Origin of the sequence: Flavobacterium lacisediminis (assembly GCF_025909975.1) — a bacterium.
GTDB lineage: Bacteria > Bacteroidota > Bacteroidia > Flavobacteriales > Flavobacteriaceae > Flavobacterium > Flavobacterium lacisediminis.
In genome coordinates this window covers 1-57,671 of the sequence record NZ_JAPCIO010000005.1, presented here as the reverse complement: position 1 = coordinate 57,671, position 57,671 = coordinate 1, and the positions used below count along the sequence as shown (strand labels likewise).

Sequence of the window (57,671 nt, the reverse complement as noted above, 5' to 3'; positions counted from 1 at the left end):
GCTGTTTTGAATTTAGTATCCGTTAATAAAATTGAAGTAAATAAATGCTGTTTGAAAGCAATGTAAGAAACATCATTTGCTTCATCTTCAGAATCTTTTGCTGCATTTAAATAATCATCTTTTCCGTCTTCATATTCAAATACTAGCTCAGTATAACGGTTTTCGTAAGAAACACTGTTCTCGTTTCTGTATGATTTTAATTGCCATTCTAAATCTAATGGTTTTGAAGTATTCACTACTTTTTCTAACCCTTGAGAACGGATAGCAAAATCTAACATGTATTCATTAGGTTTTAATACATAACGATATTCTAAAAATTGATCTGGACCTGCTTTTAATTGCAACGTTAAAACTTGATTTTTACCTTCAGTAGTTAACTTAGGCTCAAAATACATGTCTTTTGTATGCAACGTTCTGTTATCAGTTGTATTTAAAGCAATGTCTAAAGAAGCGTTTTTATCTTTAATGATTTGAACCGCTTTTTTCGAATTTTTCTCAAATTGATCAAATCCTAAAACAGTTGCTTCTGTAATATAACCTCCTTTATTAGAAATTTTAAGTGATAAAACTTCATTTTTGATTTCAGTAACAGCATCTGTAGCTGATGGAAGTGTTGCAGAATATCCAAACGAACCTAATTGTGCTTGCGCTGCAGCATTTTTAGTAGAATCTGCTACTGGCGCTGCAGCAACCGTTGAAGTTACCGTTTTAACTTCTTTAGCTTGTTTGTCTAATTGCTCTTTTTTCTCTTTTTCCTTTTGTTCTTCTGGTGTTGGAGCATTTGAATATAACATCCAAATCAAAATTCCAGAAATCAATACAAATCCGATAATCGAATTAAGGTCTAATTTTTTTTCTTCCATCTACTTATTAGTGTTCAGTGTTCTTAATTGAACAGTTTATTTAGTTTTATGTTGTACAGCTGCAGCTACAAAACTCACAAAAAGTGGGTGTGGATTTGCGACTGTACTTTTATATTCAGGATGGTATTGAACGCCGATAAAGAAAGGATGCGTAGGAATTTCAACAATTTCTACCAATTTCGTATCTGGATTTACTCCCGAAGCTACTAATCCTGCTTTCTCTAATTCGTTTAAATACGCACCATTGAATTCGTAACGGTGACGGTGGCGCTCCATAATCTCAGTTTTACCATAGATTTTTTGTGCCAACGTATTTTCTTTTATGCTACATTTCCATGCACCTAAACGCATAGTTCCTCCTTTGTTTTCAATATTTTTTTGCTCTTCCATTAAATTAATAACTGGATGAGTTGTATTTTCATTCATTTCGGTTGAATTGGCATCAGCGTAACCTAAAACGTTACGAGAATATTCAATTACAGCCATTTGCATTCCCAAACAAATTCCGAAAAACGGAATATTATTTTCTCTTGCATAACGAACCGTGTCGATTTTACCTTCAATTCCACGACCGCCAAAACCTGGTGCAACAAGTATACCATCTAAATCTTTCAACTGACTTTCTGCCGAATTGGCATCTAAATATTCAGAATGAATAGAAATAACATTTACTTTTGTCTCGTTTGCCGCTCCAGCATGAATAAACGCTTCTAAAATCGATTTGTAAGAATCTTGCAATTCCACATATTTTCCAACCAAACCAATGTTTACTTCGTGCTTAGGATTTTTCAATCTAAATAAGAACTCGTTCCAGTTGTTTAAATCTGGTGTGTTTTTTTCTGGCAAATCTAATTTTTTCAACGCTACTCTATCCAATCCTTCTTCCAACATTAAATTTGGAACTTCATAAATAGTGGATGCATCAATCGATTGAATTACCGCTTCTTTTTTCACATTACAAAACAACGCTAATTTTTGACGTAAATCTTGCGAAATTTCATGTTCAGTTCTGCACACTAAAATATCAGCTTTGATTCCGCTTTCCATTAAAGTTTTCACCGAATGTTGTGTTGGTTTCGTTTTTAATTCTCCGGCAGCAGCCAAATAAGGCACTAACGTTAAATGAATTACGATTCCGTTATTTTCACCTAATTCCCAAATCAATTGACGTACTGACTCGATATAAGGTAATGATTCAATATCTCCAACAGTTCCACCAATCTCAGTAATTACAATATCAAAATCACCCGATTTTCCAAGTAACTGCATGCGTTCCTTGATTTCGTTTGTGATATGAGGCACCACTTGAACCGTTTTTCCTAAAAATTCTCCTCTACGCTCTTTTTCAATAACTGAAAGATAGACTCTTCCTGTAGTTACGTTGTTCGCTTGAGAAGTAGGAACGTTTAAAAAACGCTCGTAGTGACCTAAATCCAAATCCGTTTCTGCTCCATCGTCTGTTACATAACATTCTCCGTGTTCGTAAGGATTTAATGTTCCTGGATCCACATTGATGTACGGATCAAACTTTTGAATGGTCGTTCTGTATCCTCTGGCTTGCAATAATTTGGCTAACGAAGCTGCGATAATCCCTTTTCCTAAAGAAGAAGTCACACCTCCGGTAACAAAAATGTACTTAGTTTGGTTCATTGTATTGTTGTTGTGTTGTTGTTGTGTTGTTGTTGCGATAAATATCTTTTATCTGTAATAAAATCGTGCAAAGATAACACTAATTAGTCAATGTGCCAATTAGTCGATGTATCAATTTTGTAATTAAATTGTAAACAATTTATTTTTGTTTTGGAAAGTTTCTGCGGATGTTTCGAACGAGTTCTTCTAAGCCGTTTAGCTTGAGTTCGTGGACCAATTTTAATTGTTCGCCTAATTGTCCTTTAGGAAAACCTTTATTGGCATACCAAACCACATAATACTCTGGAAGGTCGATTAAGTAATAGCCTTCGTATTTACCAAAAGGCATTTTTGTATGAGCGAGTTTTACGAGAAGTTCTTGGTTGGTCATTATTTTTGAGAGGATAGAAAAAAAAGAAAAAGAAGAAAGACTAATTGATTATTTTATAAAACTTGAATCTTTCAGAATCTTTGTTAATTTTTTTCAACTCTTTATCTTCAATATGTTTGGGAATTTCGAAATTAGATATCGGAATTTCCTTTTGTTCAATTTTTGATAGTTCAATATCAACAATCATATAGCCTGACAAAGTTGTTGTCATTGTATATTTTAAAATTAAATTAGAACCTATCAAATTTTCTACTTCTTTATCATAAATCTGATTATCTTCACTAATCAAAATATTTCTTTTTACAGGAAGTTTTAAAAAATCATGAGAAATTAAATAGATTTCTTTTGAGTATTTTTTCTTAACAGTTATCCTATTGGCTTTAATTTCAGCATTGTTGAATTTTATGATTGTATCATTTTGCTTCAACTCAATGATTTCATTATGACTATAATCTGCACCTAATTGTCTATTGTAAATATTTCTAAAATTCAAGTCATCAACAGTAAGTTCTTTTTCCGTAATTATGTATTTCTTTTTTTCATTGAAATTTAAAATTACAGTTTCATTTTTACCATTGTTAATTTTTTTGACATAACCCAAATCATTAATCTTAATATTGAGAGAATCAAAATACTCCCCTTTTTTAATCATTTTATCTTTTAAATCTTTAAATTTCAATGTATCCGATTTATAGATTACATAACCATCCATCTTTGCAGAATAGATCAGTTCACCTTCAAAATTTTGAGACTGAATTGAATTAAAAGCAAATAATAAGATTATTGAAAATAACTTCATAAAAAAGATTCCTTCGGAATGACAAGATTGTGGATAAAATTCTGTTTAATTACTTCCAATTAAAAACAATCTCTTTTTTAATATCTGGATGCAAGCTGTAAAAAACCGGGCATGTCATTGCGGTTCTTTCTAGAATTGTTTTTGTTTTTTCATCGGGATGAATTGAGAAATGGAAAGTTACGTGAATTTCTGTAATTCTTCTTGGTTCTGTTCCCATGATTTTGGTTACTTCTGCGGTGGAACCTGAGAAATCTACGTCTAAATCACGTGCTTTGATTCCCATAACGGTGAACATGCAACTTGCTAATCCATTGGCAACAGTATCGGTTGGAGAAAAGGCTTCTCCTTTTCCGTTGTTATCAAGTGGTGCATCCGAAATAATTTCCGAACCTGATTGTAAATGTATAGAAGATGTGCGTAAATCACCTAAGTAAGTCACTTTTGAAGTTGCCATTATTGTGCTTGTTTAATCGTTAAATCGCTGTCGTAATACAATAAATACGTTGCGTTATTTGAAATTAATCCGTTACTAGAATTGTAATCAAATGCGTTTTCGATGTATTCTGTTTTGGTTGTCGCTGCTGATTTTACAAAACCTTCTGGTTGGCAAATTCTCAATAAAGCATCAAACGTTACATCGAAACCTTTTTTGGCTGCAGCATTTGGATAAATATTATTGATTTTCTTGAATTGCTTTTCAAATTGCTTTTCTTCTGGTGTTGAAGCTACTTTAGTTGCTGATGGAAATAATAATTTCAAATCAGCTAAGTTTTTCATTGGAATTTCCTCAAAATTTAAGGCATCATACAATTCAAAAACTGCCAATTGAATATCATATTCTTTTTGCAATCCTTTTAAAATATTGGTAATACTTAAAATCGTACTTGCTTTTTCAATTTCCATAAGTACAAAATTCTTTTGTCCTTTAACCAATTGTGTTTTTAAAAGCGCCACATCTAAAGCTCCTTTATCATTAAATAAAGCATGCTTAACTTCTGGATGATTCGCTGTTATAAAATCTTTCGAAGTTGTTTTTTTAGCACTAATAATCGCTACCACATTTCCGTTTTTCGATTTAAAATAATCAAACATAGAAGCACGCAAAAGATCTTCAGAAGGAACCGTGTAATATAAATTTGGTAACGGTAATCCGCGCTCTTTTGAAAGTGGTGAAATTACTGGAGTATTGTATTTTGTAAGTAATTGAGCCGTTGTCTCCACTACTGAATTTTGGAAAGGTCCTACTACAGCATCTACATTTTCAAAATTATTTTTTGAAATAATAGAAGCTACGTTAGAAGAATATTTAGTACTTTCTACATCGTAAACCTTAACATTTACAGGCAAACCTAGTACTTTAGCCGAATCAATTGCCATAAGTGCTCCTGCGTAAAAATCTAAAGTAAGGTTTAAGAATTTATTCGTTTTTAACTGCTCTGTTTTGGTTTTAACCGAATCTGTTTCAATTTTATTGATATTGAATGGTAACAACAAAACCATGTTTCTTTGTTTCGATTTATCAACCGTAGCTAATAAATTCACTTTGTTTTTAGCTACTAAAACAGAATCTTTTGCTTTTGTGATAACAGTTCCGTTTGAAGGCACTTTTAAAAGCATTCCAATTTTTAAACCATCTTGCAAATCTGGATTTAGTGTGATTAAATCACCTTGCGCAATATCAAACTTTTTAGAAAGACTGTAAAGCGTTTCTTTAGGTTGCACTTCATATTCAACCAAAGTTACATTCGAAGGTTTTTTAACCTGAACTCCTGGTTTCAAAATTAAGGTTTGACCTACATTTAATCCACCAACAATTTGTGGATTTAGTTGTTCTAATTCAGTTACTGTTAAACCGTATCTTGTAGCAATACCATACTTAGTTTCTTTAGCCTCTACTAAGTGAGTAGTTGCATTTGTTATTGCTTTTGGTTTTAAAACACTTGCCTGACTGGCATTAATATCTGATGCAGATGGTTTGGAAACAAATATTTCTTGACCAATTTTCAAACCATTTTGCAAAGCGACTTTGTTCCAAGTTTCGATGTCTGAAACGGAAACATTATATTTTTTTGCTATTCCAAAAAGCGTTTCTTTTTCACCTACTACATGCTTAATTGCTTTATTTACTGAGCCATTAGGTATAAGTAGTGTCGTGTTTTCTTTAACACCATTTTTCGCATCTGGATTTAATCGGTAAATATCAAAAGGCGTAACCTCGTACTTTTTTGCGATTTGAAAAACGGTTTCTCCTTTAGCTACTACATGCTTAATCTGAGATTGAACAGGTAACGCGAAAAGAAAAATCAAACTGAAAAGAAAAACAACTCTTTTTATCATAATCTTAATTTAAAAACAATACTAAACAAAAATTTCAATAGCAATTTATATCGTAAAAATAGAATAAAAATAATTGCTATTGAAATTTATATGTCGAATTTGAAAAATTTATTTTATTCCCATTCTATCGTTGCAGGTGGTTTCGAACTGATGTCATACACCACTCGGTTTACACCTCTAACGTTATTTATAATTTCATTAGAAATTTTCATTAAAAACTCATACGGTAAATGTACCCAATCCGCAGTCATTCCGTCTGTCGATTCTACTGCACGTAAAGCAACAACTTTTTCGTATGTACGCTCATCGCCCATTACTCCAACGCTATTTACTGGTAACAAGATTGCTCCTGCTTGCCATACTTTATCGTACAATCCGTGTTCTTTTAATCCGTTGATGAAAACCGAATCCACTTCTTGCAAAATAGCTACTTTTTCTGGCGTAATATCACCTAAAATACGAATCGCTAATCCTGGTCCAGGGAAAGGATGACGACCTAATAATTCTTCATCGATTCCTAAACTTCTTCCTACTCTACGAACCTCATCTTTAAATAACATTCGTAAAGGCTCAACCACTTGTAATTTCATAAAATCAGGTAATCCACCTACATTATGATGCGATTTAATCGTTGCTGAAGGTCCGCCCGTTGCTGAAACTGATTCAATAACATCAGGATAAATCGTACCTTGACCTAACCATTTTACATCGGTTAATTGGTGTGCTTCATCATCAAAAACTTCAATAAATGCTTTTCCAATGGCTTTACGTTTTGCTTCTGGATCATCTAACCCAGCTAACGCATCCAAAAAGCGTGCCGAAGCATCAACTCCTTTTACATTTAAGCCCATTCCTTTGTACTGATTTAGTACATTTTGGAATTCATTTTTACGTAATAATCCATTGTTTACGAAAATACAATATAAATTTTCTCCAATTGCTTTGTTCAATAAAACCGCCGCCACTGTTGAATCTACACCACCAGAAAGTCCTAAAACTACTTTATCGTCTCCAATTTTTGCTTTCATTTCGGCAACTACTTCCTCAACGAAAGCGTTTGGTGTGAAATTTTGAGGTACTTGAGCAATTTTCACTAAGAAGTTTTCCAACATTTGTTTTCCATCTGTTGAATGGTATACTTCTGGGTGAAATTGGATTGCATAAGTAGTTTCTCCTTCAATTTTATAAGCTGCGTTTTCTACGTCTTTTGTGCTGGCAATCTTAACTCCGTTTGTTGGCAATTGTTTGATAGAATCCGAATGAGACATCCAAACTTGGCTATTTTCAGAAACACCTTCTAAAAAAACTTCATTTTCTTTGATATACGAAAGATTCGCTCTACCGTATTCTCTTGTGTTTGAAGCCGCAACTTCTCCTCCTGAAAAATGAGCTAAATATTGTGCTCCGTAACAAACGGCTAATAAAGGCATTTTACCTCTAATTTGAGATAAATCTGGGTGAAGTGCTTCTTCTGAACGAACTGAACATGGACTTCCGCCTAGGATTACCGCTTTATATGATGATAAATCTGCTGGAATTTTATCGAATGGAAAAATCTCGCAGAAAATGTTTAATTCTCTAACTCTTCGGGCAATTAATTGCGTGTATTGCGAACCGAAATCTAAAATTAATACGTTGTGTTGCATGTGTTATTTAAGTACAAAGGAAAAAGTTAAAAGAAAAAAGTAATCCTAAAAACCCAACCTTAAGTTATTTATTATTTGATTTTACTACTATTGCTCCTAAAATATTTTTTAATTCCTGACTTTCTTTAATTAATGATTCAAGTGATTCGTCATTATTATCATTTAATTCTTTTAAAATTCTCAACCAGTAATTAGTTTCTCTTGCTTCTCTTAAAGCGATTTTTACTTTATTTGTAAAATCTGCTTTTGATGAACCTGCTTGAGATTCTTCATAATTAGCTCCAATTGAAGTACATGATTTTCCTAATTGAAATCTGATTAGATTATTTTCCGGATTTGACTCTAATTTTCTTAAAAATTTTAAGCAAGAAATTCCAAAATTAAAGGTTCTTTTCAATAAATCATTTTCCTTCATGATCCCCTTTTTACTTTTTACTTTCTACTTTTTACTTCTAATACTCAAATTTTCCGTATTCGGATATAATTGTTAATTTCTTACTATCTGATTTCTCCACTCTTCCTACGATTTGTGCGTCGATGTTGAAGGATTTCGAAATTTCTATAATGTCTTGTGCTACTTCAGCAGGAACGTAAATTTCCATACGGTGACCACAATTGAAAACTTGGTACATTTCTTTCCAATCCGTTTTAGAATTTTCTTGAATCAGTTTAAATAATGGTGGCACTGGAAATAAATTATCTTTAATCACGTGAACGTTCTCTACAAAGTGAAGCACTTTTGTTTGCGCTCCTCCACTACAATGTACCATACCGTGAATTTGATTTGAATTGTATTTTGATAAAATCTTTTTGATCACTGGAGCGTATGTTCTCGTTGGAGAAAGCACTAATTTCCCTGCGTCAATTGGACTATTTTCAACAGTATCTGTCAATTTAGTTTGACCTGAATACACTAAGTCGTTTGGAACTGAAGCATCAAAACTTTCTGGATATTTTTCTGCCAAATATTTTGCAAAAACATCATGACGAGCCGAAGTTAAACCATTGCTTCCCATTCCGCCGTTATATTCCTTTTCGTAAGTAGCTTGTCCAAAAGAAGCCAATCCTACAATTACATCACCAGCTTGAATATTGGCGTTATCAATAACATCAGCGCGTTTCATACGAGCCGTAACCGTTGAATCAACAATAATTGTTCGAACTAAATCGCCTACATCAGCAGTTTCTCCACCGGTAGAATGAATCGTAACTCCGTGATTTTTTAAATCTGAAATTAATTCTTCTGTTCCATTGATGATGGCTGAAATAACTTCGCCTGGAATTAGATTTTTATTTCTTCCAATGGTTGATGATAGTAGAATATTATCCGTCGCTCCAACACATAATAAATCATCGATATTCATGATTAACGCATCTTGAGCAATTCCTTTCCAAACTGAAATATCGCCTGTTTCTTTCCAATACATATAGGCTAAGGAAGATTTTGTTCCTGCTCCATCAGCATGCATAATGATGCAATATTGGTCGTCGTTTGTTAAATAATCTGGGATGATTTTACAAAATGCTTGTGGAAATAAGCCTTTGTCGATGTTTTTGATAGCTTGGTGCACATCTTCTTTAGAAGCCGAAACTCCTCTTAAATTGTAGCGTTTACTCGTATCAGAACTCATGAATGTAGTGTGTTGTTGTTGTGGCGCAAAGATAGTTCTAAAATTTAGAATTTAGAAGTATGAATTTAGAATTTGTTAAATTTTTATAACATGAACAGCTTCAACCAATTCCGAATCGTTGTTTGGAAACAAAATATTTTCAATTTTAAATGTTGTGAAACACTCTCCAACAATAGAAGAAACATCATAATTCACATCAATTTGATCCATTTGTAATGTAGTTTCATTATTCAATTTAATGAATAAGGAATTCCCTGTAGGATTTACAATGGGTGGAAATATTTGAATCAAATTCGAACTTTCTATGAACTCATATGGAATATCCGCTTCCTCTAAATCTTCAACAACAATTTGTTGCATTGTATACGTTTCATTTTCAAAAACATTTTCACCGGAAGTTTCATCTACAATCTCAACAAAAAATGAGGCTGGAGTTGCTTTATCACCTTCATTACAATCATCACTACAACTTACCGAAAAAACCATCAGTAGCATAAGAAATAAACCAATTATCTTTTTCATCATTTTTTACTTAAAATTTCAATTTCGACTCTTCGATTCGCTGCTGCTTGTTCAGGTGTTGCTTCCGGAATAGGATAAATGGGTTGCGAAACTCCAAATCCTTTAGTTTTTACACGATAATCCTGAATACCATTATAAACGAGAAAACGTTTAATTTGTTTTGCTCTATCAGTAGACAAATTTCGATAATCTTTATCAATACAACAAATATGTCCTTGAATTTCGATTATTAACTCAGGATTATTTTGCATAACAAATAACAAATCATACAAAGTTCCTTGCGATTCCGGCATTGTTGCGAAAGTATTTTGATAAAAATTGATGTTTTTCAACGTGATTTTTGTCCCCACTTTTGCCAACTTTACTTTTTCTGCAAGGGTAGCATCTTCTGGAATAATTACTTCCGGCTCAACTTTTTTAATTCCTAAAACTTCATCTTCTTTATCTAAATCTTTTTCTAATAAATAATGAATAATGGCTTTTCGGTTTTCTGCTTTATTGGTTGAAGTTGCTCCTTTTTCGCCAAGTGAAATACTTTTAAAATCGGGTCTGATGTTTATCTTTCCTTTAATTTGGGTAAAAATATGACTTACTCTTTTTTGAGACAAAGTATCATTAAAACCAGTACTTCCAACTTCGTCTGTTGAACCAGTTATTGATAAAATTTTAGATGTTTTATTTTCTAAAATCCATTTTTGAAGTTTGGCTGATTCTACTTTATTTAATTCGAATTTATTATTGTCAAAATAAAAAGTAACCTGCTCTTGAGAAAAGGCAAATTGTAACAAAAAGAAAAACAGGAAACAATATGAAAATTTCATAAAATTGATTTTTAAAAGAATAGGACGAAAATTATGCCAAAATTAATTCTCTAAGATAAGAATTTCTACACGACGATTTTCATTTCGTTCCTTTTCATTTTTCTCTGGAATTTTATGAATAGGTTGTGTACTTCCAAAACTTTTATATTGTAATCTTGAATCATCAATATCATTAGCTACCAAATAGTTATGAACAGCTATAGCTCGAACTAAAGCAATATCTTCTGGGTCTTCACCTAATTGACAACAAATGTGTCCTTGAATTTCAATTTTAACTTTGGGATGTGTTACCATGAACTCTAATAATTCTTCCATTACAGGCAACGATTCTGGAACGAAAATCCCAGAACGATCATAGAAATACAAATTGTTCATGACCAACTTATCTCCCACTTTGGCAGTTGCGTATGGATTTTTGTAAAGTCCAACAGGATCAATTAAATCATCTGTATCTGGAACTTGAATTATTTCTTTAGTTTCAATTACTTCAGGGTCTTTATTTATGACTTGTCCGGTGTAAACAACTGGATCATCATAAACCACTTCTTTCAGCACTACTTTTTTAGGGACAACAGTATAAAAAACATCAACTCTTCTATTATAACGTCTTTCTTTTCTGGTTTGAACTCGTTCGCCAAAACCTTTAATTTTTAAATTTTCACTAAAAAAAATGGAAGAATTTACTTTTGTTTTTAATTGCTCATGAACCGTATTAATTCTTTCATAAGCTAGAGTATCGTTATAGTCAAAAGTACCGTACCAATCACAATACCCATTAATTACCAGAATTTCGCGGTTTTCGTCTTTGTTCAACCAAGTCAAAAACAATTCGTTTTGCTTTGGATTAAACGTATTTTGATCAAAATCAAAATAAAAACTCGCCTTTTCTTGTGCTGAAAGTAGTAGTCCAAACAGCAGTAATACGTATTTCATTTAGGGTATTTTAATGTAACGAATATAAAAAAATAAAAGTATTAAAAAAACTTATTCAGAAAAAGAACTTTTTATTTTACTTAATAAATTCATTTACAACAAATTAAAACATGGATATTTTTAAACTTAATTGGCAATGATTTGAATTTCTACTCTTCTATTCTCATTTCGTTCGTCTTCATTATTTTCTGGAATGATGTGAATAGGTCGAGAACTTCCAAAACTTTTATAACTCAATCTATTTTTATTAATACCATTCTCTATTAGAAAATTATAAACCGCTAATGCTCTTACTTTAGCCGTTTCCTCTATATCTGTTCCTATTTGACAACAAATATGACCTTGAATTTCAATTTTTAGATTAGGATTATTTTTCATGATCTGCAATAATTCTTGCAAAATAGGTCTAGATTCAGGAACAAAAATTCCAGAACGATTATAAAAATGTAAGTTTTTCAACACTAACTTATCGCCCACTTTTGCAGTTGAAACTTGTTGAGATAAATCCTTTTTATCGTCTTTTGGAAGTGTTTTTTCTATTTGTAATTCTTCATAGAAAATCTCTACTTTTCGATTCAATTTCAAATCGGAATTTTGCTCGAAATTTTCGCCTTTACTATCAATTTCAATTTGTTTTTGATTAGTCACTTTTTCGATAATTCCAATCACAAATTTAGCTCTATTGGATGCCAAAGTATCGTTGTAACCATTTGATGCACGATAATCACAATATCCAATTACTTTATTGAATTTCAATTCTTTATTCTTTAAAAAACCATCTAATCGATTTAATTCTGAAGAATTTAATTGATAGGAATCCGTATCAAAATACACAGTAAATTTTGCTTGTGAAAATGAAAACGAAGTAGTTAATAAGCAGTAAAGTAAAAATCGAAGCATAAATAGTATTTTTGATTTAAACGTATAAAGTAACAAATAAGTATGTAAAAATAAAAAATCCCGATTTTCATCGGGATTTATATGAACTCAGAAATTGATTATTTTTCAAATTCTTTTAGCGTATTAATAATAATAGAAACACAATCTCTCAATTGTTCTTCATTCATTACTAAAGGCGGAGCAAAACGAATGATGTTTCCATGTGTAGGTTTTGCTAATAAACCGTTTTCTGCTAAACGAACACAAATATTCCATGCCGTATCACTTTCTTCGGTATCATTAATTACAACAGCATTTAACAATCCTTTTCCTCTTACTAAAGTAGCAATATTAGATGTTTCGATGAATTTACCTAATTCATCACGGAAGATTTCCCCTAATTTTCTAGCATTTTGAGACAAACTTTCTTCTGAAACTACTTCTAAAGCCGCCATAGCAACCGCAGCTGCAACTGGATTTCCTCCAAAAGTAGAACCATGTTGTCCTGGTTTAATAACATTCATAATGCTATCATTAGCCAAAACAGCTGAAACTGGATAAGCACCACCTGATAATGCTTTTCCTAAAATTAAAATATCAGGTTGTGTATAAGTTGCTTGTTTTTCACATTTTGCTTCACAAGTACAATTTCCACAAACGGCTAATAACGAACCCGTTCTTGCGATTCCAGTTTGTACCTCGTCAGCAATGAATAAAACGTTATTGGCTTCACAAATTGCTTTTGCTCTTTTAAGAAAATCTTCTGATGGTGTGTAAACTCCAGCTTCCCCTTGAATAGGTTCTACTAAGAATCCTGCAATATTTTTTGAAGAATTTACGGCATTTTCTAATGCATCAATATCATCATAAGGAATGCTAATAAATCCAGCTGTATAAGGTCCGAAGTTTTTACGTGCGTTTTCATCGTTTGAAAATGAAATAATCGTAGTTGTTCTTCCGTGGAAGTTACCATCACAAACGATAATTTGCGCTTCGTTTTCGTTGATTCCCTTTTTCTCGTATGCCCATTTTCTACACAGTTTTAAAGCGGTTTCTACTGCTTCAGCTCCTGTGTTCATTGGTAATACTTTATCAAATCCGAAATAGTTCGTTACAAATTGCTCGTAAACCCCTAATTTATCATTGTAAAATGCTCTTGATGTTAAGGTTAAGGTTTGCGCTTGTTGCACCATTGCTCCAACAATTTTTGGATGACAATGTCCTTGATTTACCGCAGAATAAGCCGAAAGAAAATCGTAATATTTCTTACCTTCTACATCCCAAACATAAACTCCTTCTCCTCTACTTAAAACTACTGGTAGTGGATGATAATTGTGTGCACCGTACTTGTCTTCTAATGCAATAGCTTCAGCCGAACTCATTTTTTCTAAAACTGACATAAAATTTTGTTATTGATTGTTACATCGCAATTCCTTCTTAATGGTGAGAAATCAACCGAATATTTAACAAAGGTAAAATATTAAGTTTAAAGTTCAATACTCTTCAACTTTTATCCATACATTTCTAACAATGTCGTAAACGTATTCCAATTTCTAATCGTAGCGACAACGTTTAATTTTTTCTCTATATATTTTTGATCCAATCTGGTTTTTCCGGCTCCTACAGCGTATTTGATGTAGATTCTGCTTTTATCAATTGCCGCTTCATCGGGTTTGAATTGACTTATTTTTAAATCGTTGATGGCGCTTCCTTGCAATTCTTTTGAAAGAAAAGCCACGTACAATTTCTTAGTATCACAATCTTTTTCTTTTAGAAACAAATTATTTGTTAAACATGCTTCCAAATCTTCTTTAGCAATAACCACCACAGGAACTTCCAAACCTAATTCTTTGAAAATTTCTTGCTTGATTTTAAACCCAACACTCGCGCCGTGTTCTTCTTCCGAATCTACAAAAACGTTTCCTGACTGAATATAAGTACGAACATTTTGAAATCCCGCGTTTTCTAAAACGGTTTTCAAAACCTCCATTTTAATCATGTTGTGACCGGAAACATTAATTCCGCGAAGTAAAGCTAAGTGGGTTTTCATGGTAATAATTTGGTACAAAAATAGAATTTCCTACTTAATTCGGTTCAAAATATCGTTCATCATTTCGATTTGCACCTTTTGAATTTCGATTAACTCCTGTTGTTGGTGCATTACCAAATGATCAATTTTATCATCTAACATTCGAATTTCTAGTTCTGATTTCAAATTTATCATGTAATCTTTTTTGGCGCGTTCACGGTCTTTTTCTTCCTGACGGTTTTGGCTCATCATAATGACTGGCGCTTGCAATGCTGCCACACATGATAAAATCAAATTCAATAAAATGAAGGGATACGGATCAAATTCTTTGTTCGTAAAAATAATCACGTTGGAACCAATCCAAATGGAAATGAAAATAAAAAAAGCAATAATAAAGGTCCAACTTCCTCCAAAAGCCGCCACTTTATCCGCTACAATTTGACCATAATTTCTAGTATCAACTTCCTCTTCCACTTTGGCTACAAAAGAAGTATCATCGCCTAAAGATCGAACTACATCTTTTTCTAATTTTGATAACTGACTAATTTCGGTTTGTAAAAATTTAGAGATGTATTTTTCACGATACACATTCAATTCTTGTACAGCAATAGAATCATTCACATCAAAATCAGGAAAATCTTCTAAAATTAGGTTTAAAATGGAAGTTCGAATTGTTTTCCCAGAAACTCTATCATGCTCAGGAAATTCGATATTTGAAATAGCACTTTTAAACGTAGTATTGTTACTCATAATTCAAAAACATTTCTGCTAATTTACAATTTAAACCGTTGCATTCTATTAAATTGATTTTAAAAATAGTAGAAATAAAAAAAAACCTATCAAATCCACTGAACAATTCTTATTTTTGCCTCATGGGAAAAAAGAGAACAGAAAAAATCGTATTCGAAAACGTAAAAATCCTTGATGCAGGTGCAAAAGGTGTATCGGTAGCTAAAGCTCCTGATGGTAAAGTAATATTTCTTCCAAATGTAGTACCAGGCGATGTGGTAGACGTGCAAACGATGAAGAAAAGAAAAGCCTACTACGAAGGTAAAGCTATAAAAATACACGAATTTTCAGAACATAGAATTGAACCGGTTTGCGAACATTTTGGTGCTTGTGGCGGTTGCAAATGGCAAAACATGAAATACAGCCAACAATTGTTCTATAAAAATCAGGAAGTTTATAATAATTTAAAGCGAATTGGTAAGATTGAATTGCCAGAATTCGAGCCCATTTTAGGTTCCGAAAAGCAATTGTTTTACCGAAATAAAATGGAATTTGGTTTCTCGAATGCGCGTTGGATGACCGATGCCGAAATTCTATCGGGAACTGAATTTGACAATAAAAATGCCTTAGGATTTCATATTCCAAGAATGTGGGATAAGATTTTAGATATTGATAAATGTCATTTACAAGAAGATCCATCTAACGAAATTCGTAACGAAATTAAACGATTTGCTAACGAAAACAACCTAACGTTCTTTAATGCAAGAGCTGTGGAAGGTTTATTACGAACGTTGATGATTCGTACCGCTTCAACTGGAGAAATCATGGTATTGATTCAGTTTTTTGAAAACGATAAAAACGGAATCGAATTGATGATGAATTTCTTAGCAGAACGTTTCCCTCAAATTACGTCGTTACAATATGTTATCAATCAGAAATTGAATGATACGTTGTATGACCAAGATATTATTTTGTTTAAAGGTCGTGATTATATTTTGGAAGAAATGGAAGGTTTACATTTTAGTATTAATGCGAAATCGTTCTATCAAACCAATTCTGACCAAGCGTATGAATTGTACAAAATTACTAGAGAATTTGCAGGTTTAACTGGAAATGAAACTGTTTACGATTTATATACCGGAACTGGAACCATTGCGCAATTCGTTTCTAAAAAAGCGAAAAAAGTAATTGGTGTTGAAGCCGTACCTGAAGCTATTATTGATGCAAAAGCAAATGCGGAACGCAATAACATTACGAATTGTGAGTTTTATGTTGGGGATATGAAAAACGTGTTCAACGACGAGTTCATCAACCAACACGGACAACCTGACGTTATCATCACCGATCCACCAAGAGATGGCATGCATAAAGACGTGGTAGAAATGTTATTGAAAACAGATGTACCAAAAATTGTGTATGTAAGTTGTAATTCGGCAACACAAGCTCGTGATTTAGCTTTGATGGACGAAAAGTACAAAGTGGTTCGTGTGCGTCCAGTGGATATGTTTCCGCAAACGCATCATGTGGAAAACGTGGTTCTTTTAGAAAAAAGATAAATATGAAAAAATTAGTTTTTATAACCCTATCCTTACTTGTAGCGGTTTCGTTTTGGAATTGCGAAAAAGATGATATTTGTGCTAGTGGAACACCTGTAACACCTCGATTAATAATTGAGTTTTACGATGCGGCTAATCCTACTGTTTTAAAAAATGTTACGAATTTAGGAGTAATTGAACCTACTTTTGTAAACGGTTATGGCTTTAACGGTATAAGTAAAATTCAAGTTCCATTACGAACAACAGCTGATATTACTACTTTGAATTTTATCCAAAACGGAAGTGATACCGATACTGCAAATGATAATATTGATGCGATTACTTTTAATTATGAAAGAATCGACGAATATATTTCACGCGCTTGTGGCTTTAAAACACTATTTTATTTAAACGATACCAATCCAATTGTGTTAACAGCTGATGGCAATAACTGGATTCAAAACATTGAAGTGATACAACCTAATATAGAAACCGAAAATGAAGTACATGTTAAGATTTATTTTTAGTCTGAGCTTGGTTTGTATTTCGTTATTAGGAAATGCACAAACTAAAGACACCGCAAAAGTAGTATATCCAGAACGTTATGGTTTGCGAGTAGGTGTTGATTTACACAAAATAGCGCGTTCGTTTTACGAAAAAGAATATAGAGGTTTTGAAGTGGTTGGAGATTACCGTTTAACAAAAAAGTTCTACATCGCAGGTGAAATTGGAAACGAAGACAAAACCGTTGACGACGACCGCTTAAACTTTACTACAAAAGGAACCTATTTTAAAGTTGGGTTTGATTACAATTCCTTTGAAAACTGGCTCGACATGGAAAACATGATTTACGCCGGAATGCGCTACGGAATTAGTAGTTTTAGCCAAACCTTAAACAGCTACACTATTTATGACCCAACTAACTATTACGGAGAAAACACCATAATTTCAGGAGAAGAATTTGATGGGTTAAACGCGAGTTGGATAGAAGTTGTGGGAGGTATCAAAGCTGAGTTGTTTAGCAACGTTTATTTAGGGTTCTCTGTACGATTGAACTATTTAGTCTCAAACAAACAACCTGATGGATTTGACAACCTTTTTATACCTGGTTATAATAGAACGTATGACGGAAAGTTTGGAACCGGTTTTAATTACTCTTTAAGTTATTTCATACCGATTTACAAGAAAAACAAAATCACAACAGAGAAAAAATAACAAACGAAGCGTTACGAAAGTGGCGCTTTTTTTGTGAGTGTAATTTATAATGTTGTAACTATTTTATTATATTTGAAAAAGCTACTTTGTAGCGCATATACACCCAAAAATGGGTAGATTGGCGCTACTTTGTAGCGCATATATACAAGTTGTGTGCAATTTAACAGAGCTTAATCTTAAAAAAGAACGTGATCGAATTAGAAAAGTATTATTCTGAAGAAAATTGGAAAGGTTTTTCAATAACATTTCAAAGTGTTAACGCGCCAAATGATTTGATAATGTCATTAAATGATGATGAAGAATTAGCGAAAGTTATATTTGGAATACTTGAAAAAGATTGCAATAATTGGCTTAACAAAAATATTCCAGCGTTAGATAATTTAAAACCGTTAGAATGTATAGAAGAGGAACATCTTTTAAAACGATTAAAAGTTTGCTTAACAAGAATTCCACTATAATAAAGTAAACAATGGATGAAGGAATAATTAATATGCAAAAAATAATAGTAGAAATATCTCAAGATAGACTTGAAAAGAAAATATCTCCACTAATTATTGAAAAAATAAAAACAAAGTATCATAGCTATATTGGGCTTGAAATGATAATCGATACAGTTAAATCTATCGAAATTGAAAACTTAGAAAGATATCTTGATGATTTATAAATAAACTGCACACAACAGCGGTTTGGCACAATAGCTAAATTTATAATTAAAAACACGTTCGATTTTCCGCTGGAAAATCTATCTTAGCAAGAAAATAATCGTTCACGCAGCCGCTACTGCGCCAAGCCGCGGAACGTTAAAAAGCTGTTTATGGCTAGTCACCATTTTTAAATTATAAAGAAAAAAATCCCGAGCTCACACTCGGGATTTTCTTATTCTATTTCTTTCACACCTTTTATAAAAAACCACTTCATGTAGATTTTTTCACCGTTGTGCGTTTTTATCGCTTGGAATTTTGGAGCTAAAATTAATGCTACCATAAAAGCAGTCATTGGTATCCAAAGTCCATTCAAATGCGTGAATTCGTCTACTAAATATAATGTTGGTAAATAAATCACTACAAATCCTAAGAAGTTATATAAGAATGATTTTACTTTTTTGCTCATTGTTTATAATGTTTAATTGTTAAACTGTTTAATTGTTGAATCGAAAACGTATCTGTCATTCTGAACTCGTTTCAGAATCTATCTGGAGAAGCTGAAACGAGTTCAGCTTGACAAAAAATGTTACTCTTCAGTATTCATATACTTTCCTTTCTTGCTGCCTTCGTACATTTCGTATTTCACCAAACGTGCTTCAAGCTTTCCATTGAAAAGTTTAATTTTTCTACTAGGTTTCAAGCCTACGAATTTCAAAGCTTCTAAATTTGCTGTGATGAACCAAGCGTTGGTATTTGGATAATTTTGTTTTAAAGTGTCACCAATTTCTCTGTAAAAACGCTCCATATCAATATCCAAACGCTCTCCATAAGGCGGATTGAATACCATGTGTAATGGTCCTTCAGTTTCTTTTTTAGAATCGAAAAAGTTTTCGTTTGAAATCGTAATATATTCGTCTAAATTGGCATTTCTAACATTGTCTTTTGCTTTAGCAACCGCACTTGGCGCTTTATCATAACCTGTAATAGTATAATGAAATTCGCGTGTTTTCTTTAATAACGATTCCATAATGTTATCAAATAATTCCGCATCCCAATCTTTCCATTTCTCAAAACCAAATTCCTTACGATTAATATTCGCTGGAACATTGCAAGCAATCATCGCAGCTTCTGCCAAAATAGTTCCCGAACCACACATTGGATCTAAGAAATGACTTTTCCCTTCCCAACCCGATAAAATCAACATTCCTGCTGCTAAAACTTCGTTTATTGGAGCAATATTCGTAGCCGTTCTATAACCTCTATGGTGCAAAGAAGCGCCTGAAGAATCTAACGAAACCGTTACATTATCTCTATCAATGTGTACATGAATTTGTAAATCTGGGAAATCTTTATCGATACTTGGACGCTTTCCGTTCAAATCTCTAAATTGATCTACAATCGCATCTTTGGTTTTTAAAGCCACGAACTGACTGTGATTGAAGTTTTCAGAATGCAATGTAGTTTCTACTAAAAACGTATTGTGTTCAGTCAAATAATCCGACCAATCAATCGCTCTAATACCTTCATACAACGCTTTGTCGTTATGCGCTTTAAAGGTTTTGATAGGTTTTAAGATTTTTAAAGCCGTACGAAGAGCCAAATTGGCTTTGTACATAAATCCTTTATCGCCTTTAAAACTCACCACACGTGTACCGATTTCCACTTGTTGTGCACCAAGAATTTGTAATTCTCTAGCTAATATTTCTTCAAAACCAAAGAAGGTTTTGGCAGTCATTTTAAAATTTTCCATTTACTTTTCTTTAAAATAGTAATTTCCTTTTCCTTACTATTATTTTTAAATTTGATTCCTAAAATTAGAAATCAATATTCGTATTAATTGAATTATCGTGCAAAAATACACTAAATTTGCAAGATTAATTTGCCTGAAAAAGAATAAATGTCAGAAATTCAAAAGACTTCAACAGAAAATTGGTTTGCCTCTTGGTTTGATACCGAATATTATCACATTTTATACAAGGAACGCAACGATGAAGAAGCGCAATTGTTAATGGACAATTTGACTCACTATTTAAACCTTCCAGAAGACGCTAAAATCTTAGACTTAGCTTGTGGAAAAGGTCGTCATGCGATTTATTTAAACTCTTTAGGCTTTGATGTTACAGGTGCTGATTTATCTGAAAATAGTATTAAAGAAGCATCTGAATTTGCTAATGAGAAACTGCATTTCAAAGTGCACGATATGCGCGAAACGTGTAACGAAAAGTACGATGCGATTTTCAATTTATTCACCAGTTTTGGCTATTTTGAAGACGATGCCGACAATTATAAAACCATCAAAGCCATTCACAACAGTTTAACCGAAACAGGTTTTGCAGTAATCGATTTTATGAATGTGGATTATGTTTTGGAAAATTTGGTTGCCGATGAAGTAAAATCGGTAGACGGAATTGATTTTCACATCAAACGTTACTTAAAAGACGGACACATTTACAAAGAAATTGATTTTGAAGATAAAGGCGAAAAGTTTCATTTCACCGAAAAAGTACAAGCACTTCGCTTAGAAGATTTCGAAAAAATCATGGAAGAAGCCGGCATTTATCTTTTGGATATTTTTGGCGATTATAAATTGCGAAAATTCTTTAAAACACAATCAGAACGTTTAATTATGATTTTTAAATAATGCAATATATCATCACCTTTTCAGCCGTTATTTTAGGGTTTTTAATCGCTTTGTTTTTAAAACCCCAAAAGAAAAAAAACATCAAATTATTGTTGGCATTCAGTGGTGCGTTTTTATTATCGCTTACCGTTTTGCATTTACTTCCCGAATTATTTAGCGAAGGACATAATCACGTTCACGAAGGCGAAGAAACACATGCCACGTTACCGGTTGGTGTTTTCATCATGATTGGAATTTTATTCCAAATCTTACTAGAATTTTTCTCAAAAGGTGCTGAACACGGTCACGTTCACGTACATACCGATGAACATAACGAATTGCATCACATTCCGTGGTTGTTGTTTATTAGTTTGTGTATTCACGCCTTGTTAGAAGGTTTCCCAATTCACGAAAACAACAATTTAGCTTATGGAATTGCGGTTCACCACTTCCCTATTGCCATTATTTTGACCTTGTTTTTCGTAAATGCGAAGATGAATAAAATGATGATTTTTGCTTTTATGTTTTCATTCGCATTAATGACTCCACTTGGAACGCTATTAGCCGAACAAATGCATTTTGCCCAACATTATTCAAAAGAAATTTCGGCTGTGGTAGTTGGGATTTTATTTCATATTTCGTCTACTATTATTTTTGAAAGTAACGAAGGCCACAAATTCAATTTGGCAAAAATTACCATGATTGTCTTTGGTTTTGTATTGGCTTACATTATTGAAATGGGGCATTCGCATTAAAAATTTAAAAGGCTTAAAACATAAGTAGTTTTTAATTAAATTTGAAGAACATTTAAAACATTTGATATGGGATTATTTTCTGCGCTACTTGGCAATGCAGGTGCTGTAAATCAAGAAACTTTAGTGAAAGATTATGGCAAATTATTAATCACGGGTGAAGAAATCGAATTGGGTTTTAAACTTATCCGAGATACTTTTAATTTCACCAATAAACGATTAATTCTAGTTGAAAAACAAGGAATTACAGGTAGCAAAATTGAATATAAATCCATTACTTACAAAAGCATTTCACGTTTCAGTGTAGAAACAGCAGGCACTTTTGACCTAGAAGCCGAATTGAAAATTTGGGTTTCAAGCGAAGCTCATCCGAGTATTGTGAAACAATTTAATAAATCAGTTAATGTGTATGATGTGCAGAATGTATTGGCGCATCACGTTTTAAAATAATCGCATGAACTTTACCAAAACCACTGAACAAGCTTCCAAATACGAACATTTAGAAAAAATGTCGGTTACTGATTTGTTGACGAATATCAACAACGAAGATAAAACCGTTCCTTTAGCTGTTGAAAATGCATTACCACAAATTGAAAAATTAGTGACTGAAATCGTTTCTAAAATGAAACAAGGTGGTCGTTTGTTTTACATTGGTGCTGGAACTTCTGGTCGTTTAGGAATTGTAGATGCATCGGAATGTCCGCCTACTTTTGGAGTTCCGTTTGATTTGGTAATTGGAATTATTGCTGGTGGCGACACTGCCATTAGAAAAGCAGTAGAATTTGCCGAAGATGATAAAGAACAAGCTTGGAAAGATTTACAACAATGGAATATCAATGAAAATGATGTAGTTGTTGGAATTGCCGCTTCGGGAACTACGCCTTATGTGATTGGTGGATTAGAAATGTGTAATCAAAACAATATTAGCACAGGAAGTATTAGTTGTAATGCGGAAAGTCCATTATCCAAAACCGCTAAATTCCCGATTGATGTAGTAGTTGGACCTGAATTTGTAACGGGAAGTTCTCGTATGAAGGCTGGAACCGCTCAGAAGTTGGTTTTAAACATGCTTTCGACTGCAACTATGATTCAGTTAGGTAAAGTAAAAGGCAACAAAATGGTTGATATGCAATTAAGCAACACCAAATTAATTGATAGAGGAACGAGAATGATTATGGATGAAATTCCAGTAAGTTATGAAGAAGCCAATCAATTATTACAAACACATGGAAGTGTTAGAAATGCAGTAGATTTTTACAATAACAACAAATAAAATATACCATGAAACAATTATTTTTAATCGTAGCAATATTCGGTTTTTCGATATCTTTTGCTCAAAAATTAGAGTATACAGACGGTAAAATTTTTCAAGATGGAGAACAATTGTCTTCATTTGAAACAAAGAACCTAATGAAAACCGATTTAAAAGCATTGCATTTATTTAAAAAAGCTAAAACTAAAGAATCTCTTGGTGGTTTTTTACTTGGTTTAGGTATTGGTGGAACAGTTGCAGATTTAGCTATGGGATTAACATCTGATGTAAAATATCCTACTGCATTAACTTATGCTGGAGTTGGATTAATGGCAATTTCAATTCCTATTCTATCTGGAAGAAAGAAAATGGTACAAGAAAGTGTTGATATTTATAATGCTGGGCTACAAGAACAAAAGAAAACATTAGGCGATAATTTTGAATTGAATATTGTAAATAATTCTAATGGAGTTGGACTTCGAATTAATTTTTAAGAAATGAAAAAAATATTTTTCTTACTGACGTTTTTCACAACCACATGCCTATTTTCTCAAGAATTAATCTATAAATCGGGTGGTAGAATCTTTAGTTCAGAAGGACAAAAAATGAAACCTTCAGAAGTTAGAGAACTTTTAAAAACCCAACCTGGGATGCTAGAATTTTACAACGATGGAAGAAGCAAAAAAACATTAGGAAACATATTATTCTATGGTAGTTTTGCTTTATTTGCTGCAGATTATTTAACAATTTCAGGAGCAGAAGACACTTATCCAAAAGCAATGACATATGTTGGGATAGGTACATTTTTGCTTTCTTTTCCAATAAAAATGGGCTACACTAAAAAAATAAAAATGGTAGTTCAAGATTATAATAAAGAAATAAATAACAAAGATAACGGACTCACTATAGAATCTATTCAATTTGTTACAAATCAAAATGGTGTTGGATTACAAATCACTTTCTAATGGCAACTGATAAAAACATATTAGCAAAAGGCATAAAATATCTCTCAGGTGCTTTGCCTTTATTATTTCTTGGACCTGTAATTATCAACAGTGCTTTTAAAAACCAAGAAAGCCCATTGTATCCTTATGTTTTAGGATTAGGAATTATAATTGCATTAGCGGCTATGTTTTTAATTTTTAAGGGAATTACTACTCTAGTAAAAAGTATGTTTGATGGAGACAAAAACACAAATACATAATATGAAATCTATTTTTATTTTATTTTCGGCTCTACTTATGGTTTCTTGCTACAATCAAGAACGCAATTGTACCGATTTTAAAACTGGTAAATTTACTTCAGAAACTGAAATTGAAGGCAAAAAATACACCAGTACTTTTGAACGAAACGATTCGATTCAGATAGAAACATACGAAGGAAAAATAGACACTTTTAAAGTACGATGGACGAACGATTGCGAATACATAATGCAAAACGTACATCCAAAAAACAGAGAAGAGAAAAAAGCAGTTCAAATGAAAATTTTGACAACAAACGGAAACTCATACACTTTTGAATATTCATTTGTTGGAGATTCAAAAAAACAACGCGGCACTGTAACAAAACTAAACTAGTTAACGTATAATTAGTTTTAAAACTAAAACAAAAAAATGGAAGTATTTTTAAATCCCGATGCATGGATAGCACTGTTAACCTTAACCTTCTTAGAAATCATTTTAGGTATCGATAACATCATTTTTATTTCGATTGTTACCGGAAAATTACCTCAAGAAAAACGTAAAAGGGCAACCCGAATTGGATTATTCTTAGCCATGTTTATGCGTATAGCCTTGTTATTTGGGATTACCATTTTAATTGCTATGAAAGCGCCATGGTTTAGCTTTGATTTTGGATGGTTCTCAGCCGAAATTACTGGACAAGCTCTGATTTTATTATTAGGAGGTTTGTTCTTAATTTATAAAAGTACTAAAGAAATCCACGAAAAAGTAGACCATAAAGGCGAAGAAGAAAAAGAATTAAAAACTTCTGCAACCAAATCGTTTGCAAGCGTAATTGGTCAAATTTTATTAATCGATATCATTTTCTCTGTAGATAGTATCTTAACTGCGGTAGGTATGACGAATGGAATCGAAGGTGCGTTAGTAATTATGATTACTGCAGTTGTTATTTCTGTGGGAGTTATGATGTTATTTGCGGTTCCTGTTGGGAATTTTGTAAATGCAAATCCTTCTATTCAAATACTAGGTTTAGCTTTCTTAATCTTAATTGGATTCATGCTAATTACAGAAAGTATGCACTTATCACACGCTGAATTAGCAGGACAACACGTTGGAGCTGTTCCAAAAGGTTATTTGTATTTTGCAATTGCTTTCTCGCTAGGCGTTGAATTCATCAATATGAAAATGCGTAAGAAAAATTAATTATAAAATTATTATATAAAAAATGTCCCGATATTTTCGGGACATTTTTATTTATAGAATATGAGTGTTAAGATAATCCAGTAATCACACCGTTATTATCAATGTCAATTCGTTCTGCATTTGGAACAGCTGGTAAACCAGGCATTCTCATTACTTCTCCTAACAATGGCACAATGAATCCAGCGCCACTTGCAATTTCAAATTCACGAACGGTAATATCAAAATTAGCAGGGCGACCAATTAACTTTTCATTGTCTGAAAAACTCGCTGGCGTTTTGGCCATACAAACCGAAAAATGACTAAAACCTAAATCGTTAATCATTTTTAACTGTGATTTTGATTTTGGAGAAAACTCTACTGAATTCGCACCATAAATTTCTTTCGCTACTACATTAATTTTATGTTCGATACTGTCCGATGGTTGATATAAAGGTTTATAATTGGCATTACCTTTATTAATTTCATCTACCACTTTTTCAGCCACTTCCGCCGAACCTTTTCCACCATGAACAAAAGCTGTACTTACAATTGCTGTAACTCCTTTATTGGCACATAATTCTTTCAATTTATCATATTCTGCTTGTGTATCATCTGGAAAAGCATTCACACAAACCACTGGATTAATGCCAAATTTTTGAATGTTTTCAATATGCTTTTCTAAATTACAGAAACCTTTTTCAATCGCACTTACATTTTCAGTTTTGAAATCTTCTGCAGCTAATCCGGCATGATGTTTAATGGCACGAATAGTTGCTACTAAAACTACAGCATCTGGTTTTAAACCACTTTGTTCACATTTGATGTGTAGAAACTTCTCTGCTCCTAAATCAGCACCAAAACCAGCTTCTGTTACTACGTAATCTCCTAAAGACAATCCCATTTTTGTTGCAATAGCTGTATTTGTACCTTGCGCAATACTTGCAAATGGTCCGCCATGTAAAATTGCTGGATTTCCATCGATGGTTTGGACTAAATTGGGCTTAATCGCATCTTTCAATAAGGTTGCCATTGCTCCTACTACATTCAAATCTCTAGCAAAAATAGCTTTTCCGTCTAACGTTTTTCCAACGAATATATTTCCTAATCGGAATTTCAAATCTTCTAAATCTTTTGCCAAACATAAAATTGCCATCACTTCTGATGCAGGCGTAATATTAAAACCATCTTCACGCATGGTTCCATTAGCTTTCGCTCCAACACCAATAATAATCTGACGAAGTGAACGATCGTTCATGTCCATCACGCGTTTCCATGCAATAGATTTTGGGTCGAGATTTAATGAATATTTCGTGTTTTGTAAATTATTATCAATCACTGCCGATAACAAGTTATTCGCTTTTTCAATTGCCGAAAAATCGCCTGTAAAATGTAAATTGATGTCTTCCATCGGCAATACTTGAACATAACCACCGCCAGCTGCTCCACCTTTTAAACCGAAAACAGGTCCTAATGAAGGTTCGCGTAAAACAGCAATTGCTCTTTTACCAATGTAATTCAATCCATCAGTCAAACCAATTGACATCGTAGTTTTTCCTTCCCCATATTTGGTTGGTGACATGGCTGAAACTAAAATTAGTTTCCCTTTTGGATTTTCTTGTTGTAAGTGTAACGGTAATTTGGCTTTGTACTTGCCATAATATTCTAAATCGTCTTCTTCAATATTGATTTTTTTGGCGATTTCTTTTATGTGAGACATCGTTGCATTTTGAGCAATTTCAATGTCTGATGGAAAATTTGACATTAGTTGTTGTGTTATAATTGGTATTCGAAATTAGTATTATTTGGTTGAAAAAAACACGACAAAAATCATGTTTCTAAAAAAACCTGCAAGACAAAAATAGTCTCGCAGGTTGTGGTTATTCTAAGGAAAGTGTTATCTGTCCGTCGTCATCTAATTCTATGTTGAAATCGGTTATATCAGCGCCTTCACTTTCATCAGTAGCATCTGGTTGCGCTTCAGGTTCTTCCAAAATTTCTTCATAAGGTAATGGATCTAACAAGTTTATCTGTTTCAACTTGTCAGTAGTTAATTGGTTACCCAAAGCTTTTATTCCTTTTACTGCAATAAATTGTTCTAAATCAACGATTTGATTTTCTTTTTGAACTCCTTTTACTTTGGCAAAAATAACCTCAGCAACCGGACGCCAATCGGTAGAAACAATTTCTAATTGCGATTTTTCGTGTTCGGTAATGAAAATTTCTTCTTTATTTTCGTTTTCAACCAAGAAACGTTTTACAAAATAACGTTCTTTTTCACCATCGTAATAAATACACGAAACTGGTTTATTTGGATTCCATTTTTCCAACACAATCATGTCTTCGTCAAAATGTGTGGTTAATTCTGGAATAATAGTTTTTAGTTTTCCGGATTGATTCACAATCAACAAACGATCATTTGGTCGGAATTCGCCTAACAACTCACCTCTTCCATCGACATTTAAGCGTTGTACCGTATCATCAAACCAAACTTTTCTTGGTCGTAAAGTCGAAATTCCTTTCTCTTTTAACTCGATTTTTTTGATTGGATATTTGGTTACCGTATTTCCACGTGAAGCTCTTCCTTTGATAGCAATATCTGAGAAATCAACATCCCATTTCAGTTTTTTCACGCTTCCTACTTGGCGTAATAAAATCGTAACTACTTCGGCTTCTCCATTTGGATTGGCAGAGAAATACGACACCATTGAACCTGGTTTTTCTTGAGTTAAATCATAAAATTTATCACGAGTTACACCTGAAACATTAAAACGTTTGATAAAAGTGGAACCGTTTTTACCATCACGATACATCATGTTGTAAATGGTTCGCTTGTCGTTTTTATCAAAAACAGCGATGTGAATAATGTCTTTTCCAACGAATTTTTTATCATCTACTTTCGCTACCATCATTTTTCCATCGCGAAGGAAAACAATTACATCGTCGATATCCGAACAATCAGCAACGTATTCATCTTTCTTTAAACCTGTTCCAAAGAAACCTTCTTCACGATTTACATAAAGTTTTGTGTTACGTAAAACCACTTTCGTAGCTTCAATATTATCAAAACTTCTTAATTCGGTTTGGCGTTCGCGTCCTTTTCCGTATTTGTCTTTTAGTTTTTGGAAGAAATCAATTGTATAATCAATAATATGGTCTAAATGATATTTCACTTGTTCCATTTCGGCTTCCAATTTCGAAATCGCTTCATCCGCTTTATCCGAGTCGAAACGTGTAATACGAATCATTGGAATTTGTGTTAATTTTTGCAAATCATCATCGTTAATTTCACGAACAAATGATTTTAAAAACGGCTCAAATCGGTCATACATATATTTGTACAACGATTCTCTGTCGGAATACAATTTGAAGTCGATGTACATTTCTTCACGAATGAAAATCTTTTCTAACGTAGAGAAATGCCATTTATTTTCTAACTCGTCTAACTGAATTTCTAATTCGCGTTTCAGTAAATCAACCGTTCGGTTAGTCGAAATTTTCAACATATCAGAAACACCGATAAACAACGGTTTGTGGTTTTCAATCACACAACCTAACGGCGCCACCGAAGTTTCACAAGCCGTGAATGCATACAAGGCATCAATTGTTTTATCAGGTGAAACACCAGCTGGCAAGTGAATTAAAATTTCAACCTCAGCTGCGGTATTGTCTTCAATTTTCTTGATTTTTATTTTCCCTTTTTCGTTGGCTTTCAAAATACTATCAATCAATGTTGACGTATTGGTTGAAAACGGAATTTGGGTAATTACCAAAGTTTGTTTGTCTAATTGACCAATTTTTGCACGCACACGCACGCGTCCACCACGTAATCCATCATTATAATTAGAAACATCAGCAATACCTGCGGTTGGAAAATCGGGATATAAGGTAAAAGGTTTCCCTTTTAATATTTTGATAGACGAATCTATTAATTCGTTAAAATTGTGAGGTAACACTTTGGTCGATAAACCTACGGCAATACCTTCTGCGCCTTGGGCTAACAGTAATGGAAACTTCACCGGAAGATTAATCGGTTCGGCACGACGACCATCGTATGACATTCCCCATTCGGTGATTTTTGGCGAATACAATACATCGTGACCAAATTTTGAAATTCGGGCTTCGATGTAACGGGAAGCTGCGGCACTATCTCCTGTTAAGATATTTCCCCAGTTTCCTTGCATGTCGATGATTAGGTCTTTTTGCCCAATTTGCACCATGGCGTCACCAATACTCGCATCTCCGTGTGGATGATACTGCATCGTATGCCCAACGATATTCGCAACTTTATTGTAACGCCCATCATCTAACTCTTTCATGGAGTGCATAATACGACGTTGCACCGGTTTAAAACCGTCTTCAATCGCTGGAACTGCACGTTCTAGAATTACATACGAAGCGTAGTCCAAAAACCAATCTTTGTACATTCCTGTAACTTTGGTAATGGTGTCTTCTGGGTTTTCGTTGTTTTCGTAAAAATGATGTCCTGTTGAAACACGAATATCGTCAAAACCTTCCTCGTTAGTAGATTGGTCTTGATTATCGAAATTTTCGTCTTCGTTTGGAATGATGTTATCTTCTTCTTCGTCTTTCATTTTTATGCTGAATTATTTTCAGTATGTTTTAAAAACTTATTTTTTCAATTTTGGTAATGTTCTATAAATTCTCTCTATTTCAGAAAACTCATCTTCTGTCATTTTACCTGAGTGATCGTCATTTATAAAATATCTAATTCCAACATTGTACAAAAACATTCTCATGTCGTCATAACAATAGTATTTTGCATTTCCTAAACTTTCAGAATGATTGAAATCATCACAATCTAAACACATTTCGATTGAACCTAAAGTTTTGTTCACTTTATCTTTAAAAAAGATTGCATGTCTCGGATTATAACATTCTGAAGGACTTTGTTCAGATTTACAAGAATCCTTAGTTATTAAATTAAATAACTCCAATTTTTGTCTATCATTTAACTTTATATTCTCTTTGATAAAATCATTTGATATCTGAACATCTGAATTAAAATTAATATCTTTTCTATATCCTTTAAACATTTCAACCGTTGTTTTATTCAAAAAAGAATAAACTTCAACTGAAGTGATATTTTCATACTTAAATTTCATTGAACCAGAAAAATCATGTTCTTTTTCTTTTATTTCAATATCGGAAATTTTATTATCCGATTTCACTTCATTTTCTTTACATGAAATGAATATCAGAATTAATAAAAAAGTATATAATTTCATTTGTTCACTTTTAATTAGATTCATCTTGAACACTAATTCTTCTCCACAACATCCAACTCCACTTTCAAATTGTTGATGATAAACTCTTGTCGGTCTGGGGTGTTTTTACCCATGTAGAACTCTAACAAGGTTTCAATTGAAGTGGCTTTATCTAACATAACAGGATCTAATCGAATGTCTTGCCCAATGAAGTGTTTGAACTCATCTGGCGAAATTTCTCCTAATCCTTTGAATCGGGTGATTTCTGGTTTTGGTTTTAGCTTTTCAATGGCGTTTACTCGTTCTTCTTCGCTATAGCAATAAATCGTTTCTTTTTTATTTCTCACACGGAACAAAGGTGTCTGTAAGATATACAAATGGCCATCTTTTATCAACTCAGGGAAAAACTGCAAGAAAAACGTAATCAACAACAAGCGAATGTGCATTCCATCGACATCGGCATCGGTTGCAATTACGATATTGTTATAACGTAAATCGCCCATATCTTCCTCGATGTTTAATGCGGCCTGTAATAAATTGAATTCTTCGTTTTCGTATACAATTTTCTTCGTCATCCCATACGAGTTCAAAGGCTTACCACGTAAACTGAAAACCGCTTGCGTATTTACATCACGACTCTTCGTAATCGAACCCGAAGCCGAATCCCCCTCGGTAATAAAAAGCGTACTTTCTAAACTTCTTGGATTTTTAGCATCGGTTAAATGCACACGACAATCGCGTAATTTTTTATTGTGAAGACTGGCTTTTTTAGCTCGGTCTTTGGCTAATTTTCTAATTCCTGAAAGCTCTTTACGTTCGCGTTCGGCTTGTAAAATCTTACGTAATAACGCGTCGGCAACTTCTGGATTTTTATGTAAAAAATTATCTAACTTCGTTTTGATGAAATCATTCACAAACGAACGCACCGAAGGCCCATTCGGACCAATATCGGTTGAACCTAATTTGGTTTTGGTTTGCGATTCAAAAACAGGTTCTTCAACCTTAACCGAAACCGCTGAAACAATCGATTTACGAATATCAGAAGCTTCAAAAGGTTTGTTGTAAAACTCTTTGATGGTTTTTACAATCGCTTCACGAAAAGCGCCTAAATGTGTTCCTCCTTGTGTGGTATTTTGTCCGTTGACAAACGAATGATACTCTTCTGAATATTGCGATTTACTGTGAGTAATCGCTACTTCGATATCGTCGCCCAACAAATGAATCGTTGGATACACCATATCGTCTTCATGAATCGCTTCTTCTAATAAATCTTTTAAACCGTTATCTGAAAAATACTTTTCGCCATTGTAATAAATGGTTAATCCCGTATTTAGATAACAGTAATTTTTGAGCATCTTGATGATGTACTCATTTCGGTATTTGTAATTCTTGAAAATCGCTTCATCGGCAATAAACGAAACCTTAGTTCCTTTACGCTTGGTTGTTTCTTGAACGTCTTCTTCTAAAGTTAGATTTCCGGCAGAGAATTCCGCTGCTTTTTGTTGGTTATCACGTACCGATTCTACACGAAAATAATTGGAAAGGGCATTTACAGCTTTTGTACCGACACCATTTAAACCTACGGATTTTTTGAAGGCTTTGGAATCGTATTTTCCACCCGTATTCATCTTGGAAACTACATCAACGACTTTTCCTAACGGAATGCCTCGACCATAATCGCGCACCGTAACGAGTTTGTCTTTGATGGTAACTTCGATGGTTTTTCCTGCACCCATGACAAATTCATCAATACAGTTATCCAATACTTCTTTTAATAAAATATAAATACCATCATCGGGCGAAGAACCATCACCTAGTTTTCCGATATACATACCGGGACGCATACGAATGTGTTCTTTCCAATCGAGGGAACGTATATTGTCTTCGGTATATTGATTTTGCTCTAACATAGACAGATTTTGGATTTTGTGCAATATAGCACATATCTCCAAAGATTGGAAGCCAGAAACCGAGAAGTTATTGACAAAATATGGTTAAGAAGATAGAAAAAACAGGAAAGAAAAAAGACTTTCTAACTACTCATAATGTCTAAAAATCCCACTATCAGAAATCGTCCAAAGCGCGGCTTTTTGATTGGCTGCTTTTAAGGCTTGATTTGCCCAAGAATTACAAGTATAAAATAGCGAATAACTTCCGTTGGCTTCATAAAAAACATCGTGTTTTCCGTAAACGGCATCGGTTTCTATTTTTAAAAATTTTCCTGATTTGGTTTGGAAAGATTCATTAATAAACAGAATCAACTTTTTGTAATTATCGGAAGAAATTTGAAGTTTCTTACAAGAGTTACTTTCTTTCAAATCTTTGTAAAACGTTACATGCATTGCCGTTGCACTCAATCCTGAAGCGGCTTTTAAAGCCGTACTTGCTTTCAAATCTGCCCAAGTAGGAGTTTCTAAATAAAAACCTTTATCCCCCCAACCTAAAGCTGCATATTGATACGTGGAATCTTTTGCTTTGGTGTGTTCGGGTTTGAGTTGGTTAGTCCAATCGTAGTGTTCGCTTTTTAAAGGCAAAACAACATCGGTGTGAACACCATTAGTTAAGATGTAAATTGGAATTTCTTTACGACTTTTCACCAAACCATCATTCACAGAAACAAACGACAACAAAGTTACAATGAGCAAATAAGTCATCAATGACAACACAAAAATTGCAGTGTATTTCAGAAGTTTTTTGATAATTCTCATAGCTTTTTATTTAAACAAGTAATTACTTTCGTACTCAAAACCTTCTTTTCGTAATAACTTTCTAAAATCGGCACGAGTTGGCGTTAAAACAACATGAAGTGTGTCTTTTTCTTTCATTTCGGTTGCAAAGGGAATTTTTAATTCAGTCTTTAACTTTGTAAAATCTTTTTTAGTTCCAAGTTGGATGTGTCTTGCTCCAATAGTGGATAATTTCAAAATACTGGTTTGGTATTTTCCATCCACTTCCTTATTTAAAACTAACGAAGATTTATATTGTTTGGCGATTTCGTTTTCGGCAAAAGAAAAAATAGTATCCAAACGTTCTATTTCAAAAGCAATTGTATCTCCTTTAATGAATGTTTTATAGGCTTTGTTTTCTGATTTGTCGTAAACTTGATTGTTTCGCAATTCAAAATCTGGAATAGAATCTAATTCTGATTTTAAAGCGGTTAAAGTTTCTATTTCTAGAATGTAAGCACATTTGGGTTCCACTACTAAACGATGTGAATAATCCATCGTATACGTTCGAACAAACTTCTTTGGAAACACTGTTATCTCATCCACATTTGTGGGTTGGGCTTCAGAAAAATAAATAAAACTGTTGTTCAATCCTGAATCTTTACAAGAAAACAATGTAAATGCAAATACGGCTATAATAAGATATTTTTTCATGGTAGTTTGTTTTGTAGGAAAATATCAAATGTTATGCCACAAAAAAACCGCTGAATTACTTCAACGGTTTTATCTTTTTATTTCACTATAAACTATAATCCAAATGACCATTGAATTAATAAAGTCAGTGTATTTGTTTTAATTTCTTGATTACTATAACCATCAGCCAAAAGTCTTGATACAGAATTATGAAAACCTAAATTATCTCTTAATTCAACAATTAAATAATTTTTATCTTTAATTTTAAATTCTTTACCTATGGAAAATGTTAAACCATAATCTTGATTATCCATACCAGAAACCATTGGAAAGTTATCATTAGGGCTCCCATAATATGTCCAAGAAGGCGAGACTTCTGTTTTTTCTTTTTGAGAAAGCATTTTAGCAACATAAACACCGCTCTTAACAAAAAAAGGGTTTTTATTACCTATTTTGTACTTCAGAGTAATTGGCAATGTTATAAAATTAAACGAATTTTTTGTTATTCCGTGATATTTTTCATCTTCTCCAGGAATTCCATCTTGACTCATTGGAGTATAAACAAAATCATAAGAATAATTTACTTGCTTCTTTTCGAAAATTAAATCTGTTGATAAAGAAAGCTTTTCTGAAATTTTATATTCAAAATTCAAACCTATTGCATATCCAAAATTTGAATCTACATCATCCAAAACCTCACTTCCTCTCAACGAATAATGATTTACTCCAGAATGAATACCCAATCTAACCTTTTCTTGAGAGAATACCGAATTAAAAACAAGAATTATTAACAGTAATAAGACTCTCTTCATATTTACACATTAAAACGGAAATGCATCACATCACCATCTTTAACAATGTATTCTTTTCCTTCTACTCTTAATTTTCCGGCTTCTTTTACTTTAGCTTCTGAACCGAAATTTGAGAAATCTTCGAATGCAATAACTTCTGCACGGATGAATCCTTTTTCGAAATCGGTGTGGATTACTCCAGCTGCTTTTGGTGCTGTATCTCCGATGTTGATTGTCCATGCGCGAACTTCTTTAACACCAGCTGTGAAATACGTTTGTAATTTTAATAATTTGTAAGCTGCACGAATCAACACTGCCGAACCTGGCTCAGTTAATCCCATATCTTCAAGAAAAACTTGACGCTCTTCGTAGCTTTCTAATTCAGTAATATCAGCTTCTGCTCCTACTGAAAGAATGATTACTTCAGCATTTTCATCTTTTACTAATTCACGAACTTGGTCCACATATTTATTTCCGTTTACTGCCGAAGCTTCGTCTACATTACAAACATATAAAACTGGTTTTGTAGTGATTAATTGGAATTCTTCCATCATATCTACCTCATCTTGATTCTGAGGAATTACGGTACGAGCTGATTTAGCTTCCATTAAAGTCTGACGAATTCTATCTAACAACGCTTTTTCAGCTTGTGCTTCTTTATTTCCAGTTTTTGCCGCACGATTGGTTTTTTCCAAACGTTTTTCAACTGTTTCTAAGTCTTTTAATTGCAATTCGATATCGATGGTTTCTTTATCGCGAATTGGATTTACATTACCATCAACGTGCACGATATTATCGTTATCAAAACAACGTAAAACGTGAATAATTGCATTACATTCTCTAATATTTCCTAAGAATTGATTTCCTAAACCCTCACCTTTACTTGCTCCTTTTACTAAACCTGCAATATCTACGATATCAACTGTTGCCATTTGAACACGCTCTGGTTTAACCAATTCCTCTAAACGAGCAATACGTGGATCTGGAACGTTTACTACACCAATATTTGGCTCAATAGTACAAAACGGAAAGTTTGCACTTTGCGCTTTAGCGTTTGACAAACAATTAAATAAAGTTGATTTTCCAACGTTTGGTAATCCTACAATTCCTGCTTTCATTTTAAATGTATTTTTAAAAGTGCGCAAATATACTTTAATCCTGATTAGTATCAAAGTATTAAATAAAAGGAGTTGAAGAAGTAGTTATTCTTTCGGATTTTCTTCTTCGTTTTGGATTTCTTCGTTGCCTTTTCCTAATCGTTCAATGATCGCTTTTTCCTCTGCAGTAGAAACAAACCCCGATTCAATATCCCAATAATCAGTAAAAAAAGAGGTCTTTTTATTGATAAGCGATTTGCCTTTGAAAATATTTTTTTCGCCATATTCAAAGGTTTTTTTATTGAAATCGGTAATTACCATGTGATTTTTGACTTCTATTCTTCGTTCTTTATTTTTATACTTTTTTTCAAAACCAATTACTTCTTTAGAATTGGCTAAATAATAGTAATTTCCTTCTTGTCTGAATGTATTTTTAAATTCTAATTTATATACTTTTCTCGAAGCAAACATGCTTTCTTTATATGTTTGAAGTCGATCTGGAGTCACATACGAACTAACTTCTATTATCAACTTTTTATTGCTATCATACACCACCATAAAATCAGACAAAATTCCTTTGGATTCGGACAATGGGACAATTTTAATCACCAAATAATCTTCATTTGAAGGATAGGTTTTTACTGAAAAATCATAAATTTTCCTAGCTCGCGAATCAAGAACTTCTTCAAGATATTTGAATTGGTAATAATTTTCGATGATGTTATTTAAATCATAACCCAAAACGTCAGCATCGATATCTCCATCTAAAACACCAATAGCCCGATTTTGTTCGACTAAAATGTCGGTTTTTATATTCTTATCATTTCCTAAAATTTGAAAATTAATAAGTCCATCGTTAAAAAAAATAATTTCATTATCACGTTTATAAAATTCGTGCAAATAGACCTTTAAACTAATCGGAATGGTAATTTTAGCTTTAGAATTTTCAATAATCCGTTTTAAAATTTCTTGTGGATGATCTTTAGTGATGATATATTCTTCTAATTGCTGCGTATTAGGCTCCATATACACCACATTTTCTTTTTTATTTAAAGTCGAAAATTTTACAATTAAAGTTTTATAGGAAGAATGTACCAATTCTAAATCAGAAGATCGAGTTAGACTAATTATTGCCTTTCCTTCTTTGTTAGTTAAAAAACCTTGTCGTGTTCTGATGGCTGTAATTGTAACCTCATCAATAGGTAAATCGGTATCAAAATCTTTCACAATTATCGTAAATTCGAGATTTTGCGAAAAGACTACAGAAGTAAAAAACCATAATAAAAAAGTAAGTTTTTTTATCATAAATTACCGATTATCAACCAAATATAACGAAAATCTAATTATAAAACACTCATTTAAAAAAGTTTTAAAACCTTGGCATAACAAAAAAGAGAACTTTCAAAATGAAAATTCTCTTTTTAACTATCCTCTTTTAGACAGTTACTCGTTATGTAAAAACGATTGTCTATTTAATAATGTTTCTTCACTTTCTACATGATTATCATCAGGAACACAACAATCAACAGGACAAACAGCAGCACATTGAGGTTCTTCATGAAAGCCTTTACATTCTGTACATTTACCTGGAACAATATAATAAATATCGTCTGAAATTGGTGTTTGAGCGGCATCAGCATCCACTTCAGTTCCATCAGGTAAAATTAATTTTCCGCTTAATTTTGTACCATCTTTCCATCTCCAATCATCAGCTCCTTCATAAATTGCTGTATTTGGACATTCCGGTTCGCAAGCCCCGCAGTTGATACATTCGTCTGTTATTATAATTGCCATCTTTATAATTGTATTTAGAAATTAGAATTCAGAAAAACGTGATATTCTAATATTATGATTAATTTTGCGCTACAAAAATACAATGTAAACCAAACATAAACAAGTTACAAATGTTACAAAGTGAAATTAAATCGAGTTTTGTTGAATTAGGGAATTTCTTACGTCAATTTTCTGAAGAAGGAAACGTTAAATCGGCTTCGGTTTTACAAAACGATTTGTTCTTTGATCACTTTGTTAATTTAATTGAACTTTCACAATCGCACAATGGTTGGTTTACACCTGAACACGTTTTGTTTAGTATACAATCTTGGGCTAAAGCCTTAACCGAAGACAACCTAAATCATTGGCTTTCTAGCTACGATTTCTCGAAAATTGAACCTAAAAAAGTAGGATTGGTTTTAGCAGGAAATATTCCTTTAGTTGGTTTTCATGATTTTCTTTCAGTATTGATTTCAGGTCATGATGTGTTAGTAAAAACCTCATCCAATGATCAACATTTATTAAAATTTTTAGCAAAATATTTAATTTCAATTCAACCTGAACTTAACTCAAAAATAACGTTTGTTGAAGGAAAATTAGAAGGTTTTGATGCTGTAATTGCCACAGGAAGCAACAACACAGCGCGATATTTTGAGTATTATTTCAAAGACAAACCAAGTATTATTCGTAAAAACAGAAATTCAGTTGCGGTTTTAGATGGTACTGAAACTTTTGAAGATCTAGTTGGTTTAGGCGAAGATATATTTAGATATTTTGGGTTAGGATGTCGCAATGTTTCCAAACTTTTTGTTCCAAAAGGATACAATTTTGAAAATTTCTTTAAAGCGATGTACGAATATCGTGATGTGATTAAATATGAAAAATATGCGAACAATTACGATTACAACAAAGCGGTTTTCTTGATGAGTAATTTCCAATTATTGGATAACGAGTTTTTAACAATTAAAGAAGATACGAGTTACGCCTCACCTATTTCATCAGTTTTTTATGAATTCTATGAAAATTTAGAAGAAATCACAAATCGATTGAATGCTGATGCGGAACAAATTCAATGCGTGGTCTCGAAAAACTTAATTCCAAATTCGGTTACTTTTGGGCAAACGCAACAACCAAGACTTTGGGATTATGCAGATAATGTGGATACTTTGGCGTTTTTAAATAATTTGTAGTATGAAAATTTCGAAAATCATCAAAATTCAAAAAGAGAAAGAAATACACAAACACGAACCCAATTTTAATTTGGAAGCGAAAGTGAATTCAAATCGAAAAACTTTAAAAAAGAAGAAATAAAATTGCGAAAACGTTTTTGTTAATAACATCTCATAATTATTGTAGCATTTAGACCTATTTTTTATTTAAGAATTCCGAAATTTGACCTTTAAATAAATAACTACAACTACAATGAAAAAACACAACTACAGTGCAGGTCCATGTATACTTCCACAACAAGTATTCGAAAAATCAGCACAAGCTATTTTAGATTTTAACAACTCAGGATTATCTATTTTAGAAATTTCACACCGCAGTAAAGATTTCGTAGCTGTTATGGAAGAAGCTAGAGCTTTAGTTTTAGAGCTTTTAAACTTAGAAGGCAAAGGATACGAAGTATTATTTTTAGGCGGTGGTGCCAGTTTAGAATTTTTAATGGTGCCTTACAACTTAATGAAAGTTGACGGAAAAGCCGCTTATTTAGATACTGGAACTTGGGCAAGTGGCGCTATTAAAGAAGCCAAACATTTTGGAGAAACCGTAGTTGTAGCTTCATCAAAACCAGAAAATTACAATCATATTCCAAAAGGATATACTATTCCATCTGATGCAGATTATTTTCACTGCACTAGTAACAATACTATTTTTGGAACCCAAATGAAATCGTTTCCTGAAGTAAATATCCCTTTAGTTTGTGATATGAGTTCAGATATTTTTTCTCGCGTATTAGATTTTTCAAAATTTGATTTAATCTATGCTGGAGCTCAAAAAAATATGGGACCAGCTGGTGCAACATTAGTAGTTGTTAAAAAAGAAATCTTAGGAAAAACTGGAAGAACCATTCCAAGTATGTTAGATTACCAACAACACATCGACAAAGAAAGTATGTACAATACGCCTCCAGTATTTCCTATTTATGCGTCACTTTTAACGTTGCAATGGTTGAAAAAATTAGGCGGAATTGCGGCTATTGAAAAAATCAACGAAGCAAAAGCAAACCTACTTTACACTGAAATCGATAGAAACCCATTATTCAAAGGTGCAGCAGTCAAAGAAGACAGAAGTAACATGAATGTAACTTTCTTATTGAATGATGAAGCACATCAGGAAAAATTTGATACTATGTGGAAAGCAGCTGGTATTTCAGGTTTACCTGGTCACCGTTCAGTTGGTGGTTATCGTGCGTCTATGTATAATGCATTGCCAATTGAGAGCGTTCAAGTTTTGGTTGATGTAATGCAAGAATTGGAGAAAGTGGTTTAACTATGAATTTTAATTTCAAAGAAGATTATATTTTAGAAAATGATGTAGTGCGATTGCAACCACTACAAGCAACTGATTATGAAGAATTAGTTAAGTTTTCTATTAATGAACCTGAACTTTGGAGTTTTAATGCAAATGGACCAGATAATCCAGAAAATTTAAAAAAATACATTGATAAAGCATTAATACAAAAGGAAAAACAATTGGAATATCCTTTTGTAGTTTTTGATAAGGTGAAAAATCAAATAGCGGGAAGTACTCGTTTTTACAATATAAATTTAGAGGCAAAGCATTTAGAAATTGGTTTTACTTGGTACGGAAAAGAATTTCAGGGAACTTCTTTAAACAAAAACTGTAAATTTTTACTTTTAGAATTTGCTTTCGAAAAAATGCAATTAGAACGAGTTGGATTTAGAGCCAATAATTTAAATGTAAGAAGTATTAATGCAATGAAAAGCATTGGTTGTTTCCAAGAAGGTATTATGAGAAATTTTAGTACCGATGCAAAAGGAGAACGAATTGATGCAATCGTATTAAGTATTATTAAAAATGAATGGTTTTCAAAAATAAAAGAAAATTTAAAAAACAAATTATAATTAATTTGAGGATGATATTGTTTCCTTCCTCACAATGACAAAAAAAATGAAAGTTTTAGCAAACGACGGAATTTCAAAAAGTGGTATCAAAGCTTTAGAAAAAGGAGGTTTTGAAGTAATTACTACGAAAGTGGCTCAAGAACAAGTTGCCAACTATATCAACACAAACGATGTAAAAGTAATATTAGTCCGTAGTGCAACAAAAGTTCGTAAAGATATTATTGATGCTTGTCCAGGATTAAAAATCATTGGTCGTGGTGGCGTCGGAATGGATAACATTGATGTAGCATACGCACGTGAAAAAGGTTTACATGTTATCAATACGCCAGCTTCTTCATCTGAAAGTGTGGCTGAATTGGTTTTTGCTCATTTATTTACAGGTGTTCGTTTTTTACATGATGCCAACAGAAATATGCCTTTAGAAGGCGATACCAACTTTGACGGATTGAAAAAAGCTTATGCTAACGGAATTGAACTTCGCGGTAAAACATTAGGAATTATTGGTTTTGGTCGAATTGGACAAGCCGCTGCAAAAATGGCATTAGGATTAGGAATGAAAGTTATTGCTGCTGATAAATATGTTAACGAAGCGGTTATCAGAGTAGATTTCTACAACGGACAATTCATCAATGTTGAAATCGTTACGGAATCATTAGAAGATGTTATCAAACATTCTGATTTTATTACTTTACACGTTCCAGCACAAGATGGTTATGTAATTGATAAAGAAGAATTTCAGTTAATGAAAGAAAATGTAGGAATCGTAAATTGTGCTCGTGGTGGTGTAATTAATGAAGTAGCTTTAATTGAAGCTTTAGATGAAGGAAAAGTTTTATTTGCTGGTTTAGATGTTTTTGAAAACGAACCAAATCCAGAAATTCAAATTTTAATGCACCCAAAAATTTCATTAACTCCTCACATTGGAGCCGCTACTGAAGAAGCACAAGATAGAATTGGCACAGAACTTGCAGAGCAGATTATCAGTTTATTGAAAAATAACTAAAATTTTATTATCTTTAACTGAACTAAAAACTAAAAAAACATGTTTGATCAACTCTCAGAATTAGTAAAACAATTTGGTGGCGAAGCTGTCGTAAACAATCCAGCAGTGCCTAATGAACAAAATGACGCTGTAATGCAAGAAGCCGGAGGTTCTATCCTTTCAGGTTTACAAGATATGGTAGCTAGTGGAAACATTAGCGATTTAACAGGAATGTTAAGTGGTAAAACGCCAATTGATGGTAACAACCCAGTAGTTCAACAATTAACAGAAAAAGTAACTGGAAATTTAGGTGAAAAATTTGGTTTATCATCTGATGCAGCAGGAAGCGTAGCTGGTGGATTAATTCCGCAAATTTTAGGTGGATTAGTTAACAAAGCAAAAGATCCTAACCAGCCAGGTTTTAACATGAGCGACTTAGTAAGTGCTATTTCTGGAGGTCAAGGCGGTGGCTTAATGGATGCTGTTTCTAAATATGGTGGTCAATTTGGTTTAGATCAAAATAATGATGGGAAAGTTGATATGAGTGATGCAATGTCTGCCGTTACAAAAAAAGGTGGATTAGGTGGTTTACTTGGAAAACTTTTTGGTAAATAAAATTTCTTTATAAATATTTTAAAGCATCGACCTATGTCGGTGCTTTTTTTTATCTTTATATCCTCTAAATAACAAAAGATATGAAATCAATTGTTACTTCATTTTTTGTAGCCTTTTTTATGCTCATGGCTTGTAATTCATCAAAAACTCAAAAAACTTTTGAAGACAAACCAAAACTAGAAAGCGATACAATTCGTATATCAAACGAAGAAATTGAATACGATGTTATTATTATTGATGGTGGATTTACTTCTTGGTTTAATAGTTATGCCAGACCAAGAAATTATTATTCGCAATCTTATTTAGAGGCAAGAAATAGAATTTGGGTATTAGAATGGAACAGAAGAGCCATGTTACCTTCTCAATACAATCCAAATTTATATGAAATGACAATTAATTACCAAACTGGAATTGATTATGGGTTTGAAGTAAATTATATGATTTATAATTACTTGGTCTATTTTCAACTTACAAATAAACAACAATTAGGTGGTTTTGTACCGAGAATATAATTTATGAAGAAACTTAAAGAACGCTGGAATGTAACATCAAACTGGCAATTAACGATTATTTTTATAGTATTTGCTATTACAGGTTTTAGTTCATTGCAATTAGCAAAACCTTTTTTAAATTTAATAGGAATTCCTGAAACTTTTCAACCTCACTGGTTATATAGAATTCTACGATTAGTATTAATCTTTCCTATTTATCAAGTTTTATTAGTTCTTATTGGACTTATTTTTGGTCAATTTAATTTTTTCTGGGAGTTTGAAAAGAAAATGCTCGACCGAATGAAATTAGGTTTTATTGGAAAATACATAGATTCGAAATTAAAAAAGGAGCAATAAACTCCTTTTTTTATTCTTGTCCACGTCCGCCTTTTATTACATACGTATAAAACCAAGTAATAGTAAACGTAGGGATTACATCTACAAACGGAAGTAATTCTTCTATTAAACCAAAAACACCTGCTAATTTACCTGCGGTTCCTTTAAACATAAAAATGAGTAGTATTGCAGAAATAGGAGCCCAAAAAACATCCGTTATTTCCCCAAAGACTGGAACTAAATATGTCAACATACCTATAGCATCAAATAACAAACTCAAAATCAGCATAGAGCTTTTGTTATTTTTTAACGGAGGTGTATTGGAAGAAATTGGCTCTTGTATCATGTTTTATATCTTGTAAATTCCCTTACGAATATACAAAACAAATGCCACTTTTTAAATCTATTCTTTATGAATCATTTTATAAAAATCGTCACGGAATTCTTTCTGATTGAAAATACCACCATACTGCAAAGTTGAAGTATAACTACTTTCGTCTTTAATACCACGACTTGATACACACAAATGAGTAGCTTCCATAACTACAATAACACTATCCGTTTCTAGCACCGTTTTTAGCTCGTTGAAAATTTGCATAATCATACGTTCTTGCACTTGTGGACGTTTCGCAAAGTAATCTACAATACGATTCAGTTTGGATAAACCAATTACTTTTCCAGAAGAAACGTAACCAATATGCGCTTTTCCAACAATAGGTAAAAAATGATGCTCGCAAGTTGAATTGAAACTGATATTTGCCTCTACCAACATTTTATCATATTGATACGAATTATCAAAAACCGAAATCTTTGGCTTATTCGCAGGATTCAATCCTGAAAATATTTCTTGAACAAACATTTTTGCCACGCGATGCGGTGTTCCTTGCAAACTGTCATCAGTTAAGTCCAAACCTAACTCTTTCATAATAATTTCAAAATGGTGTTCAATAACTTCCATTTTTTGAGCGTCAGATCGTACAAAAGCATCTGGTCGTAACGGTGTTTCTACAGATGTCATTTGATGATTGTCACCGATAATGTCGAATATTTCTTTTTCAATAGTAGTGTTCATAGCAATTTTTCCCTTCTATTTTAATTTCGATTTATAATACTTGCGCAATTTTTCTAATTTCGGTGCAATCACCATTTGACAATAGCCTTGACTTGAATTTTGATTGTAATAATTCTGGTGATACTCTTCTGCATTATAAAACACACTAGCAGAAGACACTTTCGTTACAATCTTTTTATCATATAATTTTTCTTTTGCTAACAACTGAATGTAGTTTTCTGCTTTCGTTTTTTGAGATTCCGAATGATAGAAAATTTCACTTCTATATTGTGTTCCCACATCAGCACCCTGACGATTTAGAGTGGTTGGGTCGTGTGTTGCGAAGAAAACTTCTAATAAATCTTCATATGCCACTTCATTCGGATTAAATGTAATCTGAATCGCTTCTGCATGACCTGTTTCTCCCGTACAAATATCCTTGTAAGTTGGGTTGATAGTTTTCCCTCCAATATATCCTGAAACTACTTTCTCTACTCCTTTTATTTCTAGGAAAACCGCTTCTGTACACCAAAAACAGCCTCCAGCAAATGTTGCAACTTCCATACCTTCTTTGACTTTTACATTAAATGGTTCTTTAAACTCTTCTTTTACTATTGGTTTTTCTTTAGCGGTACATGAACCAAAAACCAAAATCAAAACTAACGACAACCCTTTTAAACTATTTCTCATAAATTACATTCGTTTATTTTGTTTAACAAATTTATAAAAAAATTAAACATAAATACTATTTTAACTAAACTTTATTATTTGAGATACGTGAATAGTTTTAGAATAGTTTTTTTATTCGGTGAAAATCTTTGTTTCTTTGTAGAAATGTTCCATTATGATTACGGCAAAAAATCTAAATAAATATTACGATTCGCTTCATGTTTTAAAAGGAGTGGATTTACACATAAAGAAAGGTGAAATCGTTTCTATTGTTGGTGCTTCGGGTGCTGGAAAAACGACTTTACTTCAAATTTTAGGTACTTTAGATTTACCTGCAAAACAAAACGATACCGTTTTAGAAATCAATGGAGCATCTGTTTTGAATTTAAAAGACAAAGAACTTTCTAAATTTAGAAACCAACATTTAGGATTCATTTTTCAGTTTCACCAATTGTTACCTGAATTTACTGCATTAGAAAATGTTTGTATTCCTGGATTTATAGCCAATCGCGATAAAAAAGAAGTGGAAACCGAAGCCAAACGTTTATTATCTTATTTAGGTTTAGCCGAAAGAACACATCACAAGCCAAGCGAACTTTCAGGTGGTGAACAACAACGTGTTGCGGTTGCGAGAGCTTTAATTAACAAACCAGCCGTTATTTTTGCCGATGAACCTTCAGGAAATTTAGACACACATACAGCCGAAAATCTACACGAATTGTTCTTTAAATTGCGTGATGAATTTGGTCAAACCTTTGTAATTGTGACTCACAATGAAGAATTAGCCAACATGGCAGATAGAAAATTGACGATGGTAGATGGGAATATTGTAAGTTCTTAAAATGACACAATCCGAGTTAAAAGAATTTCTAGACGAAAAAGTCGAGTTGTACAACAATCCAAATTTCATTGAAAGTGATCCAATTCAGATTCCGCATTTGTATTCGTTGAAAGAAGATATTGAAATTGCAGGCTTTTTGGCGGCAACTATTGCTTGGGGAAATCGCAAAATGATTATCAACAATGCGAAGAAAATGATGGATTTAATGGGAAATTCACCTTACGATTTTGTCATGAATCATTCGGAAACACAATTAGAATCGTTAGAAAATTTCGTTCATCGTACTTTTAATGGAAAAGACTTTGTAGGATTCGTTAAAGGTTTACAACATATTTACCAAAATCATAACGGATTAGAAGCGGTTTTTTCGAAAGAAAACCCAACGATGCAACACACCATTTCCGAGTTTAAACAATTGTTTTTTGAAGCGCCTCATTTAGCTCGAACTGAAAAACACATTTCCGACCCGTTAAATGGTTCGGCAGCGAAACGCATTAATATGTATTTGCGTTGGATGATTCGTAAAGATAACAAAGGTGTCGATTTAGGAATTTGGAACAGCATCTCTCCTGCTCTACTATCTTGTCCATTGGATGTACATTCGGGAAATGTGGCAAGGAAATTAGAATTGCTAACACGCAAACAAAACGATGCTAAAGCTTTAGCTGAATTGGACAAAAATTTAAGAAAGTTAGATTCGAGAGACCCAGTCAAATACGATTTTGCTTTATTTGGACTAGGCGTTTTTGAAGGGTTTTAAAACAAAAAACCCTGCCGAAACAGGATTCTTGTGGAGAAGATGGGGCTCGAACCCACGACCTCTTGACTGCCAGTCAAGCACTCTAGCCAACTGAGCTACATCCCCAAAATTTTCACGAATATAGCTTTTTTAAACACATAAGTTTCTTTTTGATTCGATAAAAAATTGAAGTAGTTTTACATTTCTAAACTAAAACCATGCACGCAGATTATATTATCGACCAAAATTTCTCTGATATTACTTATGCAGAAAGCGATGTAAAATACAAAGAATACGAAAATTGCACATTTACTAATTGCGATTTCAGAGCTTGTTCGTTTATTGCGGTTACGTTTATCGATTGCAATTTTATCGATTGTAATTTTAGAGGTACGAAGATTAACCATGTGTCTTTGCGTGATGTTTGGTTTACGAAATGCGATTTTACTTCGGTGAATTTTGCTATGACGGATCAAATTTTATACGAGTTTCATTTTAAAGACAGCTTACTTGATTATGCACAATTTTACAGTTTGAAACTAAAGAAAATGCAATTCATCAATTGCAGCATGATTGCAGTTGATTTTATGGAAAGTGATTTATCGGAAGCCATGTTTGACAATTGCAATTTAAGACATGCTGTTTTCATAGGCACAACAGCTCACAAAACCGATTTTTCAACGAGTTATGATTTCATCATTGACCCAGAAAAAAACAAACTAAAACGGGCTGTTTTTTCTACTGGAAATTTGTCTGGATTGTTGAAGAAATACGATTTGGTGATTAAATAATAAAAACTCCTGATTAATCTCAGGAGTTTTTTTATTCCTAAAACCCCAACAAACACAAGTATTACAAAATATTTATTTAAAATAACTAAATTTTTATTGTTTTTCAATAAATATTTATTAACATTTGCATCATCAACTTTTAATATTTACTTCTATGGAAATTAAAATTAGTGCACAACAGATGCTAAATGTATTGTATGTATTGGCTTGGATCATTTTTATTGGACTTGGTATTGATGCAGGTGGATTTCTCGTAAACACCTTTTTTACTTTGTTTATTAATCCAATAGGTTCATCTTACTTTTGGAACCATATCGATTTGTCTTCGTTGTATCAATTTAACCAAAGTCATTTTGTCACATTAACTTCATTAATGAGTATTGTGGCTGTTTTAAAAGCCATACTATTTTATTTGATTATCAAGATTATTCACGATAAAAAACTAAACTTGGCCCAACCCTTTAATAAAGATGTCAATCGTTTTATTTTTAGCGTGGCTTATTTAACATTAGGAATTGCCTTTTTTGCGATTTGGGGAACCAATTTTTCAGAAAAAATGGTACAACAAGGGGTTTCAATTCCTTCTATTCAGCATTTAAAAATTGCGGGTGGCGATGTTTGGTTGTTTATGGGAATTACGCTTTTGGTGATTGCCCAAATATTCAAACGCGGTATTGAACTTCAAGAAGAAAACGACTTAACCGTATAACGTATGGCAATAGTAGTAAACTTAGATGTGATGATGGCAAAGCGCAAAATGTCGCTCAACGAACTTTCGGAAAAAGTAGACATTACCTTAGCCAATTTGTCCATCTTAAAAACAGGAAAAGCTAAAGCAGTACGTTTTAGTACGCTGGAATCCATTTGTAAAGTCTTAGATTGTCAGCCAGGTGATATTTTGGAATATGTAGCCGACTAAAGTTTGATTATTGATTGTTCTATTTACACTGAATTTCATTTGCTTTACATATCTTTACAACCCATTTGAAACTGTGTTTAGAAGGTTGCTATAAAACCAATTAATACCGATTCAGAATAAAAACAACAATTTATGGCAGTTCAAATTTGTTCTTGTGAAGGTTTAGATCCAAAATGCAAAAAGTGCTTTGGAAGCGGTTATATGAATAACCAATTTCCAGAAGAAACTGTAAAAACAACTCCTAAAAAAGGAATTGTAAAACAAGAATCTTTTCTTCCAGAGAATTTAAATTCATTATCAAGAAAAGAAATTGAAAATATAGTTCCTAGAATTATAGATACCTTGGATTTAAAATCGAAGAAGCAAATGCAAATTCTTCACTCAATTCCATTTAACACAACCACTTTCAGAAGAGATTTTAAAGAGAAATTTGCACACTTACAAAAAATAGAAGATGAAAAACAAGCATTAAGAAATGAACTTGACGTAATTTCTAACGCATTAACTACTACAAAATACTTAGTAACATTCAAATATGGTCATTTTTTATCTGAAAAAGTTATGGATGTAACTTCTAACCGAGAGCTTAAAACTTTAATTAGAGCATACAAAAAACTAAAACAATAAAAATCAAAAAATCCCGAGTTCATACTCGGGATTTTTATTGTTTATAAGATTGGGCTTAAACAAATGTTGTGTTTTATAATTTGTAAGAATTTTTTAATATTTTTACCTTAATTATCCAACCTATCGCTAATTGGTGATTATCAGATTAAATAAAACAAACATTTAAATTTAACTATGAAAAAATTATTATTTGTTACGGGATTTTTTTTATTACTATTATCTACTAGCTGTTCTAATGATAGTGATAGCAGTAATAATCCTCCTGGAATAGTAAATACTGATCCTAATTGTACCCAAATCGTCAATATTCCTGATGCTAATTTTAAGGCTAAACTTATTGCAGGTGGTTATGGTGTTTGTGTCACTTTAGATGGGCATACAGTTATAGATGTAAATGGAGATGGTGAAATCCAAGTTTGCGAAGCTGAAAATGTTGGTAGTTTAACAATTGATCAATCAAATATAAATTCAATCGAAGGAATTCTTCAGTTCAGGAATATTCAGACACTTTCAGTTAAATATAACAATATCTCTCAACCACTTGATTTAACAAGTCTAAGACGACTTGTGAATGTAATGCTGACAGATAACGAAATACCTTCACTTAATGTGACAGGTTTGAGTCGTTTAGAATACCTCGCATGTGATGGAAATAATTTACAAACTCTTAATGTTGGATCACTTGGATCGCTTAAAACACTTTTATGTCAATTTAATCAAATCACAAACCTGAATATTCAAGGTGCTAATAAACTTGAAAATTTAAGAATTTACCAAAACAATATTTCGACATTGAATGTCAGACATCTTGCAAATCTTAAGCAACTCTATGCACAAGATAACACATTAACAAATTTAAATCTTAGTACACTTACAAATCTTCAGGATGTTAATTGTTCTACAAATAACTTGCAATCGTTAGATGCCACAGGATGTAATCGCCTTAGGGATCTTGAATGCGGGCAAAACAATCTGCAAGAACTTAAGCTTTCTGGTTGTACAAATCTCACGAATTTGCGATGCAATATCAATAATCTGGCATCTCTTACTTTCACTGGACTTAACAATTTAAGCTATGCGGACTGCAGCGGGAACCGCTTCGTTTCACTTGACATTAGAGATTGCGTGAATATGAGTTATTTCAATGTCAGTTTTAACCCCAACCTTCAATCACTCATTGTTAAAAATGGAAGTGCTGCTTCTCAAGGAATAAATATTTACCAGTGTTCATCCCTTATGACAATATGCTGTGATCCTGTTGAACAATCTGAAATCATGTCTGATATACAAACATTTGGATATAATTGTACAGTGGAGACAAATTGCTTTTAAGTCGATTAAGAAACTAAAGTAAAAAAATGTTGATTGCTTACAAAAAGGTTTTGTTGAAGAATTCAAGCGAACCAAAATTAGGTACTAACGCTAATCGTGGTTTTACAAAATTTAAGCGTGAGTGCTTAATTGATGGATCTTTTGTATATTTGGTTTCAGACCAAATGGAAAGGTTTTGAAACATTATTCAAAGCTACAAAACGTTAAAACAAAACCCTAAAAAAACTGTTTATGGCTACTCGCCATTTTTAAAGTATAAACAAAAAAAATCCCGAGTTCACACTCGGGATTTTTTTTCTTATAAAGAAATATTATTTCAAACCAGCTAAACTTTGCTCAATCATGGCGATTTTTGCTAAAGCGTCGGCTTCTTTTTTGCGTTCGTTTGCAATTACTTGCTCAGGCGCGCCGGCTACGAATTTTTCGTTAGACAATTTCCCTTGCACCGAGCGTAAGAATCCTTTTGTGTAGTTTAACTCTTCAGTTAATTTAGCTATTTCTGCTTCTACATCAATGTTTCCTGTAATTGGAATAAAATATTCATTCGATTTTACACGATACGATAACGCACCATCAACTTTATCTGAAACGTATTCTAAAGTCGTAACATTTCCTAACTTCTGAATCACCGAATCAAAATACGTTGACGCTTTCTCGTTGTTCACTACTTTTAATTCCATCGCATCTTTAAACGGAATGTTTTTATCTTTACGAATCGTTCTAATTCCAGAAATAACTTCGGTAGCAAAATCAAAATCAGCAATTAATTTTGCATCATACGATTTAGCTTTTGGCCACTCACCTACTATTAACGCTTGTTCTGGTGTTCTTTCGGCAATATGGTGCCAAATTTCCTCTGTTAAAAACGGCATGAACGGATGTAACAATTTCAAGTTAGCTTCTAACATTTCAATTGCTTTGTCAAACGTAGCGCGGTCGATTGGTTGTTGGTAACCTGGTTTTATCATTTCTAAAAACCACGAACAAAAATCGTCCCAAACCAATTTGTAAATCGCCATTAACGCATCTGATAATCTGTATTTATCAAAATTATCTTCGATTTCGACTAAGGTTTGTTGCAACTTCGCTTCATACCATTCAATGGCTACTTTTGAAGCTTCTGGTTGTGCAATATCCGCTACTTCCCAACCTTTGATTAGTTTGAAAGCATTCCAAATTTTATTAGAGAAACCTTTACCTTGGTTGCATAATTCTTCGTCGAATAAAATATCATTTCCTGCCGAAGCGCTCAATAACAATCCCACACGAACACCATCAGCACCAAATTTCTCAATTAGTCCAAGAGGTTCAGGTGAATTTCCTAATGATTTTGACATTTTACGACCTTGCTTGTCGCGAACTAATCCCGTTAAATATACATTTGAAAATGGTTTTTCTCCAGCATATTCATAACCTGCAATAATCATACGCGCTACCCAGAAAAATAAAATATCTGGACCCGTAACTAAATCATTTGTTGGATAATAATATTTAAAATCTTCATTTTCTGGATTTAAAACACCTCCAAAAACAGCCATTGGCCATAACCATGAAGAGAACCAAGTGTCTAATGCATCCGCGTCTTGTTTTAAGTCAGAAGCTTGAAGCTGTGCATTGCCTGTTCTTACTTTTGCAAGCTCAACTGCTTTTTCGATGTTTTCTGCTACTACGAAATCTTCTTTTCCATCGCCAAAATAGTAAGCTGGAATTTGTTGTCCCCACCACAATTGACGCGAAATATTCCAATCGCGAATGTTGTTTAACCAATGCGCATATGTATTGTTAAAACGACTTGGATATAATTTGATTTCGTCTGATTCTAAAACCGCTTTGATAGCAGGTTTTACTAATTCTTCCATACTTAAGAACCATTGATCTGATAATCTTGGTTCGATTACAGCTTTGGTTCTTTCAGAAGTTCCTACTTTATTTAAATGTGTTTCGGTTTTTGCTAACGCTCCGATAGTTTCTAACTCTTTCGAAATCTCTTCACGAACTACAAATCGGTCTTTTCCTTGATAATGCAATCCGAAAGAATTCAAAGAAGCATCTTCGTTGAAAATATCGATGATTTCTAAATTATGTTTATCTCCTAAAGTTTTATCGTTAGTATCGTGAGCAGGCGTTACTTTTAAACAACCAGTACCAAATTCAACATCAACATATTCATCTTCGATGATAGGAATAACTCTACCGCAAATAGGTACGATTGCTTTTTTCCCTTTTAAATGTGAAAAACGTTCGTCATTTGGATTGATACAAATTGCAGTATCTCCAAAAATAGTTTCAGGACGTGTTGTAGCAACAGTTAAGAAATCTTCTGAACCTTCAATTTTATATTTGATGAAATATAATTTTCCTTGACGTTCTTCAAAGATTACTTCTTCATCAGATAATGTAGTTTTAGCTTCTGGATCCCAGTTTACCATTCGGTAACCGCGATAAATCAAACCTTTGTTGTATAAATCTACAAATGAGTGAATTACTGAAGCTGACATGTCGTCATCCATCGTAAACTTGGTACGACTCCAATCACAAGAACATCCTAATTGTTTTAATTGCTCTAAGATGGTTCCGCCGTATTTATCGGTCCATTCCCAAGCGTGTTTTAGAAATTCTTCACGCGTTAAATCGTTTTTATTGATACCTTCTTCTTTTAACTTCGCTACTACTTTAGCTTCGGTTGCAATAGAGGCATGGTCAGTTCCTGGTACCCAACAAGCGTTGAACCCTTTTAAACGCGCACGACGAATTAATACATCTTGAATGGTGTTATTCAACATGTGTCCCATGTGTAATACTCCCGTTACGTTTGGTGGCGGAATTACAATGGTGTACGGCGTTCTGTGGTCGGGTTTGGATGTAAAATAATCATTTTTCATCCAGTAGTCGTACCACTTTTGTTCTACTTCTTTAGCGTTGAATTGTGCAGGAATCATTATATTTTTTTCTTGTTTAATTGTTGAATCGTTGAACAGCTTGACTGTTCGTTTTAACATTCCAAAATTTACTTTGGTATGTTTTTTGTATTAGTAACTGCAAAAGTAACTATATCACGAAAATAAAAAAAATGTTAGGAGTAGTTTGTTGGTTGCTTTTATTTAATTAATTTTACAACAACCTATTAATTTATAAGATGATGAAAAAATTACTTGTTTATTTAACTGTATTAGTTGGAATGACTTCGTTTGCCCAATCGGGTGCAAAAATTGAATTCAAAGAAGAAACTATCAACTATGGCGAGGTAGAAAAAGGAAAAGATGATGGAATAAGAATTTTCGAATTTACGAATACTGGTGACCAACCTTTAAATATTATTAATGCCAAATCAAGTTGTGGATGCACTGTTCCTGAATGGCCAAAAGAACCAATTGTTCCTGGCGGAAAAGGTCAAATTAAAGTTCAATATAACATGAATCCTGGACCTATTAGCAAAACAATTACAATTGAAACTAATGCCATAAATAAACCAAATGGTATGGTTCCGTTAAGAATTAAAGGAACAGTAATTGTTAAGGAAGAAGTTAGTCCTCTTGTTAAAAAGAAATCATTTCCAAATTCATAAATAAAAAGTCCCAATTAAATTGGGACTTTTTTTATAAGATTTTTTCGAGTTGGAATTTAACTGTAAATCGAATTCCTGCCCTATCCACTATCATTGTTATCCATTTACCTTCTTCAGATTGGAATAAATCAGTAATACTTTGAATTGAAAGTTGCGAAGCTAATTTATTATTAATTTTCAGTATTTTATCTCCAACTAACAGACCTGCTTTTTCTCCAGGAGAATTTTTTCGAATGGCGTAAATTTGAAAAATAGGTTTTAATTCATAATTATAATTGTAGCGTTTACTAGAATCTTCAAAAACAAATTCATCCATATTAACTTGGCCAATTCCGCCTTCTTTTCGAACGGCTTCTTTAACCCATTGCAATCCGGAATGTTGTATTTCTATACCCGACATATTATATTCAAATGGCGTGTTAAATTGTGTATTCTTTTTAAAATAAAATCGCTTATTCTCATAATCTAAAAACCAATTAAATCTTTTTATAATATCTCCACCAAGAGAGCCGTTACGATCTTTTAACAAAGAAATCTGATTGAATGAAACACTATCTGGATATGAAACTAAAGCATCCTTTAAAACTAAATTATCTAATTTAATTTGTTCAATTCGTGAACGTTTGCCCAAAATTTCACCTGAAAGTCCAACCCCCAAAAGATCAACAAAAAAATGATTACTACTTTTCAAACTGTCATTTTCAAACAACCATAAACCATCGCCTAAACCAGTATCAAATAATAGTTTTACAACTTTTTCATTATCTTGTATAGAAATAGGCATTTGAACATAAGGTTTATTTTCATGAAATTCTACATCGAGAACATGATGTTTTTTTGTGCGAACATCATTTTGATGCAAATCATTTTTATGTAAAATAATCTGTTTTTTTTGGTAATTAATTTCAACAACTCCAGATTCAAAAAAACTACTTCCTATTATTCCGTTTATAGGTACTCCTAATTTATTAATGATACTAATATCTTGGCTCGGTATAAGTACAATTTCAAAATTAGTATCTTCATAGTCTTTAATTTTAATATGATTTTTTTTAGACAAATAAGCATCTAAAGATTCTCCTTTCCCCACACCTTTAATTTGAATCTTATCTGTATGACTCAACACTACAGAATCTTTCTCTGGAAAACTAAACAAAATATTCATTTCAGCTCCGGTATCGGCTATCATTTTTAAAGGAATACCATTAAAATTCACATCCACAATTATAAGATTATGAGTTAACTCAAATGGAATTTTAATTTTATCTTTTTTTGAATTCCAAATAAAATTAGACTGCGACTGAAGTGTTGCAACAGTCAAAAAGAAAAACACTATTAGGAAACAATTTCTCATTCTACAATTTATTACCTAAATGTAAGAAATTATCACAATAGATTTACATTTTTAACATTTTTTAATATTGATTATTATCCTTATAACAAAAAAAAATCGCAATTTTGTGCATCTTTAAAAAAACAGATCATGCCAAAAGTTTCCGTTAAAGGGCAACAAATGCCAGAATCACCAATTAGAAAATTGGTACCTTATGCAGAAATTGCTAAGAAAAAAGGACATAAAGTATATCATTTAAATATTGGGCAACCTGATATTAAAACTCCAGAAGTAGCTTTACAAGCAGTAAAAAATGCAGATATTACTGTATTAGAGTATAGTCATTCGGCAGGATTTGAAAGCTATAGATCAAAGCTTTCTCAATATTACAAGAATCATGGATTACCTATTGACACTCAAGATATAATTATCACAACGGGGGGATCAGAGGCCTTGCTTTTTGCAATGGGAAGTACTATGGATGCAGGTGATGAAATTATTATTCCAGAACCATTTTATGCTAACTATAATGGATTTTCGACTGCTTCAGGAGTGCATGTAGTCCCTGTTATTTCTGGAATTGAAACAGGATTTGCCTTACCTCCTATAGAAGCTTTTGAAAAATTAATCACTCCAAAAACAAAAGCCATTTTAATTTGTAATCCAGGTAATCCTACTGGTTATTTATATTCTCAAGAAGAAATTTTAAAATTAGCAGAAATAGTTAAGAAACATGATTTATTCTTAATTGCTGATGAAGTATATCGCGAATTCATTTATGATGGAGATAAGCATTTCTCTGTAATGAATGTACCTGGTTTAGAAGAACATGCTATCATGATTGATTCAGTTTCTAAGCGCTATAGCATGTGTGGAGCTAGAATTGGTTGTATAGTTTCAAAGAACAAAGATGTAATGGCAACTGCAATGAAATTTGCTCAAGCTCGTTTAAGTCCTCCTACATATGCTCAAATTGCAAGTGAGGCGGCATTAGAAACTCCACAAAGTTATTTTGATGATGTTATTTCAGAATACAAAGACCGTAGAGATACTTTAATTACTGAATTAAACAAGATTGAAGGCGTGAAAGTAGCTACTCCCAAAGGAGCATTTTATTGCATCGCTAAACTACCAATTGATAATGCAGATAAATTTGCTCAATGGTTATTAGAATCTTATGACTTAAATGGAGAAACTGTTATGGTAGCTCCAGCTGCCGGATTTTATTCAACACCAAATGTTGGTTTAGATGAAGTTCGTATTGCTTATGTATTGAAAAAAGACGATTTGATTAGATCTGTTCAAATATTAAAAGAAGCAATTACAGTTTATAATAAATTATAATCTTTATATAAGATAAAAAAAAGAGACCTTATAAGGTCTCTTTTTTTATAAAATCTTTATAATAAAAAAGGCGAAACATGGTTTCGCCTTTTTTATTTAAATCTCAACTATCGTATTAATGAGAAGTGTGCTTTAAATTGTTTTTTAACTCCATTCTCTAAATAATCAACGGTGAACCAGTAATCAGTTGAAGGAAGGTTTTCTAGGTTGTAAGTACCATCCCAAAACTCTTCACCTCGTAACTGTTTGATTAGTTTACCATATCTATCAAAGATGTAGATGTAATCTGTATCTTGTAAGCCTGCGATGAACCAACCATCGTTAATACCATCTCCATTTGGAGTGAAATATTGTGGATAGTTAATCACAAATACCGTTTGAACTAAATAAGTACATCCTTGTGTATCAATTACTGTTATCGTATGAGGTCCAGAACTTACATTCGTAAATACATTTGAAGACTGTAATGTTCCTTCGTCTAATGAATACATTAATGTACCGCTTCCACCTATTACATTTACAGTTAATGTAGCATTTCCACTAAAATATGCACTTTGCGTAACTGTAAAACTAGTGGCTGGTGTAGTAGCTGTTATGTTAGCACTAACGATCTCTGACACACAGTTTGTTGTAGTATTTGTCGCAATAACACTATACGTTCCAACTGTATTAGCAGTATAAGTTGCATTGTTTGAATTTGGAATCGCTACTCCATCTAAATACCATACAAAATCATAAGTCGCATTATCTAAGCCTGAATTCAACGTATACGTTTGGAAAGTAACTCCGAACTCATCCACACAAATTGCGCCATCAGTTAATACTGGTTTTGGTAATGGATTTACAATAACTCGAACTGTAATTGGTGCGCCTGTACATCCATCTAATGTCGGAGTAATAATATAATCTACATAACCTGCTACATTATCTACTGCAGTAGTTAATAATTGTTCAATTATTGTTGAACCTGTAGCTGTTCCTGATAATGCTCCATTAACACCAACTGCATTTACTGTCCAATTTAATATTGTATTTGCATTAAATGATGATACAACAATAAAAGTAGGATCCTCACCACTACATAATGGCGGATGATTTGGATCTGCAAACAA

64 protein-coding genes and 1 tRNA gene (1 of these 65 running past the window's edge) are annotated in these 57,671 nt (G+C 32.8%); 30 read left to right on the top strand and 35 right to left on the bottom strand.

The annotated features are described in order from the left end of the window. The 16 genes from yidC to OJ995_RS08405 form a co-directional block, all read right to left on the bottom strand. On the bottom strand, window positions 1–863 hold the 5' portion of the coding sequence (gene yidC, locus OJ995_RS08480; protein WP_264369023.1) for a membrane protein insertase YidC. Its footprint begins 1,030 nt before the window's first position; only the first 863 of its 1,893 coding nucleotides appear in the window; it begins with the start codon at window positions 861–863; its stop codon lies beyond the left edge, outside the window. 36 nt (window positions 864–899) lie between these two features. Further along, on the bottom strand, window positions 900–2,513 hold the full coding sequence (pyrG, locus tag OJ995_RS08475; RefSeq protein WP_133607615.1) for a CTP synthase: 1,614 nt from the start codon (window positions 2,511–2,513) through the stop codon (window positions 900–902). Window positions 2,514–2,652: 139 nt separating this feature from the next. Then, on the bottom strand, window positions 2,653–2,883 hold the full coding sequence (locus tag OJ995_RS08470) for a DUF3820 family protein (protein WP_133607617.1): 231 nt from the start codon (window positions 2,881–2,883) through the stop codon (window positions 2,653–2,655). Between the two features lie 40 nt (window positions 2,884–2,923). Further along, the gene (locus tag OJ995_RS08465) at window positions 2,924–3,562 is read right to left on the bottom strand and encodes a hypothetical protein (protein WP_264369022.1); all 639 of its coding nucleotides are present in this window, start codon (window positions 3,560–3,562) and stop codon (window positions 2,924–2,926) included. 169 nt (window positions 3,563–3,731) lie between these two features. Beyond that, a complete protein-coding gene (locus OJ995_RS08460; protein WP_133607622.1) occupies window positions 3,732–4,136 on the bottom strand; it encodes an OsmC family protein in 405 nt (134 codons plus the stop codon). Next, on the bottom strand, window positions 4,136–6,019 hold the full coding sequence (locus OJ995_RS08455; RefSeq protein WP_264369021.1) for a LysM peptidoglycan-binding domain-containing protein: 1,884 nt from the start codon (window positions 6,017–6,019) through the stop codon (window positions 4,136–4,138). Before OJ995_RS08455 ends, OJ995_RS08460 begins: the two co-directional genes overlap by 1 nt. 113 nt (window positions 6,020–6,132) lie before the next feature. Continuing rightward, window positions 6,133–7,665 (bottom strand): glutamine-hydrolyzing GMP synthase, encoded by a 1,533-nt coding sequence (gene guaA / locus OJ995_RS08450; protein WP_264369020.1) that lies wholly within the window; start codon window positions 7,663–7,665, stop codon window positions 6,133–6,135. Window positions 7,666–7,729: 64 nt separating this feature from the next. Beyond that, window positions 7,730–8,080 carry a four helix bundle protein gene (locus tag OJ995_RS08445; RefSeq protein WP_264369019.1) on the bottom strand — a complete coding sequence of 117 codons (351 nt, stop codon included), beginning with the start codon at window positions 8,078–8,080 and terminating at the stop codon, window positions 7,730–7,732. Between the two features lie 37 nt (window positions 8,081–8,117). Further along, the gene (locus OJ995_RS08440) at window positions 8,118–9,296 is read right to left on the bottom strand and encodes an AIR synthase related protein (protein WP_264369018.1); all 1,179 of its coding nucleotides are present in this window, start codon (window positions 9,294–9,296) and stop codon (window positions 8,118–8,120) included. 75 nt (window positions 9,297–9,371) lie between these two features. After that, on the bottom strand, window positions 9,372–9,821 hold the full coding sequence (locus OJ995_RS08435) for a hypothetical protein (protein ID WP_264369017.1): 450 nt from the start codon (window positions 9,819–9,821) through the stop codon (window positions 9,372–9,374). Next, window positions 9,818–10,639 carry an OmpA family protein gene (locus OJ995_RS08430; RefSeq protein ID WP_264369016.1) on the bottom strand — a complete coding sequence of 274 codons (822 nt, stop codon included), beginning with the start codon at window positions 10,637–10,639 and terminating at the stop codon, window positions 9,818–9,820. Before OJ995_RS08430 ends, OJ995_RS08435 begins: the two co-directional genes overlap by 4 nt. A gap of 42 nt (window positions 10,640–10,681) precedes the next feature. Next, the gene (locus OJ995_RS08425) at window positions 10,682–11,572 is read right to left on the bottom strand and encodes an OmpA family protein (protein ID WP_264369015.1); all 891 of its coding nucleotides are present in this window, start codon (window positions 11,570–11,572) and stop codon (window positions 10,682–10,684) included. Window positions 11,573–11,698: 126 nt separating this feature from the next. After that, on the bottom strand, window positions 11,699–12,472 hold the full coding sequence (locus OJ995_RS08420; RefSeq protein WP_264369014.1) for an OmpA family protein: 774 nt from the start codon (window positions 12,470–12,472) through the stop codon (window positions 11,699–11,701). Window positions 12,473–12,570: 98 nt separating this feature from the next. Beyond that, entirely contained in the window at window positions 12,571–13,851 is a 1,281-nt protein-coding gene (gene rocD, locus OJ995_RS08415) for an ornithine--oxo-acid transaminase (protein ID WP_264369013.1), read from the bottom strand. 110 nt (window positions 13,852–13,961) lie between these two features. After that, window positions 13,962–14,501, bottom strand: coding sequence for a DUF1697 domain-containing protein (locus OJ995_RS08410; protein ID WP_264369012.1), 540 nt, complete (start codon window positions 14,499–14,501; stop codon window positions 13,962–13,964). A gap of 30 nt (window positions 14,502–14,531) precedes the next feature. Further along, entirely contained in the window at window positions 14,532–15,230 is a 699-nt protein-coding gene (locus tag OJ995_RS08405) for a DUF1003 domain-containing protein (RefSeq protein WP_194096096.1), read from the bottom strand. 122 nt (window positions 15,231–15,352) lie between these two features. Between OJ995_RS08405 and rlmD the strand changes: the two genes are divergently transcribed. From rlmD to OJ995_RS08380, 5 genes are all read left to right on the top strand, one after another. After that, the gene (gene rlmD / locus OJ995_RS08400; RefSeq protein ID WP_264369011.1) at window positions 15,353–16,765 is read left to right on the top strand and encodes a 23S rRNA (uracil(1939)-C(5))-methyltransferase RlmD; all 1,413 of its coding nucleotides are present in this window, start codon (window positions 15,353–15,355) and stop codon (window positions 16,763–16,765) included. A gap of 2 nt (window positions 16,766–16,767) precedes the next feature. Next, window positions 16,768–17,271 (top strand): DUF6452 family protein, encoded by a 504-nt coding sequence (locus OJ995_RS08395; RefSeq protein WP_264369010.1) that lies wholly within the window; start codon window positions 16,768–16,770, stop codon window positions 17,269–17,271. Beyond that, on the top strand, window positions 17,252–17,959 hold the full coding sequence (locus OJ995_RS08390) for a DUF6048 family protein (protein WP_264369009.1): 708 nt from the start codon (window positions 17,252–17,254) through the stop codon (window positions 17,957–17,959). Before OJ995_RS08395 ends, OJ995_RS08390 begins: the two co-directional genes overlap by 20 nt. Before the next feature lie 188 nt (window positions 17,960–18,147). Beyond that, the gene (locus tag OJ995_RS08385) at window positions 18,148–18,417 is read left to right on the top strand and encodes a hypothetical protein (protein WP_264369008.1); all 270 of its coding nucleotides are present in this window, start codon (window positions 18,148–18,150) and stop codon (window positions 18,415–18,417) included. Between the two features lie 11 nt (window positions 18,418–18,428). Further along, entirely contained in the window at window positions 18,429–18,623 is a 195-nt protein-coding gene (locus tag OJ995_RS08380; protein ID WP_264369007.1) for a hypothetical protein, read from the top strand. Window positions 18,624–18,835: 212 nt separating this feature from the next. On the opposite strand, the gene OJ995_RS08375 is transcribed toward OJ995_RS08380, so the two are convergent. Both OJ995_RS08375 and OJ995_RS08370 read right to left on the bottom strand, forming a co-directional pair. After that, entirely contained in the window at window positions 18,836–19,069 is a 234-nt protein-coding gene (locus OJ995_RS08375) for a hypothetical protein (RefSeq protein ID WP_153200130.1), read from the bottom strand. Between the two features lie 120 nt (window positions 19,070–19,189). Beyond that, a complete protein-coding gene (locus tag OJ995_RS08370; RefSeq protein WP_264369006.1) occupies window positions 19,190–20,353 on the bottom strand; it encodes a THUMP domain-containing class I SAM-dependent RNA methyltransferase in 1,164 nt (387 codons plus the stop codon). A gap of 147 nt (window positions 20,354–20,500) precedes the next feature. Between OJ995_RS08370 and OJ995_RS08365 the strand changes: the two genes are divergently transcribed. The 9 genes from OJ995_RS08365 to OJ995_RS08325 all read left to right on the top strand — a co-directional run bounded on the left by OJ995_RS08365 (window position 20,501) and on the right by OJ995_RS08325 (window position 25,611). Continuing rightward, a complete protein-coding gene (locus OJ995_RS08365) occupies window positions 20,501–21,244 on the top strand; it encodes an SAM-dependent methyltransferase (RefSeq protein WP_264369005.1) in 744 nt (247 codons plus the stop codon). Continuing rightward, window positions 21,244–21,978 (top strand): ZIP family metal transporter, encoded by a 735-nt coding sequence (locus tag OJ995_RS08360; RefSeq protein ID WP_133607760.1) that lies wholly within the window; start codon window positions 21,244–21,246, stop codon window positions 21,976–21,978. The genes OJ995_RS08365 and OJ995_RS08360 overlap by 1 nt, the downstream gene beginning before the upstream one ends. A 66-nt stretch (window positions 21,979–22,044) precedes the next feature. Then, window positions 22,045–22,425, top strand: coding sequence for a PH domain-containing protein (locus tag OJ995_RS08355; protein ID WP_264369004.1), 381 nt, complete (start codon window positions 22,045–22,047; stop codon window positions 22,423–22,425). 4 nt (window positions 22,426–22,429) lie between these two features. After that, window positions 22,430–23,248 (top strand): N-acetylmuramic acid 6-phosphate etherase, encoded by an 819-nt coding sequence (murQ, locus tag OJ995_RS08350; RefSeq protein ID WP_264369003.1) that lies wholly within the window; start codon window positions 22,430–22,432, stop codon window positions 23,246–23,248. Window positions 23,249–23,256: 8 nt separating this feature from the next. After that, the gene (locus OJ995_RS08345; RefSeq protein WP_264369002.1) at window positions 23,257–23,721 is read left to right on the top strand and encodes a hypothetical protein; all 465 of its coding nucleotides are present in this window, start codon (window positions 23,257–23,259) and stop codon (window positions 23,719–23,721) included. A gap of 3 nt (window positions 23,722–23,724) precedes the next feature. Then, a complete protein-coding gene (locus OJ995_RS08340) occupies window positions 23,725–24,192 on the top strand; it encodes a hypothetical protein (RefSeq protein ID WP_264369001.1) in 468 nt (155 codons plus the stop codon). After that, window positions 24,192–24,431, top strand: a complete 240-nt coding sequence (locus OJ995_RS08335) for a DUF6095 family protein (protein ID WP_264369000.1) — start codon at window positions 24,192–24,194, stop codon at window positions 24,429–24,431. The genes OJ995_RS08340 and OJ995_RS08335 overlap by 1 nt, the downstream gene beginning before the upstream one ends. 1 nt (window position 24,432) lies before the next feature. Further along, entirely contained in the window at window positions 24,433–24,804 is a 372-nt protein-coding gene (locus OJ995_RS08330) for a DNA topoisomerase IV (RefSeq protein WP_264368999.1), read from the top strand. A gap of 36 nt (window positions 24,805–24,840) precedes the next feature. Next, window positions 24,841–25,611 carry a TerC family protein gene (locus OJ995_RS08325; protein ID WP_264368998.1) on the top strand — a complete coding sequence of 257 codons (771 nt, stop codon included), beginning with the start codon at window positions 24,841–24,843 and terminating at the stop codon, window positions 25,609–25,611. Between the two features lie 67 nt (window positions 25,612–25,678). Here OJ995_RS08325 and OJ995_RS08320 read toward each other — a convergent pair whose 3' ends face one another. The 10 genes from OJ995_RS08320 to OJ995_RS08275 form a co-directional block, all read right to left on the bottom strand. After that, window positions 25,679–27,352 carry a formate--tetrahydrofolate ligase gene (locus OJ995_RS08320; protein WP_264368997.1) on the bottom strand — a complete coding sequence of 558 codons (1,674 nt, stop codon included), beginning with the start codon at window positions 27,350–27,352 and terminating at the stop codon, window positions 25,679–25,681. A 115-nt stretch (window positions 27,353–27,467) separates the two neighbouring features. Continuing rightward, complete coding sequence (locus OJ995_RS08315; RefSeq protein ID WP_264368996.1) at window positions 27,468–30,182, bottom strand: DNA gyrase/topoisomerase IV subunit A; 2,715 nt, start codon at window positions 30,180–30,182, stop codon at window positions 27,468–27,470. Window positions 30,183–30,218: 36 nt separating this feature from the next. Then, the gene (locus OJ995_RS08310) at window positions 30,219–30,836 is read right to left on the bottom strand and encodes a hypothetical protein (RefSeq protein WP_264368995.1); all 618 of its coding nucleotides are present in this window, start codon (window positions 30,834–30,836) and stop codon (window positions 30,219–30,221) included. Window positions 30,837–30,868: 32 nt separating this feature from the next. After that, window positions 30,869–32,725, bottom strand: a complete 1,857-nt coding sequence (locus OJ995_RS08305; RefSeq protein ID WP_264368994.1) for a DNA topoisomerase IV subunit B — start codon at window positions 32,723–32,725, stop codon at window positions 30,869–30,871. Between the two features lie 126 nt (window positions 32,726–32,851). Next, a complete protein-coding gene (locus OJ995_RS08300; RefSeq protein WP_264368993.1) occupies window positions 32,852–33,523 on the bottom strand; it encodes a TIGR02117 family protein in 672 nt (223 codons plus the stop codon). 6 nt (window positions 33,524–33,529) lie between these two features. Continuing rightward, window positions 33,530–34,195, bottom strand: coding sequence for a hypothetical protein (locus OJ995_RS08295; RefSeq protein WP_264368992.1), 666 nt, complete (start codon window positions 34,193–34,195; stop codon window positions 33,530–33,532). 92 nt (window positions 34,196–34,287) lie between these two features. Further along, window positions 34,288–34,986, bottom strand: a complete 699-nt coding sequence (locus OJ995_RS08290; protein WP_264368991.1) for a porin family protein — start codon at window positions 34,984–34,986, stop codon at window positions 34,288–34,290. A 2-nt stretch (window positions 34,987–34,988) separates the two neighbouring features. After that, the gene (gene ychF / locus OJ995_RS08285; protein ID WP_264368990.1) at window positions 34,989–36,083 is read right to left on the bottom strand and encodes a redox-regulated ATPase YchF; all 1,095 of its coding nucleotides are present in this window, start codon (window positions 36,081–36,083) and stop codon (window positions 34,989–34,991) included. An 84-nt stretch (window positions 36,084–36,167) separates the two neighbouring features. After that, the gene (locus OJ995_RS08280) at window positions 36,168–37,367 is read right to left on the bottom strand and encodes a hypothetical protein (protein WP_264368989.1); all 1,200 of its coding nucleotides are present in this window, start codon (window positions 37,365–37,367) and stop codon (window positions 36,168–36,170) included. Window positions 37,368–37,505: 138 nt separating this feature from the next. Further along, on the bottom strand, window positions 37,506–37,856 hold the full coding sequence (locus OJ995_RS08275; protein ID WP_231836548.1) for a 4Fe-4S dicluster domain-containing protein: 351 nt from the start codon (window positions 37,854–37,856) through the stop codon (window positions 37,506–37,508). Between the two features lie 110 nt (window positions 37,857–37,966). Here OJ995_RS08275 and OJ995_RS08270 point away from each other — a divergent pair, with 110 nt between their 5' ends. The 7 genes from OJ995_RS08270 (at window position 37,967) to OJ995_RS08240 (ending at window position 43,369) form a co-directional block, all read left to right on the top strand. Beyond that, window positions 37,967–39,025, top strand: a complete 1,059-nt coding sequence (locus OJ995_RS08270) for an acyl-CoA reductase (protein ID WP_264368988.1) — start codon at window positions 37,967–37,969, stop codon at window positions 39,023–39,025. A 232-nt stretch (window positions 39,026–39,257) separates the two neighbouring features. Then, window positions 39,258–40,328, top strand: a complete 1,071-nt coding sequence (serC, locus tag OJ995_RS08265) for a 3-phosphoserine/phosphohydroxythreonine transaminase (RefSeq protein WP_264368987.1) — start codon at window positions 39,258–39,260, stop codon at window positions 40,326–40,328. Window positions 40,329–40,330: 2 nt separating this feature from the next. Further along, window positions 40,331–40,924, top strand: a complete 594-nt coding sequence (locus OJ995_RS08260; protein WP_264368986.1) for a GNAT family N-acetyltransferase — start codon at window positions 40,331–40,333, stop codon at window positions 40,922–40,924. A 46-nt stretch (window positions 40,925–40,970) separates the two neighbouring features. Continuing rightward, complete coding sequence (locus OJ995_RS08255) at window positions 40,971–41,927, top strand: D-2-hydroxyacid dehydrogenase (protein ID WP_264368985.1); 957 nt, start codon at window positions 40,971–40,973, stop codon at window positions 41,925–41,927. Window positions 41,928–41,966: 39 nt separating this feature from the next. Continuing rightward, on the top strand, window positions 41,967–42,521 hold the full coding sequence (locus tag OJ995_RS08250) for a DUF937 domain-containing protein (RefSeq protein ID WP_264368984.1): 555 nt from the start codon (window positions 41,967–41,969) through the stop codon (window positions 42,519–42,521). A gap of 80 nt (window positions 42,522–42,601) precedes the next feature. Continuing rightward, window positions 42,602–43,033, top strand: coding sequence for a DUF6146 family protein (locus tag OJ995_RS08245; protein ID WP_264368983.1), 432 nt, complete (start codon window positions 42,602–42,604; stop codon window positions 43,031–43,033). A gap of 3 nt (window positions 43,034–43,036) precedes the next feature. Then, entirely contained in the window at window positions 43,037–43,369 is a 333-nt protein-coding gene (locus OJ995_RS08240) for a DUF6787 family protein (RefSeq protein ID WP_264368982.1), read from the top strand. Between the two features lie 10 nt (window positions 43,370–43,379). On the opposite strand, the gene OJ995_RS08235 is transcribed toward OJ995_RS08240, so the two are convergent. The 3 genes from OJ995_RS08235 to msrA are packed head-to-tail and all read right to left on the bottom strand — an operon-like array spanning window position 43,380 to window position 44,963. Further along, window positions 43,380–43,694: a hypothetical protein gene (locus OJ995_RS08235; protein ID WP_264368981.1), complete on the bottom strand. Its 315-nt coding sequence runs from the start codon at window positions 43,692–43,694 to the stop codon at window positions 43,380–43,382. Between the two features lie 57 nt (window positions 43,695–43,751). Next, window positions 43,752–44,420 carry a GTP cyclohydrolase I FolE gene (folE, locus tag OJ995_RS08230; RefSeq protein ID WP_264368980.1) on the bottom strand — a complete coding sequence of 223 codons (669 nt, stop codon included), beginning with the start codon at window positions 44,418–44,420 and terminating at the stop codon, window positions 43,752–43,754. A gap of 15 nt (window positions 44,421–44,435) precedes the next feature. Then, on the bottom strand, window positions 44,436–44,963 hold the full coding sequence (gene msrA / locus OJ995_RS08225; protein WP_264369169.1) for a peptide-methionine (S)-S-oxide reductase MsrA: 528 nt from the start codon (window positions 44,961–44,963) through the stop codon (window positions 44,436–44,438). A gap of 280 nt (window positions 44,964–45,243) precedes the next feature. Here msrA and OJ995_RS08220 point away from each other — a divergent pair, with 280 nt between their 5' ends. Then, window positions 45,244–45,909, top strand: a complete 666-nt coding sequence (locus OJ995_RS08220; protein ID WP_264368979.1) for an ABC transporter ATP-binding protein — start codon at window positions 45,244–45,246, stop codon at window positions 45,907–45,909. A gap of 1 nt (window position 45,910) precedes the next feature. Further along, on the top strand, window positions 45,911–46,669 hold the full coding sequence (locus tag OJ995_RS08215; protein ID WP_264368978.1) for a TIGR02757 family protein: 759 nt from the start codon (window positions 45,911–45,913) through the stop codon (window positions 46,667–46,669). Window positions 46,670–46,700: 31 nt separating this feature from the next. On the opposite strand, the gene OJ995_RS08210 is transcribed toward OJ995_RS08215, so the two are convergent. Further along, a tRNA-Ala gene (locus OJ995_RS08210) sits at window positions 46,701–46,774 on the bottom strand. A gap of 92 nt (window positions 46,775–46,866) precedes the next feature. Here OJ995_RS08210 and OJ995_RS08205 point away from each other — a divergent pair. The 5 genes from OJ995_RS08205 to OJ995_RS08185 all read left to right on the top strand — a co-directional run bounded on the left by OJ995_RS08205 (window position 46,867) and on the right by OJ995_RS08185 (window position 50,317). Then, entirely contained in the window at window positions 46,867–47,439 is a 573-nt protein-coding gene (locus OJ995_RS08205) for a pentapeptide repeat-containing protein (RefSeq protein ID WP_133607932.1), read from the top strand. Window positions 47,440–47,593: 154 nt separating this feature from the next. Next, window positions 47,594–48,148 (top strand): DUF2975 domain-containing protein, encoded by a 555-nt coding sequence (locus OJ995_RS08200; RefSeq protein WP_264368977.1) that lies wholly within the window; start codon window positions 47,594–47,596, stop codon window positions 48,146–48,148. Between the two features lie 3 nt (window positions 48,149–48,151). Next, the gene (locus OJ995_RS08195; protein WP_264368976.1) at window positions 48,152–48,358 is read left to right on the top strand and encodes a helix-turn-helix domain-containing protein; all 207 of its coding nucleotides are present in this window, start codon (window positions 48,152–48,154) and stop codon (window positions 48,356–48,358) included. Window positions 48,359–48,490: 132 nt separating this feature from the next. Beyond that, on the top strand, window positions 48,491–48,985 hold the full coding sequence (locus OJ995_RS08190) for a hypothetical protein (RefSeq protein WP_264368975.1): 495 nt from the start codon (window positions 48,491–48,493) through the stop codon (window positions 48,983–48,985). Window positions 48,986–49,159: 174 nt separating this feature from the next. Then, window positions 49,160–50,317, top strand: a complete 1,158-nt coding sequence (locus OJ995_RS08185; protein ID WP_264368974.1) for a leucine-rich repeat domain-containing protein — start codon at window positions 49,160–49,162, stop codon at window positions 50,315–50,317. 311 nt (window positions 50,318–50,628) lie between these two features. Here OJ995_RS08185 and OJ995_RS08180 read toward each other — a convergent pair whose 3' ends face one another. Further along, window positions 50,629–53,259, bottom strand: a complete 2,631-nt coding sequence (locus tag OJ995_RS08180; protein ID WP_264369168.1) for a valine--tRNA ligase — start codon at window positions 53,257–53,259, stop codon at window positions 50,629–50,631. Between the two features lie 197 nt (window positions 53,260–53,456). On the opposite strand from OJ995_RS08180, the gene OJ995_RS08175 reads away from it, so the two are divergent. Then, window positions 53,457–53,882 carry a DUF1573 domain-containing protein gene (locus tag OJ995_RS08175; protein WP_264368973.1) on the top strand — a complete coding sequence of 142 codons (426 nt, stop codon included), beginning with the start codon at window positions 53,457–53,459 and terminating at the stop codon, window positions 53,880–53,882. 31 nt (window positions 53,883–53,913) lie between these two features. On the opposite strand, the gene OJ995_RS08170 is transcribed toward OJ995_RS08175, so the two are convergent. Beyond that, complete coding sequence (locus OJ995_RS08170) at window positions 53,914–55,236, bottom strand: aspartyl protease family protein (RefSeq protein WP_264368972.1); 1,323 nt, start codon at window positions 55,234–55,236, stop codon at window positions 53,914–53,916. 129 nt (window positions 55,237–55,365) lie between these two features. On the opposite strand from OJ995_RS08170, the gene OJ995_RS08165 reads away from it, so the two are divergent. Continuing rightward, window positions 55,366–56,559, top strand: coding sequence for a pyridoxal phosphate-dependent aminotransferase (locus OJ995_RS08165; protein ID WP_264368971.1), 1,194 nt, complete (start codon window positions 55,366–55,368; stop codon window positions 56,557–56,559). Window positions 56,560–56,666: 107 nt separating this feature from the next. Here OJ995_RS08165 and OJ995_RS08160 read toward each other — a convergent pair. After that, a partial coding sequence (locus tag OJ995_RS08160) for a T9SS type B sorting domain-containing protein (protein ID WP_264368970.1) occupies window positions 56,667–57,671 on the bottom strand: 1,005 nt, incomplete at its 5' end.

Coding starts and splice junctions, on each gene's coding strand:
- OJ995_RS08175 (WP_264368973.1), top strand. CDS start 53,457: ATGAAAAAATTACTTGTTTATTTAACTGTATTAGTTGGAATGACTTCG.
- OJ995_RS08405 (WP_194096096.1), bottom strand. CDS start 15,230: ATGAGTAACAATACTACGTTTAAAAGTGCTATTTCAAATATCGAATTT.
- OJ995_RS08310 (WP_264368995.1), bottom strand. CDS start 30,836: ATGAAATTATATACTTTTTTATTAATTCTGATATTCATTTCATGTAAA.
- OJ995_RS08430 (WP_264369016.1), bottom strand. CDS start 10,639: ATGAAATTTTCATATTGTTTCCTGTTTTTCTTTTTGTTACAATTTGCC.
- OJ995_RS08360 (WP_133607760.1), top strand. CDS start 21,244: ATGCAATATATCATCACCTTTTCAGCCGTTATTTTAGGGTTTTTAATC.
- folE (WP_264368980.1), bottom strand. CDS start 44,420: ATGAACACTACTATTGAAAAAGAAATATTCGACATTATCGGTGACAAT.
- OJ995_RS08460 (WP_133607622.1), bottom strand. CDS start 4,136: ATGGCAACTTCAAAAGTGACTTACTTAGGTGATTTACGCACATCTTCT.
- OJ995_RS08340 (WP_264369001.1), top strand. CDS start 23,725: ATGAAAAAAATATTTTTCTTACTGACGTTTTTCACAACCACATGCCTA.
- OJ995_RS08420 (WP_264369014.1), bottom strand. CDS start 12,472: ATGCTTCGATTTTTACTTTACTGCTTATTAACTACTTCGTTTTCATTT.
- OJ995_RS08270 (WP_264368988.1), top strand. CDS start 37,967: ATGTTACAAAGTGAAATTAAATCGAGTTTTGTTGAATTAGGGAATTTC.
- OJ995_RS08185 (WP_264368974.1), top strand. CDS start 49,160: ATGAAAAAATTATTATTTGTTACGGGATTTTTTTTATTACTATTATCT.
- OJ995_RS08220 (WP_264368979.1), top strand. CDS start 45,244: ATGATTACGGCAAAAAATCTAAATAAATATTACGATTCGCTTCATGTT.
- guaA (WP_264369020.1), bottom strand. CDS start 7,665: ATGCAACACAACGTATTAATTTTAGATTTCGGTTCGCAATACACGCAA.
- OJ995_RS08315 (WP_264368996.1), bottom strand. CDS start 30,182: ATGAAAGACGAAGAAGAAGATAACATCATTCCAAACGAAGACGAAAAT.
- OJ995_RS08325 (WP_264368998.1), top strand. CDS start 24,841: ATGGAAGTATTTTTAAATCCCGATGCATGGATAGCACTGTTAACCTTA.
- OJ995_RS08245 (WP_264368983.1), top strand. CDS start 42,602: ATGAAATCAATTGTTACTTCATTTTTTGTAGCCTTTTTTATGCTCATG.
- OJ995_RS08470 (WP_133607617.1), bottom strand. CDS start 2,883: ATGACCAACCAAGAACTTCTCGTAAAACTCGCTCATACAAAAATGCCT.
- OJ995_RS08345 (WP_264369002.1), top strand. CDS start 23,257: ATGAAACAATTATTTTTAATCGTAGCAATATTCGGTTTTTCGATATCT.
- OJ995_RS08375 (WP_153200130.1), bottom strand. CDS start 19,069: ATGAGCAAAAAAGTAAAATCATTCTTATATAACTTCTTAGGATTTGTA.
- OJ995_RS08390 (WP_264369009.1), top strand. CDS start 17,252: ATGTTAAGATTTATTTTTAGTCTGAGCTTGGTTTGTATTTCGTTATTA.
- ychF (WP_264368990.1), bottom strand. CDS start 36,083: ATGAAAGCAGGAATTGTAGGATTACCAAACGTTGGAAAATCAACTTTA.
- serC (WP_264368987.1), top strand. CDS start 39,258: ATGAAAAAACACAACTACAGTGCAGGTCCATGTATACTTCCACAACAA.
- OJ995_RS08250 (WP_264368984.1), top strand. CDS start 41,967: ATGTTTGATCAACTCTCAGAATTAGTAAAACAATTTGGTGGCGAAGCT.
- OJ995_RS08200 (WP_264368977.1), top strand. CDS start 47,594: ATGGAAATTAAAATTAGTGCACAACAGATGCTAAATGTATTGTATGTA.
- rlmD (WP_264369011.1), top strand. CDS start 15,353: ATGGGAAAAAAGAGAACAGAAAAAATCGTATTCGAAAACGTAAAAATC.
- OJ995_RS08305 (WP_264368994.1), bottom strand. CDS start 32,725: ATGTTAGAGCAAAATCAATATACCGAAGACAATATACGTTCCCTCGAT.
- OJ995_RS08455 (WP_264369021.1), bottom strand. CDS start 6,019: ATGATAAAAAGAGTTGTTTTTCTTTTCAGTTTGATTTTTCTTTTCGCG.
- OJ995_RS08370 (WP_264369006.1), bottom strand. CDS start 20,353: ATGGAAAATTTTAAAATGACTGCCAAAACCTTCTTTGGTTTTGAAGAA.
- OJ995_RS08320 (WP_264368997.1), bottom strand. CDS start 27,352: ATGTCAAATTTTCCATCAGACATTGAAATTGCTCAAAATGCAACGATG.
- msrA (WP_264369169.1), bottom strand. CDS start 44,963: ATGGAAGTTGCAACATTTGCTGGAGGCTGTTTTTGGTGTACAGAAGCG.
- OJ995_RS08335 (WP_264369000.1), top strand. CDS start 24,192: ATGGCAACTGATAAAAACATATTAGCAAAAGGCATAAAATATCTCTCA.
- OJ995_RS08435 (WP_264369017.1), bottom strand. CDS start 9,821: ATGATGAAAAAGATAATTGGTTTATTTCTTATGCTACTGATGGTTTTT.
- OJ995_RS08215 (WP_264368978.1), top strand. CDS start 45,911: ATGACACAATCCGAGTTAAAAGAATTTCTAGACGAAAAAGTCGAGTTG.
- OJ995_RS08190 (WP_264368975.1), top strand. CDS start 48,491: ATGGCAGTTCAAATTTGTTCTTGTGAAGGTTTAGATCCAAAATGCAAA.
- pyrG (WP_133607615.1), bottom strand. CDS start 2,513: ATGAACCAAACTAAGTACATTTTTGTTACCGGAGGTGTGACTTCTTCT.
- murQ (WP_264369003.1), top strand. CDS start 22,430: ATGAACTTTACCAAAACCACTGAACAAGCTTCCAAATACGAACATTTA.
- OJ995_RS08260 (WP_264368986.1), top strand. CDS start 40,331: ATGAATTTTAATTTCAAAGAAGATTATATTTTAGAAAATGATGTAGTG.
- OJ995_RS08205 (WP_133607932.1), top strand. CDS start 46,867: ATGCACGCAGATTATATTATCGACCAAAATTTCTCTGATATTACTTAT.
- OJ995_RS08280 (WP_264368989.1), bottom strand. CDS start 37,367: ATGATAAAAAAACTTACTTTTTTATTATGGTTTTTTACTTCTGTAGTC.
- OJ995_RS08300 (WP_264368993.1), bottom strand. CDS start 33,523: ATGAGAATTATCAAAAAACTTCTGAAATACACTGCAATTTTTGTGTTG.
- rocD (WP_264369013.1), bottom strand. CDS start 13,851: ATGTCAGTTTTAGAAAAAATGAGTTCGGCTGAAGCTATTGCATTAGAA.
- OJ995_RS08290 (WP_264368991.1), bottom strand. CDS start 34,986: ATGAAGAGAGTCTTATTACTGTTAATAATTCTTGTTTTTAATTCGGTA.
- OJ995_RS08445 (WP_264369019.1), bottom strand. CDS start 8,080: ATGAAGGAAAATGATTTATTGAAAAGAACCTTTAATTTTGGAATTTCT.
- OJ995_RS08425 (WP_264369015.1), bottom strand. CDS start 11,572: ATGAAATACGTATTACTGCTGTTTGGACTACTACTTTCAGCACAAGAA.
- OJ995_RS08295 (WP_264368992.1), bottom strand. CDS start 34,195: ATGAAAAAATATCTTATTATAGCCGTATTTGCATTTACATTGTTTTCT.
- OJ995_RS08395 (WP_264369010.1), top strand. CDS start 16,768: ATGAAAAAATTAGTTTTTATAACCCTATCCTTACTTGTAGCGGTTTCG.
- OJ995_RS08195 (WP_264368976.1), top strand. CDS start 48,152: ATGGCAATAGTAGTAAACTTAGATGTGATGATGGCAAAGCGCAAAATG.
- OJ995_RS08165 (WP_264368971.1), top strand. CDS start 55,366: ATGCCAAAAGTTTCCGTTAAAGGGCAACAAATGCCAGAATCACCAATT.
- OJ995_RS08410 (WP_264369012.1), bottom strand. CDS start 14,501: ATGAAAACCCACTTAGCTTTACTTCGCGGAATTAATGTTTCCGGTCAC.
- OJ995_RS08355 (WP_264369004.1), top strand. CDS start 22,045: ATGGGATTATTTTCTGCGCTACTTGGCAATGCAGGTGCTGTAAATCAA.
- OJ995_RS08275 (WP_231836548.1), bottom strand. CDS start 37,856: ATGGCAATTATAATAACAGACGAATGTATCAACTGCGGGGCTTGCGAA.
- OJ995_RS08170 (WP_264368972.1), bottom strand. CDS start 55,236: ATGAGAAATTGTTTCCTAATAGTGTTTTTCTTTTTGACTGTTGCAACA.
- OJ995_RS08380 (WP_264369007.1), top strand. CDS start 18,429: ATGGATGAAGGAATAATTAATATGCAAAAAATAATAGTAGAAATATCT.
- OJ995_RS08240 (WP_264368982.1), top strand. CDS start 43,037: ATGAAGAAACTTAAAGAACGCTGGAATGTAACATCAAACTGGCAATTA.
- OJ995_RS08330 (WP_264368999.1), top strand. CDS start 24,433: ATGAAATCTATTTTTATTTTATTTTCGGCTCTACTTATGGTTTCTTGC.
- OJ995_RS08365 (WP_264369005.1), top strand. CDS start 20,501: ATGTCAGAAATTCAAAAGACTTCAACAGAAAATTGGTTTGCCTCTTGG.
- OJ995_RS08440 (WP_264369018.1), bottom strand. CDS start 9,296: ATGAGTTCTGATACGAGTAAACGCTACAATTTAAGAGGAGTTTCGGCT.
- OJ995_RS08255 (WP_264368985.1), top strand. CDS start 40,971: ATGAAAGTTTTAGCAAACGACGGAATTTCAAAAAGTGGTATCAAAGCT.
- OJ995_RS08235 (WP_264368981.1), bottom strand. CDS start 43,694: ATGATACAAGAGCCAATTTCTTCCAATACACCTCCGTTAAAAAATAAC.